This window comes from Streptomyces sp. GS7, from assembly GCF_009834125.1.
Taxonomy (GTDB): domain Bacteria; phylum Actinomycetota; class Actinomycetes; order Streptomycetales; family Streptomycetaceae; genus Streptomyces.
In genome coordinates this window covers 1,047,501-1,105,171 of sequence record NZ_CP047146.1, presented here as the reverse complement: position 1 = coordinate 1,105,171, position 57,671 = coordinate 1,047,501, and the positions used below count along the sequence as shown (strand labels likewise).

At 72.6% G+C, this 57,671-nt stretch carries 36 protein-coding genes and 2 rRNA genes (2 of these 38 cut by a window edge); 19 read left to right on the top strand and 19 right to left on the bottom strand.

Annotated elements, in window-relative coordinates; genetic code table 11:
• Positions 1-601, top strand: the 3' portion of a protein-coding gene (locus GR130_RS04615) for a class I SAM-dependent methyltransferase (protein ID WP_159503511.1). Its footprint begins 353 nt before the window's first position; only the last 601 of its 954 coding nucleotides appear in the window; its start codon lies off the left edge, out of view; the stop codon is at positions 599-601.
• A 101-nt stretch (positions 602-702) separates the two neighbouring features.
• Here GR130_RS04615 and GR130_RS04610 read toward each other — a convergent pair whose 3' ends face one another.
• Positions 703-1,395 carry a class I SAM-dependent methyltransferase gene (locus tag GR130_RS04610; protein WP_159503510.1) on the bottom strand — a complete coding sequence of 231 codons (693 nt, stop codon included), beginning with the start codon at positions 1,393-1,395 and terminating at the stop codon, positions 703-705.
• Between the two features lie 224 nt (positions 1,396-1,619).
• On the opposite strand from GR130_RS04610, the gene GR130_RS04605 reads away from it, so the two are divergent.
• From GR130_RS04605 to galE, 3 genes are all read left to right on the top strand, one after another.
• The gene (locus tag GR130_RS04605) at positions 1,620-5,168 is read left to right on the top strand and encodes a bifunctional glycosyltransferase/CDP-glycerol:glycerophosphate glycerophosphotransferase (protein WP_159503509.1); all 3,549 of its coding nucleotides are present in this window, start codon (positions 1,620-1,622) and stop codon (positions 5,166-5,168) included.
• Positions 5,169-5,438: 270 nt separating this feature from the next.
• Positions 5,439-7,127: a glycosyltransferase family 2 protein gene (locus GR130_RS04600; protein ID WP_236572796.1), complete on the top strand. Its 1,689-nt coding sequence runs from the start codon at positions 5,439-5,441 to the stop codon at positions 7,125-7,127.
• Between the two features lie 45 nt (positions 7,128-7,172).
• Entirely contained in the window at positions 7,173-8,159 is a 987-nt protein-coding gene (gene galE, locus GR130_RS04595) for a UDP-glucose 4-epimerase GalE (RefSeq protein ID WP_159503507.1), read from the top strand.
• Positions 8,160-8,259: 100 nt separating this feature from the next.
• Here galE and GR130_RS04590 read toward each other — a convergent pair whose 3' ends face one another.
• Positions 8,260-9,888 carry a CocE/NonD family hydrolase gene (locus GR130_RS04590; RefSeq protein ID WP_443043574.1) on the bottom strand — a complete coding sequence of 543 codons (1,629 nt, stop codon included), beginning with the start codon at positions 9,886-9,888 and terminating at the stop codon, positions 8,260-8,262.
• A 74-nt stretch (positions 9,889-9,962) separates the two neighbouring features.
• Between GR130_RS04590 and GR130_RS04585 the strand changes: the two genes are divergently transcribed.
• On the top strand, positions 9,963-10,766 hold the full coding sequence (locus tag GR130_RS04585; protein ID WP_443043573.1) for a TetR/AcrR family transcriptional regulator: 804 nt from the start codon (positions 9,963-9,965) through the stop codon (positions 10,764-10,766).
• On the opposite strand, the gene GR130_RS04580 is transcribed toward GR130_RS04585, so the two are convergent.
• Together GR130_RS04580 and GR130_RS04575 are read right to left on the bottom strand one after the other, a co-directional pair.
• A complete protein-coding gene (locus GR130_RS04580; RefSeq protein WP_236572794.1) occupies positions 10,753-11,850 on the bottom strand; it encodes an alpha/beta hydrolase in 1,098 nt (365 codons plus the stop codon). The genes GR130_RS04585 and GR130_RS04580 overlap by 14 nt on opposite strands.
• Positions 11,851-12,195: 345 nt before the next feature.
• A complete protein-coding gene (locus GR130_RS04575; protein ID WP_159503505.1) occupies positions 12,196-14,205 on the bottom strand; it encodes a glycosyltransferase family 2 protein in 2,010 nt (669 codons plus the stop codon).
• A 130-nt stretch (positions 14,206-14,335) separates the two neighbouring features.
• Here GR130_RS04575 and GR130_RS04570 point away from each other — a divergent pair, with 130 nt between their 5' ends.
• From GR130_RS04570 to GR130_RS04560, 3 genes are read left to right on the top strand one after another with little or no spacing between them, the layout of a single operon-like run.
• Positions 14,336-17,002 (top strand): YfhO family protein, encoded by a 2,667-nt coding sequence (locus GR130_RS04570; RefSeq protein ID WP_159503504.1) that lies wholly within the window; start codon positions 14,336-14,338, stop codon positions 17,000-17,002.
• 60 nt (positions 17,003-17,062) lie between these two features.
• Positions 17,063-18,055 carry a glycosyltransferase family 2 protein gene (locus tag GR130_RS04565; RefSeq protein WP_159503503.1) on the top strand — a complete coding sequence of 331 codons (993 nt, stop codon included), beginning with the start codon at positions 17,063-17,065 and terminating at the stop codon, positions 18,053-18,055.
• Positions 18,055-18,621, top strand: coding sequence for a GtrA family protein (locus tag GR130_RS04560; RefSeq protein WP_159503502.1), 567 nt, complete (start codon positions 18,055-18,057; stop codon positions 18,619-18,621). Before GR130_RS04565 ends, GR130_RS04560 begins: the two co-directional genes overlap by 1 nt.
• Here the strand turns inward: GR130_RS04560 and GR130_RS04555 are convergent.
• On the bottom strand, positions 18,579-20,792 hold the full coding sequence (locus tag GR130_RS04555) for a PIG-L family deacetylase (RefSeq protein ID WP_159503501.1): 2,214 nt from the start codon (positions 20,790-20,792) through the stop codon (positions 18,579-18,581). The genes GR130_RS04560 and GR130_RS04555 overlap by 43 nt on opposite strands.
• Before the next feature lie 312 nt (positions 20,793-21,104).
• Here GR130_RS04555 and GR130_RS04550 point away from each other — a divergent pair, with 312 nt between their 5' ends.
• The gene (locus tag GR130_RS04550; RefSeq protein WP_236572793.1) at positions 21,105-22,817 is read left to right on the top strand and encodes a serine/threonine-protein kinase; all 1,713 of its coding nucleotides are present in this window, start codon (positions 21,105-21,107) and stop codon (positions 22,815-22,817) included.
• A 162-nt stretch (positions 22,818-22,979) separates the two neighbouring features.
• Here GR130_RS04550 and GR130_RS04545 read toward each other — a convergent pair whose 3' ends face one another.
• Positions 22,980-23,609: a TetR/AcrR family transcriptional regulator gene (locus tag GR130_RS04545; protein ID WP_159503500.1), complete on the bottom strand. Its 630-nt coding sequence runs from the start codon at positions 23,607-23,609 to the stop codon at positions 22,980-22,982.
• 137 nt (positions 23,610-23,746) lie between these two features.
• On the opposite strand from GR130_RS04545, the gene GR130_RS04540 reads away from it, so the two are divergent.
• Together GR130_RS04540 and GR130_RS04535 are read left to right on the top strand one after the other, a co-directional pair.
• On the top strand, positions 23,747-24,682 hold the full coding sequence (locus tag GR130_RS04540; RefSeq protein WP_159503499.1) for an ABC transporter permease: 936 nt from the start codon (positions 23,747-23,749) through the stop codon (positions 24,680-24,682).
• A 4-nt stretch (positions 24,683-24,686) separates the two neighbouring features.
• The gene (locus GR130_RS04535) at positions 24,687-25,487 is read left to right on the top strand and encodes an ABC transporter ATP-binding protein (RefSeq protein ID WP_159509749.1); all 801 of its coding nucleotides are present in this window, start codon (positions 24,687-24,689) and stop codon (positions 25,485-25,487) included.
• A gap of 179 nt (positions 25,488-25,666) precedes the next feature.
• On the opposite strand, the gene GR130_RS04530 is transcribed toward GR130_RS04535, so the two are convergent.
• The 3 genes from GR130_RS04530 to GR130_RS04520 all read right to left on the bottom strand — a co-directional run bounded on the left by GR130_RS04530 (position 25,667) and on the right by GR130_RS04520 (position 32,369).
• Complete coding sequence (locus GR130_RS04530) at positions 25,667-30,628, bottom strand: NAD-glutamate dehydrogenase (protein ID WP_159503498.1); 4,962 nt, start codon at positions 30,626-30,628, stop codon at positions 25,667-25,669.
• 403 nt (positions 30,629-31,031) lie between these two features.
• Entirely contained in the window at positions 31,032-31,742 is a 711-nt protein-coding gene (locus GR130_RS04525; RefSeq protein ID WP_159509748.1) for an HAD family hydrolase, read from the bottom strand.
• Positions 31,743-31,862: 120 nt separating this feature from the next.
• Complete coding sequence (locus GR130_RS04520; protein ID WP_159503497.1) at positions 31,863-32,369, bottom strand: DUF6912 family protein; 507 nt, start codon at positions 32,367-32,369, stop codon at positions 31,863-31,865.
• Positions 32,370-32,644: 275 nt separating this feature from the next.
• Here GR130_RS04520 and GR130_RS41515 point away from each other — a divergent pair, with 275 nt between their 5' ends.
• Entirely contained in the window at positions 32,645-33,391 is a 747-nt protein-coding gene (locus tag GR130_RS41515; protein WP_328707543.1) for an Rv3235 family protein, read from the top strand.
• A 125-nt stretch (positions 33,392-33,516) separates the two neighbouring features.
• Here GR130_RS41515 and secA read toward each other — a convergent pair whose 3' ends face one another.
• Positions 33,517-36,351 carry a preprotein translocase subunit SecA gene (gene secA / locus GR130_RS04510; protein WP_159503496.1) on the bottom strand — a complete coding sequence of 945 codons (2,835 nt, stop codon included), beginning with the start codon at positions 36,349-36,351 and terminating at the stop codon, positions 33,517-33,519.
• 285 nt (positions 36,352-36,636) lie between these two features.
• Here secA and GR130_RS04505 point away from each other — a divergent pair, with 285 nt between their 5' ends.
• Positions 36,637-37,260 carry a GNAT family N-acetyltransferase gene (locus GR130_RS04505; protein WP_159503495.1) on the top strand — a complete coding sequence of 208 codons (624 nt, stop codon included), beginning with the start codon at positions 36,637-36,639 and terminating at the stop codon, positions 37,258-37,260.
• Between the two features lie 58 nt (positions 37,261-37,318).
• Positions 37,319-38,557 (top strand): winged helix-turn-helix domain-containing protein, encoded by a 1,239-nt coding sequence (locus GR130_RS04500; RefSeq protein WP_159503494.1) that lies wholly within the window; start codon positions 37,319-37,321, stop codon positions 38,555-38,557.
• A gap of 73 nt (positions 38,558-38,630) precedes the next feature.
• Here GR130_RS04500 and GR130_RS04495 read toward each other — a convergent pair whose 3' ends face one another.
• The 7 genes from GR130_RS04495 to mtnA all read right to left on the bottom strand — a co-directional run bounded on the left by GR130_RS04495 (position 38,631) and on the right by mtnA (position 48,904).
• A complete protein-coding gene (locus tag GR130_RS04495) occupies positions 38,631-39,389 on the bottom strand; it encodes a response regulator (protein ID WP_159503493.1) in 759 nt (252 codons plus the stop codon).
• A 233-nt stretch (positions 39,390-39,622) separates the two neighbouring features.
• On the bottom strand, positions 39,623-40,318 hold the full coding sequence (gene hpf / locus GR130_RS04490; protein ID WP_159503492.1) for a ribosome hibernation-promoting factor, HPF/YfiA family: 696 nt from the start codon (positions 40,316-40,318) through the stop codon (positions 39,623-39,625).
• Positions 40,319-41,816: 1,498 nt separating this feature from the next.
• A complete protein-coding gene (locus tag GR130_RS04485) occupies positions 41,817-42,518 on the bottom strand; it encodes a ComF family protein (RefSeq protein ID WP_159503491.1) in 702 nt (233 codons plus the stop codon).
• 406 nt (positions 42,519-42,924) lie between these two features.
• Positions 42,925-44,814, bottom strand: a complete 1,890-nt coding sequence (locus GR130_RS04480) for an LpqB family beta-propeller domain-containing protein (protein WP_159503490.1) — start codon at positions 44,812-44,814, stop codon at positions 42,925-42,927.
• Positions 44,804-47,005, bottom strand: a complete 2,202-nt coding sequence (gene mtrB, locus GR130_RS04475; RefSeq protein WP_236572792.1) for an MtrAB system histidine kinase MtrB — start codon at positions 47,003-47,005, stop codon at positions 44,804-44,806. Before mtrB ends, GR130_RS04480 begins: the two co-directional genes overlap by 11 nt.
• Positions 47,006-47,069: 64 nt before the next feature.
• Positions 47,070-47,747: a two-component system response regulator MtrA gene (gene mtrA / locus GR130_RS04470; RefSeq protein WP_030416996.1), complete on the bottom strand. Its 678-nt coding sequence runs from the start codon at positions 47,745-47,747 to the stop codon at positions 47,070-47,072.
• Complete coding sequence (gene mtnA / locus GR130_RS04465; protein ID WP_159503489.1) at positions 47,744-48,904, bottom strand: S-methyl-5-thioribose-1-phosphate isomerase; 1,161 nt, start codon at positions 48,902-48,904, stop codon at positions 47,744-47,746. Before mtnA ends, mtrA begins: the two co-directional genes overlap by 4 nt.
• Before the next feature lie 152 nt (positions 48,905-49,056).
• Here mtnA and GR130_RS04460 point away from each other — a divergent pair, with 152 nt between their 5' ends.
• The 5 genes from GR130_RS04460 to GR130_RS04440 are packed head-to-tail and all read left to right on the top strand — an operon-like array spanning position 49,057 to position 54,883.
• The gene (locus GR130_RS04460; RefSeq protein ID WP_159503488.1) at positions 49,057-50,697 is read left to right on the top strand and encodes a DUF7544 domain-containing protein; all 1,641 of its coding nucleotides are present in this window, start codon (positions 49,057-49,059) and stop codon (positions 50,695-50,697) included.
• 34 nt (positions 50,698-50,731) lie between these two features.
• Positions 50,732-51,391 carry a DUF4129 domain-containing protein gene (locus GR130_RS04455; protein WP_201304794.1) on the top strand — a complete coding sequence of 220 codons (660 nt, stop codon included), beginning with the start codon at positions 50,732-50,734 and terminating at the stop codon, positions 51,389-51,391.
• Positions 51,388-52,617 carry a DUF4350 domain-containing protein gene (locus tag GR130_RS04450; protein ID WP_159503486.1) on the top strand — a complete coding sequence of 410 codons (1,230 nt, stop codon included), beginning with the start codon at positions 51,388-51,390 and terminating at the stop codon, positions 52,615-52,617. Before GR130_RS04455 ends, GR130_RS04450 begins: the two co-directional genes overlap by 4 nt.
• Positions 52,598-53,563 carry an AAA family ATPase gene (locus GR130_RS04445; protein WP_159503485.1) on the top strand — a complete coding sequence of 322 codons (966 nt, stop codon included), beginning with the start codon at positions 52,598-52,600 and terminating at the stop codon, positions 53,561-53,563. The genes GR130_RS04450 and GR130_RS04445 overlap by 20 nt, the downstream gene beginning before the upstream one ends.
• A gap of 9 nt (positions 53,564-53,572) precedes the next feature.
• A complete protein-coding gene (locus GR130_RS04440; RefSeq protein WP_159503484.1) occupies positions 53,573-54,883 on the top strand; it encodes a DUF58 domain-containing protein in 1,311 nt (436 codons plus the stop codon).
• A 336-nt stretch (positions 54,884-55,219) separates the two neighbouring features.
• Here the strand turns inward: GR130_RS04440 and rrf are convergent.
• Both rrf and GR130_RS04430 read right to left on the bottom strand, forming a co-directional pair.
• Positions 55,220-55,336 (bottom strand): 5S ribosomal RNA (gene rrf / locus GR130_RS04435).
• 79 nt (positions 55,337-55,415) lie between these two features.
• Positions 55,416-57,671, bottom strand: a 23S ribosomal RNA gene (locus tag GR130_RS04430) (it continues 867 nt past the right edge of the window).

Below are 57,671 nucleotides of genomic sequence, written 5' to 3'. Positions count from 1 at the left end.
GATCGTGCAGGGGCTGAGCTCGGTGATCCGGGAGCATGTGGCGGACGGCAGTGTGCGGTTCGCGCACATCGACGCGTCGCATCTGTACGAGCATGTGGCGGGCGACATCCTGGCGGTGCGGGAGCTGCTCACCGAGGGCGGTGTGGTGGTGATGGACGACTTCCGCGCGGAGCACTGCCCGGGGGTCGCCGCCGCGACGTGGCAGGCGGTGACGGCGCACGGGCTGCGTCCGATCTGCATCACGGGGACGAAGTTCTACGGCACCTTCGGGGATCCGGGGCCGTACCAGGACGCGCTGCTGGAGTGGCTGACCGCCCGCGGCGACGTGTGGCACGAGGTCCAGCAGGTCAACGACGGACCGCTGATCCGCCTGAGCGCGAAGGGGGCGAAGGAGCCGTCGCATCCGGTGTCGCGGTATGCGGCCTCGGCCGCGGCGCGGGTACCGGAGCGGGCGGCGGCGCGGTCCCCGAAGGCGTCCGCGGCCGGGCCGGTGCGCCCGGAGCGCGGTGCGCTGCGCCGGGTGGCGCGGGATCTGCTGCCGCCGGTGGTGACCCGGGCGATCGTGCGGGCACGGAGGCGGTCGGGCGCCGCGCGGGGCTGAGCGGGGCTCGGTGGCGGCGGGTGTACGGGCCGGAGGCGGCGCTTCCGGGCCCGGCCCGTATTTCCCGGCCGAGGCCCGTACTTCCCGGGGGTGCGGCGGGTTCAGCCCCGCGGCACCTGTCCGACGAGGACGAAGACGTTGGACCGCAGGACCCGCCCGGCGGTCCGCGGCAGCGGGGAGGAGTAGGTGCGCCGGACGGCCAGTCCGGCGGATTCCGCGAAGGCCCGCAGCAGGGTGAAGTCGGTGAAGCGGACGGGCGCCGGGCCGGTGCGGTGGCCGGCCTCCTGCGCGGTGATCAGCACCACCCCGCCGCCGGGCCGTACGAAGGGCACGTAGGCCCGCAGCAGGCCCTCCACCTGCTCGTCGTCCAGGTGCTCCAGGACGTGCGCGGAGAGCAGCGCGTCGAAGGCGCCGGGGCGGGCGTGCGGGCCGGCCAGGAAGGTGTCGGCGGTGTAGGCGGTGAGGCCGCGGGCCCGGCAGCGGGCCACGGACAGCGGGTCGTGGTCGATGCCGACGCTGCCGGGTGCGCAGCCGGCCAGGGTGTCGCCGCTGCCGCAGCCGACCTCCAGTACGCGTCCGGGGCCGATCCGGCGCAGCTGCCGGCGGTAGGGGGGCCGGGCGGGCAGCAGCCGGGCCAGGCCGCCGCGTTCCCGGAGGGCGGGCAGCCGGGCGGTGGAGGCGGCCGGTGCGGTGCCCGCGGGGCGGTGGGGGCGGGGGGTGCGCGCGGTGCCGGGGTCCGGGGCCGCGGCGTCGGGGCTGTCGGTGGCGGCGGAGCTGTCGGTTCGGCCGGGCATCGGGTGCGGTCACCTTCCTGAGGGCGGCGGGCTGCTTGCCGGCGCACGGGCACCGGTCACGCTGTCCCTCGGTCTACGCCATGGCGGGGGGCCGGGCCGGGCCGCCGCACCTTCGCCTCACCCTTTCAGCGCAGACCGGGTGACTGTGCCGCCGATGGACGAGTTGAGGGACGAGTTGGCCGCACCGTCCCGTGGTTCGCCTGTCCGGAAAGGCTTGTCAGCCCATGAAGCCTCGGCTCACCGTCGTCGTCCCGGTCCCTCGCGGCGAAGGGGCCGCGCGCAATGTGGAGGAGTGTCTGGAGTCGGTGGCGGCCCAGACGCTGGACGGGCTGGACGTGGTGCTGGTGGACGACGGTCCCGCGGAGGGGCCGCCGGGGGCGCCGTGGCGGCGGTTCACCGAGCGGGACCCGCGGTTCCGGGTGGTGCACCACGAGGGCGGCGGGCGCGGCGGGGCGCGCAACGCCGGTGCCCGGCACGCCTTTCCGCACACCGGCTATCTGGCGTTCCTCGACCCGGACGACGTGCTGCTGCCGCGCGCGTACGAGGAGTTGTGCGGGCTGCTGGACACGTCGGGGGCGGATCTGGCGACCGGGAGCGTCTACCGGCTGGGGGCGGTGGGGCGCAGTCAGTCGGCGGACCATCCGGTGGGGCGCGAGACGGTGCTGCGCACCCACGTCACCAGGGACCCGTCGCTGCTGGGCGACGGGTTCGTCCGTAACAAGGTGTTCCGGCGGGCGTTCTGGGACCGGCACGAACTGGCTTTTCCGGAGGGGGAGTCGGGCGGGGACGCGGCGGTGTCGCTGCCCGCGCACTTCCTCGCGGAGGCGGTGGACGTGCTGCACGAGCACGTCTGCTACTGGCGGTTGCCGGAGGGTGCGGAGCGGCACCGGCGGCCGACGGCGCAGGGGGTGCGGGACCGGTTCGCCGCGGTGTCCCGGATCCGCGGCTTCCTGGGTGATCCGGCCTTCCCGGAGCGGGGCCGCCACCGGTTCGCTTACGACCGGGCGCAGTTGACGGGCGGGCTGCTGGATCTGGTGGAGGCGCTGCCGGGTGCGGCGCCGGACTGCCGTACCGCGTTCCTGGACTGCGCTCGCGACTTCCTGTCCCGGGTGGATCCGCAGGTGCTGCGGGCGCTGCCGGTGGAGCTGCGGATGCGCTGGTATCTGGTCCGGGCGGGGCGGCTGGCGGACCTGGTGGTGCTGCTGGCGCACGAGGCGCGCAATCCGGCCGGGTTCGCGGTGGCGGGGCCGCCGCTGCGCAAGCGGGCGGTGCTGCCGCCGGAGGTGCCGCTGGAGCTGCCGGCGGGGGTGACGCGGCTGGCCCGGGACGACTTCCCGGTGCGGGCCGAGGTCCGGGAGGCGGTGTGGCGGGAGGGGGTGCTGGTGCTGCGCGGCTGGGCGTATCTGCGCAATCTGCCCGCGGCGGCCCGGCACAGCTATCTGCGGACGGCGGTGCTGACGTGCGGGCGGCGGAGGGTGCTGCTGCCGGTGCGGCCGGTGCTGATGCCGGAGGCGACCGCGGGGTCGGGGCAGGAGCTGCACTGCTACGACTGGGCGGGTTTCGAGCTGCGGCTGGATGCGGCGCGGCTGCGGCGGGGCGGGCTGTGGGAGGAGGGCGAGTGGCGGGTGGGGGTGCTGCTGGTGTCGTCGGGGGTGGTGCGGGCGGCGGCGCTGGGTGCGGCGGACAGCGGGTCGGGGGCCGCGCCGGGTGCGTACGAGGCCGGTGACGGGGTGCGGATCACGCCGGGGTATGCGGACGGGCGGCTGCGGCTGGCGGTGGAGCGGCGGATGCGGCGGCTGGCGGGGCCGCCGGTGGCGGCGGCCGGGGCGGTGGAGGTGACGGTGGCCGCGCCCGGTCCGGCGCCGGCGGCGCTGCGGCTGACGCATCAGGGGACGGGCACGGTGGTGACGTTTCCGGTGGAGGGCGCCGAACCCGGGGCGCCGGACGCGGCGGCGGACGGTGGGGACGGCCGGGTCACCGTCCGGGTGCGGTGCGACGCGCTGGACGCGGCCCGGCCGGCGCGGGACGGCGGGCCCGGGGTGCTGCCGCCGCCGCACACCGAGACCTGGGCGGCCGAGCTGGTGCTGGCCGACGGCGCCGCGGACCCGATCGGCTGCCCGCCCGACACCGCGCCGTTCACCCAACCGCTGCCGCACGGGCGGGAGTTGGTGGTGGCGGCCACCGCGGGCGGCGACCTGGTGCTGCACGACCGGGTCCCGCAGCCGTATGTGGACCGGGTGGTGTGGCGGGCGGACGGCACGCTGCTGGTCGCCGGGGTGCTGCCGGACGCCGCGCCGCAGGCGCCCGAGCTGGTCCTCCGGCACACCGCGCACGCCGTCGAGGCGGCCCTCCCCGCGGTCCACGACGAGGGCCGGTTCCACTGCGCGCTGCCGCTGGCCGCGCTGCCCTCGCACGCCGGGGAGCTGCCGCTGCGCGAGGGCCGCTGGACGCTGCATCTGCGGGAGCGGGGCGCACCCGGCTCGTCGCCGGACGTGCCGGTGCGGTTCGCGCCGTCGGTGCTGGACGGGCTGCCGGCGTCCCGTACGGTGCGCGGCAAACCGTTCGTCCTGGACCGGGTGCGGGGCGACGAGGCGTTCGTGGCGGCCGGTCCGGCGCTGCCGGCCACCGACCGGGGCCCGTACCGGCGCCGGGTGCTGCGCGAGCAGCACTATCCGCTGCACCGCTCGCGTCCGCTGCGCGACACCGTCCTCTACAGCAGCTTCGGCGGCCGGGCGTACGGGGATTCGCCGCGGGCGGTCCATGAGGAGCTGGTGCGGCGGGGGATGGACGTGGAGCATCTGTGGGCGGTGCGGGACGCGCAGTCGGCGGTGCCGCCGACGGCGCGGGCGGTGGTGGTGGGCAGTGCGGCCTGGCACGGTGCGCTGGCGCACAGCCACTGGATCGTGACGAACACGCATCTGCCGCGCTGGTTCGTGCGCCGGGCGGGGCAGCGGGTGATCCAGACCTGGCACGGTACGCCGCTCAAGCGGATCGGGGCCGATCTGGCGGGCACCCTGTGCGCGGGACTGGCGCATCTGGCGCCGCGTCCGCGGCTCGGCCGGCAGTGGAGCGTGCTGCTGTCGCCGAACGCGGCCAGTACGCCGGTGCTGCGGTCCGCGCTGGGCTACTCCGGCAAGCTGCTGGAGACCGGTCTGCCGCGGACCGACGCGCTGCATGCCGCGGACCGCGACGAGGTGGCCGCCGCGGTGCGTGCGCGGCTGGGCGTCGAGCCGGGCCGCACGGCCGTCCTGTACGCGCCCACTCCCCGCGACCACCTGGCGTACGACGCGTCGCACCACCGGCTGCATCTGCCGCTGGACCTGGAGCTGGCCCGCGGTGCGCTGGCCGGCGACCATGTGCTGCTGGTGCGCGGCCACCCGCTGGTCGCCGACCGGCTGCCCGCGCACCATGCCCCGTTCGCGGTCGACGTCTCCGGGTACCCGGACGCGACCGAGCTGCTGCTGGCGGCGGACGTGCTGGTGACCGACTACTCGTCGCTGGCCGCGGACTTCGCCAACACGGGCCGCCCGATGCTGTTCCTGACGCCGGATCTGGCGCACTACCGGGACACGCTGCGCGGTTTCTCGCTGGACTTCGAGGCGCTGGTGCCCGGCCCGCTGCTCTCCTCCACCGGCGAGCTGATCGACGCACTGGGCGATCTGCCGGGGGTCGGCCGGGCGAGCGCGGGCGCGTACGCGGACTTCCGGGAGGCGTTCTGCCACCTGGACGACGGGGGTGCGGCGGGCCGGGTCGCGGAGCTGCTGCTGGAGTGACCGGCGCGGTGCGCCAGGTGCGCGTCCGGATCGGCATCACCCGGGGCCCGCGTCGTTACCGCTTGTGCAGGCGTCGCTGCGGATCCGTTCCCCGCGGGTCACGGCACGGCTCGTTCTCGGCGTCCGGCCGGTCACGAGACGGCAATGTGGCGAAAAACCGAGGCGTCCGGTGCAACCGCTCGGCGGGTTTCGCGCTCTGACTCTGAAGAACTCGGCCCGATCCGCTCGCGCCAAGAGCTGCTGTCGACACGAAATGTAGATTTAGTGACTGTGAATGAAGCCCGTGAGTCACAGCCTGGGCCCACCCTCACGCCCGACGCTCCGGTCAGTGTCGTCGTCATCGCGTTCAACGACGCCGTGCACGTCGCCGACGCGGTGCGCTCCGCGCTCGCGCAGGGGGAGTCCGTCGCCGAGGTGATCGCGGTGGACGACGCCTCCACCGACGGCACCGGCGCCGCACTGGACGCCCTCGCCCGCAGCGAGCCCCGGGTGCGGGTGATCCACCGCGGCCAGAACAGCGGCGGCTGCGGCTCCCCGCGCAACGACGGCGTCCGCGCCGCCACCGGCCGTTTCGTGATGTTCCTGGACAGCGACGACGTGCTGCCGCCGGGCGCGGTCGACGCGCTGCGCTCCGCGGCGCTGCGGCACGACGCCCCGGTCGCCGCCGGCGCCTGCGTGCGCCGCGAGCTGCCCGCCCGCCGCGACGTGCCCTGGCAGCCCGGCATCTACCGCGAGCCGGCCGTGTACGACACCCCCGACGCGGCACCGCAGCTGGTCCGCGACACCCTGTGCGTCAACAAGCTCTACGCGCGCGCGTTCCTCACCGAGCACGCGATCGCCTTCCCCGAGGGCCGCTTCACCTACGAGGACTTCGTGTTCACCGCGCGGGTGCTGGCCGCGGCGCCGAGGATCGCGGTGGTCCCGGACACCGTCTACATCTGGCACGTCCGCCGCGCCGCCGCCAAGCAGTCGATCTCCCTGGACCGCAAGGACGTCGCCAACTGGGAGTCCCGTATCGCGGCGCACCGCACCGTGCTGCGGATCCTCAAGGACGCCGGCCACAAGGCGCTGGCGCACGCCGCGGCCACCAAGTTCCTCGACCACGACCTGCGGATGTACGTCCGCGAGCTGCACACCCGCGGCGCCGACTACCGCGCCGAGTGGTGGCGGCTGACCCGCGACCACCTGGCCTCCTTCGACGAGCCGGAGCTGCGCGCGGCCGGCACCCCGGCCCGCTGGCTCGCCCGGGTCGTCCTGGCCTCCCCCGCGCCCCGCGACCTGGAGCGGCTGACCCAGCTCGCGGCCCGGCCCGGCCGCCTGCTGCCCCCGTACGCCCGGGACGGCGACGGCCGGCCCGTCTGGTCCGCCGACCTGCCCGAGGTCCTCCTGGACGGCCTCGGCGGGGACGAGGCGGGGGCCGGGGCAGGGACCGGGGCCGGTGACGGCGACGACGACGGGGAGTCCGCCGGGCTGCCGGTGGCCGTCGACGCCGAACCGGTCGTCGCCGCCTCCGGCAGCGTGCTCCGGCTCCGGGTCCACGACCTGTACGGCCGGCTGGCCGCCGCCGGGCCCGCGCGCATCGGCGTCGCGCTGCTGCGCCGCCGCGACGACCGCCGCGGCCCGGTGCGCACCGCCGCCCTCACGCCCGCCGCCGACGGCTCCTCCTGGACCGCCGAGGTGCCGCTGGACCTCGCCCCGCTCACCGCGCTGCCCGGCGCCCGCCCGGCCGACCCCGAGCCGTGGGACCTGATGGCCGAGCTGACCTGCGACGACGGCACCACGCTGAGCGCCTCGCTGCGGGCCGTGGGCCCGGGGCTGCGCCGCCGTGTGCTGCTCAGCCCCCGGCAGATGGTGCTGCTCGCCCAGCCCTACGCGACCACCGGCGGCGCCCTGGCGCTGCGCGTCGCCTCCGGCCCGCGCAGCGTCTGGCGGATGGCCGCCCGCCGGCTGGGCCGCTGACCCCGTTTACTTCCCCCGTAGTCTCCCCTGCCTAGGATTGGCGCTATGTCTTACTTGATCACGGGCGGTGCCGGTTACATCGGCTCGCATGTCGTAAGGGCCCTGCGGCAGGCCGGCGAGACGGTCGTCGTCCTCGACGACCTGACGACGGGCGTACGCGCCCGGGTCCCCGAGGGCGTCCCCCTGGTCGTCGGCTCGACGCTCGACCGGGCGCTGCTCGACGCCACCATCGCCGAGCACGGCGTCACCGATGTGGTCCACCTGGCCGCCAAGAAGCAGGTCGGCGAATCCGTCGAGATGCCGCTCCACTACTACCGCGAGAACGTCCACGGGCTGCAGACCCTGCTGGAGGCCATGGCCGCCGGCGGTGTGGGCCGTTTCGTGTTCTCCTCCTCGGCCGCGGTCTACGGCATGCCCGACGTGGACCTGGTGACGGAGGACACCCCCTGCGTGCCGATCAACCCGTACGGCGAGACCAAGCTCGTCGGCGAGTGGATGGCCCGCGCCGCGGGCAGGGCGCACGGCATCAGCACCGCCTGCCTGCGCTACTTCAACGTCGCCGGCACGGCCACCCCCGAGCTGGCCGACACCGGGGTCTTCAACATCGTCCCGATGGTCTTCGAGAAGCTCACCGAGGGCGCCGCCCCGCGCATCTTCGGTGACGACTACGACACCCCCGACGGCACCTGCATCCGCGACTACATCCACGTCGCGGACCTCGCCGACGCCCATGTCGCCGCGGCCCGCAAGCTCGCCGAGCCCGGCCCGGTCCGCGATCTGACCCTCAACATCGGCCGCGGCGAAGGCGTTTCGGTCCGCGAGATGGTCGCGCTGATCGCCGAGATCACCGGCCACGAGGGCGTCACCCCCGAGGTCACCCCGCGCCGCCCCGGCGACCCGGCCCGCGTGGTCGCCGCCGCCGACCGCATCGGGGACGAACTGGGCTGGAAGGCCCACCACGACGTCCGCGACATGATCACCTCGGCCTGGGCGGGCTGGCAGCACCACCACCCCGAGGCCCGGCGCGGCTGACGGCCCGACCGGCGACGGCGTTCCGGCCCCGTCCGCCGGCCGCTCCCCCAAGGGACGGCCGGTGGGCGGGGCCGTTCCGCAGGCGGCCCCACCGCACCGCTCAACCCGCCGTCAGCGCCGAGCCGTTGTGGAGGGTGACACGCACCGGACCTGCGCCGGGATCCGGGGCGTACCGCGGAAACGCGCCCCCGCTGACCTGCAGCCGCACCCGGTGCCCGGCGGCGAAGCGGTGCGCGGCCGACCCCATCGGCACCTCGACCTCCACGGGCGCCTCCGCTGCGTTCCCCGCGTCGCCCGCGTCCCGCAGCCGCACCAGCCCGTCGCACACGTTGACCGACCGGCCCTGCGCGTCCATGTCGCACAGCCGCGCGAAGACATCGGCGCGCCCGCCGCCCTCGACGGTGACCCGCAACCGAGCCAGGACGGGGCCGAGGACCTCCACCGGCCCGGCCAGCGGCTCCCCGGTGAACGTCAGCACGTCCTCGCGGGCCTCCAGCGCGCGGTTGTCCTGGGGCCCGGCGCCCCGGGAGAGCAGCGGCCCACCGACCGACGGGGGCGGCGCGGCCGGGTCGTGGCGGAAGGACGCCGCCGGCCCGGAGTCCGCCGGGGCCTGTCCCACCAGCCGCCCGCCCGGAGCCAGGAACCAGGAGTCCGCCCGGCCCGAGGGCGGCGGCCAGTCCTCAAGATCCCGCCACTCTTCCCGCTCGCCGCCGACGTGCACCCGTACGCGCGTGGGACGCAGTCCGGACGGATCCCCGCACAGGTGCGCCCGCAGCCAGCCGAGGCTCTCCGCGAACACCTCGGGCCAGCCCTGCTGGAACACCGAGTGGTGCGTCCAGGGACCGACGAACAGCGCGGTGTCGCACCCGGCCCGCCGCAGCCGCCCGAACTGCGCCAGGGCCTGTCCGGCGAACACGTCGTGCCACCCGGTGATCACGGCGGTGGGTACGGTCGGGCGGTCCGCCACCGCCGCCAGGGACGCCCCGCGCCAGTACGGGTCGTCGGCGTCCGGATGTTCCAAGACCTCGGCCAGCCACGGCACTTCGCCCACCAGGCCGCCCGTGGACCCGGCGTGCGCCCCGCGCAGCCGGCGCCGCAGCCGCAGCGCCGCCCGCAGGAAGGGCACCGTCCCCCGGTGCTGGTACGTGATGCCGACGCCGGTCACGAGGGCGTTCTCCAGGTGGAACGCCCCGCCTTGGTGGAAGTAGGCGGCGGGGTCGTGGAGCCCGACCTGGACCACCATCGCCCGCAGCTCCGGGGGCGGTTCGGCCGCCAGCGCCCATTGCGTGTACGCCAGGTAGCTCGGCCCGATCGTGCCGAGGGCGCCGGTGAACCACGGCTGCTTCCGCAGCCACGCCACCGCCGCCCGGCCGTCCGCCGCCTCGTTGCGCCACAGGTGGAAGGCGCCGCCCGATCCGCCCGTCCCCCGGCAGCTCTGCACCACCACGTGGAACCCCTGCTCGGCGAAGAGGATCCCGTAGAGCGGCGACCAGGGCAGCCCCCGCCCGTACGGGGACCGCACCAGCAGCGTCGGGAACTCGCCCTCCGCGCAGGGGAAGTAATGATCCGTCAGCAGCGGGCTGCCGTCGGCCGCGGGCGCCACCAGCCCCCGCTCGCACCCCGCCGCGTACGGCCCGGCCGGCACGTTCCGCCATGCCGCCCGCATCCACCGCGACGCCCGCGACGGCACCCCGCCCGGCACGGCGCCGCCCCTCGTCCGCCCGTCCATCGCCGTCCCCCTCCGCCCAGCTCCCTATTCTCGTACTACGTACGAGAATAGCCTACGTGCGGCCGGCTGCTTGGATGGGACAGCTCATGAGCCGCACCCACGAGAGAGGGAACACCGAGCCCGTGCCCGCACCCCGCGACGACCGGCCGCAGGCCGCGCCCGTAGACCCCGAGCAGCTCTGGCTGGCGCCCGACCGGCCCCGGCGCGGGCGGCGCCCCGCCTTCAGCCGCGAGGCGATCACCGCGGCGGCCGTCGCCCTCGCCGACACCGAAGGGCTCGACGCGGTCACCATGCGGCGCGTCGCCGCGCAGGTCGGCGCCGGCGCGATGTCGCTCTACAGCTACGCGCCGGACAAGGAGACGCTCCTGGAGCTGATGGTCGACCACGTCACCGGCGAACTCCCGTTGACCGACCCGCTCACCGGCGACTGGCGCACCGACCTCAAGCACATCGCCCGGCTCCAGCGCGCCCACATGCACCGGCACCCGTGGCTCCCGGCCGCCCTGGGCACCCGCCGGACCCTCGGCCCGCACACCCTGGCCTTCCTGGAACGCGCCCTGGCCGCCCTCGGCCCCACCGGGCTGGACGGCGCCGCCAAGCTGGAGGTCTTCAGCCTCCTCACCGGTTTCGTCGCCTCGCACGTCAGCCACGAACTCACCCGGTCCGCCGCCCACTCCCCCGACCGTGCCGCCGCCGAGGCCCGCTACCTCACCGTCGTCGCCGCCGACGGCCGGCACCCCGAACTCGCCGCCGCCCTCGCCGCCCCGGGCCGCCCGCCGACCCCGGACGCCACCTTCGCCCGCTTCCTGGACCGGCTGGTGGACGGGCTGGACACGGAACCCGGGGCGGGCGGCGGCGAGGTCCTCAGCTCGCGGTGACCTGCCGCCACGGGCGGGCGAAGTCGTGCAGGGCTCGCCGCGCGGACGCCGCGATCACCGGTTCGCTCTCCGGGGTCCCGGCGGGGTGGAGCTGATGGTCGACCCCGGGCAGGACTCGCAGTCCGGGGCCGGTGGTACGGGCCCCGGCGAGGGCCGTCAGCAGTGCCGGCGTGGTGCGGCAGGGCACCTTGGCGTCGGCCGTGCCGCAGGTGACGACCGTACGCGTGCCGGGCGCGACGCTCCGGGCGACGGCCGGCGGGTAGACGGCGTCGTCGCTGCGGACGAAGTCCGCGTTGACCGGGCCGAAGATGCCGTTGAGGAGGGCGGACACGGACGGCAGCAGCCCCGAGGTGTCCACCGGGCGCCCGGCACGGAAGTCCGCGATGGCGCGGGCCACACCCTTCTTGTTCAACTGCGCCTGCCGCGCGGTGAGTTGCCCGGCCACGACCATGCGGTCCAGCCCCGCCGCCAGCTGGTCGTCGAACATGTCCAGAATCCGCAGGTCCTGCGGGGCGATCAGCGCGAGCCCGGCGGGCTTCGCCCGCACGGCGCGGTCGACGAGCAGGGCCTGGAGGCCGCCCTCGCTGTGCCCGACCCCGAGCAGCGCGTGCGGGTCGGCTTCCGGCTGGGCACGCAGGGCGTTGTACGCGGCGACGGCCTGGCGGGTGTAGGCGGCCATGTCGGGCGCGCTGTGCCGCCCGCCCAGCCCCGTCCGCCCGGTGCCGTACTTGTCGAACCGCAGGCTCATCACGCCGTCCTCGCCGAGGACACCCGCCATCAGGGCCAGGGTGTGCGGGGTGGAGACGGGCGGCTGGTCGCCGTTGCGGTCGGTCGGGCCGCTGCCGGGGATCAGCAGCGCCGCGGCGAGTCTGCGGCCCGCGCGGTGGGCGGGTATGTGCACCGTGCCGTACGCGGTGGTGCCGTCCGCGGTGAAGCGGACCTCGCGGTCCACGGCGGGTAAGAGGGCGGCTCGGGAAGCCGCGGACGCCTCGGCCACGCCTGACACCGGCCCGGCCGTGGCGACGGCGACCGCCGCCAGGAGCACGGCGAGCATCCTGCCGCGCCTGGGGGTTCGCGAACGCATGAGATCTCCCTGCGAGTTGAAGCATTGTTATAGCTTTTATAGAACAATGCGCGTCGCGAAGTGCGGGAAACGCGTCAAGAACACGACAGGGACGCGGCCGGGCACCCGCACGGGCCGGGAAGGACCGGTGGAACCCGCGTATCCACGCCCCGGAAGAGCAACACCCGTGCCGGCCGACCGGCTTGGGCTCACGCCCGCGGTCGCCCCGGCCACATCGAGACCCTGCCCCGCACGCCCGTAAGTGCCGCGGCCGCCCGCGCCCCGGTCCGCACGGCGTCGGCGGCCCGGGACCCGAACCCGCCTGCGGACACAGGGGCCTTGGTGGTCACGTGGCCACCGAACTCGTCACCCCCGGCGCCCCGGCCTTCGCGGCACCGTGAGGGTCAACGGGGTGCGGCCGTCCGGGGCGCGGACCGGGAGTTCGCGGCGGAGGGCGCCGGCGGTGAGGCGGAGGGCGACGCGCCAGGTGCCGGGCGGGCCGCCGCGGAGGCGGGCGTGGGCGCGGTAGCGGTCGCCGGCGGCGCGTTCGACGGTGGTGCGCAGGACCACGGTGCGGGTGGCGTCGCGGAGGATCAGCCGGAGGTCGGCGTCGGCGGGGCAGCCGGGGAGGGTGAGGCCCGCGGCGAGGGTGGTGCGGCCGAGGCGGGTGCGGGTGGCGCTGCCGTGCAGGTCGGCGCCGAGCGGCCGGCGGGCGCCGTCGTGGTCCAGGTCGAGGTGGAGGTGACCGTGCGGGGTGGAGAGGAAGAGTGCGGCGACGGTGGGGCCTTCGGGGCCGTGGCTGATGATGTGCGGCGCCAGGTCGGTGCCCTCCTCCCCGGCCTCCGGGCAGAGCCACGCCTCCCGCCGTACGCCGGAGGTTTCGGGACGCGCTCCGGGTCTCTCTCCGGGAGTCTCGGGGCCCTCGCCGGACGGTGCGTGCCGCGGGCCGGCCGGCCCGGCCGCGGAGGTGGCGGCCGGGGCGTCGTGGTCCCGGGCGGTGACCGCGACCTTCAGCCCCCAGATGCCGTCGGCCAGCGGTTCGCCGCCGGCCGCGGTCGCCGGGTCGAGGGCCGCGTGCCAGCGGCCGTCGGTGTGGTCGGCGCGGACGGCGAGCTGGGCGCCGCTGCGGCGGAGGAGGATGTCGACGGTGTCGGCGCCGAGGGTGGGGAGGGTGGCGGTGCCGTGCAGGTGGAGGACGCCGCCGACCCAGGCGACGCCGGTCAGGCGCTGCTGTATGCCGATGCGGTCGGTGAGGTCGTAGAGCGCGTCCGGTATGGGGTGGTCCGGGTCGCGGAAGTAGGGGTACGCGGCGTAGGCGCGGCCGTCGGCGATGCGGGGCGGGCCGGGTTCGGTGCCGGTGTCGGCGCGGAGGATCGCGGCGAGTTCGGTGTCGAGGCCGGCGCGGAGGCAGTGGGCGCGCAGCCGGAGTCGGGGCGGGAGGGCGGCGAGGACGCCGTCGGTGAGGTAGCGCTCGACGAGGGGGCGGGCGGCGTCGGCCATGGCGCGCCGGCCGGTCTCGTCGCGGGCGAGGTAGGCGGCCGCGAACGGCATGAGTATCTCGCCGTGGAAGTGCCGGACCAGGAGCTTGTCGCGGTCCGGGCCGGGCGGGACCTCGGCGGCGAGGCCGTCGAGGACGGTGCCGATGTAGCCGAGGTATTCGGGCCAGTCGAGGTCCTGGCGGGAGGCGTTGCTGTCGTCCTCGCGGCCGTGCAGGTAGTAGCAGTCGTAGTCGGCGTGGACCGAGACGGTGCCGGCGCGGAGCAGGGCGGCGATGCCGAAGGGCAGGTCCTCGCCGAGCAGCCGGCCCTCGACGAAGCGCAGCCGGTGCTCCTCGATGAAGGAGCGGCGGAAGAGCTTGTAGGCGGCCAGGGTCCAGTAGACGGGTGAGTCGAAGACCGAGACGCGGGCGGAGGAGGTGCGCAGGTCGACGGGGGCGCCGCGGCCGCCCGCGCCGACGATGCGGCCGTAGACGATGTCGGAGCCGTGCTCCTCGGCCGTCCGGATGAGGCGGTCCAGCGCCTCGGCGCCGAGGTGGTCGTCGGAGTCGAGGAAGAAGACGTACTCGCCGGTGGCGCGGTCCAGGCCGACGTTGCGGGGCCGGCCGGCGCCGCCGGAGGCCGGCTGGCGGACGACGGTGAGGTTGGGGTGGGTGCGGGCGGCCTCTTCCAGCCAGGCGGCGCTGTCGTCGGTGGAGCCGTCGTCGACCGCGATGATCTCGATGCGGCGCTGGTCGAGCGTCTGGGTGAAGACCGAGCCGAGGCTGCGGTCCAGGTAGCGGCGGGTGTTGTGGACCGGCACGATCACGGTGACGGCCGGTGCCGCGGGGGCCGGGCCGGTACGGGCCCCGGTCGCGGGGTGGTCGGAGTTGTCGGACACGGGAACCGTGGCCTCCGTTCGTTTCCTGCGGGTCCTCGCCCTATCCCGCCCCCATCGGAGTAAAGCGAACTATTGAGACATCCGGCTATATAACGGTGGTTTGACTGTCTGCCGACTGGGAGGAGTGCCGGTGAACCCGACGCCTTCCGCACCCCAAGAGGGGGTCCGGGCCTCGAAGGTTGCCCTGGGGGCACGCATCGGGGCGAGCGCCACACCGGCCGGCGGGGTGCTGCGGCGGGCCGCGGCGCCGGGGCTCGCGGCGCTGCTGTCCATGGGGGCGTACTGCCTGGCGCTGGCGGTCTACGGCAGCTATCCGTTCGGCGCGCGCTCCCGTGCGGTCAACGATCTGGGCAATCAGTTCGTGCCCTTCCACGCCCGGCTGTGGGACCTGATGCACGGGACCGGGCACGGCGACCTGTTCTTCAATTGGGGCAGTGGGTACGGCGTCCCGTTCCTGGCGGACTTCTTCACGTATCTCATGAATCCGTTCTCCTGGCTCGTGGGGCTGTTCCCGCGGGCTCTGGTGGACCTGCCGGTGTTCCTGGTGACGCTGCTGAGCATCGGGCTGGGCGCCGCGCTGATGACCGTCCTGCTGGGGCGGCTGCATCCGGGGGCCGGCGTGCCGCGGGCGCTGCTGGCGGTCGGGTACGGGCTGTGCGCCTGGGTGCTGAACGACGGGTACGCCGATCCGATGTGGATGTGGGGGCTGGTCTCGCTGCCGCTGACCGGCATCGCGGCGGACTGGTGCCTGCGGCGGGTGCGGTGGGTGGCGGGCACGCTGCTGGTCGCCGCCGCCTGGGCGGGGAACTTCTACACGGCGGCGATGGCCACCCTGGCGACCGGGCTCGTCCTGGCGCTCCGGCTGGCGACGGCCCGCGATCTGCCGCCGGGCGGGCGGCTGCGGGTGGTGGGGCGGGCCGCCTCCATGGCGGCGGTCGGTGTGCTGCTCGCGGCGCCGGTGCTGACCGTCACCCTCAAGGCGAGCCGGGCCGCCCAGCCGCCGCCCGAGGCGGTCTACCGGGGCCGGCCGCCGCTGGCGACCCTGCTGGCGCAGCTGCTGCCGGGCGGGCACGGCGGGGTGCCGGCGCCCAACGTCTTCATCGGGGTGCTGGGGCTGCTGCTGGTGGCGGCCTTCCCGTTCGTGCGGGCGGTGCCGGTGCGGACGCGGATCGGGTGGACGGCACTGGCCGCGGCGATCGGCGCCTCGTTCGTCTGGAGGCCGACGATCCTGTTGTGGCACGGCTTCGCCCTGCCCAACGGGAGCGCGTTCCGCGCCGCCTTCGTACTCAGCGGGGTGCTGGTGATGATCGCCTGGCTGGCGCTGGCGCACCGGCCGCGGGCCGCGGAGCTGGCGGCGGGGGCGGCGGCGGTGGCGGTGCTGGCGTGGTGGTGCCGCGGGCAGGGGGCGGTGGGCCCCTCGACGTGGATCGTGGTGGCGGGCGGCGGCACGGTGACGCTGGGGGTGCTGACGGGGCTGGCACGGTGCGCCGGGCCCCCGCCCCCCGGCGCGCGGGGCCGGACCCGGACCGCGCTGACCGCCGTGCTGGCCGGCACCGTCGTGCTCGGCTCGGCGTACACCGCGTTCTCCGTGACGGCCGTCCGGGACAAGATCCCGTTCTTCCAGCCGAAGCTGACGCTGACCGCGGGGGCGCTGGCCACCCGGCGGGGGCTGGCCGCCCGGGACGACTGGCCGCGCTCCCGTACGGATCCGGGGCCGCACGAGTTCGCCAACAACGATCCGCTGCTGATCGGCGGCGAGGGCGGCGCGTACTACAGCAGCTACGTGCCCGCGGCCACCGCCCGCGCGCTGCACGGCCTGGGCGCCGGCTGGTACATCCGCGGCCGGCACGCGCTGAGCTTCGAGGACCCGGTGGGGCAGGCGCTGATGGGGGTCAGCAGCCACCTCGCGGAGCCGCCGGGGGGCGGTCCGCGCGGCCGGTACACGGTGCGGCACGGGCGGCCGGCGCCGCTGCTGACCGTCCGGCGGGGCCCGCTGCCGGGGCCGGGCGGCGGCCCGGACACCGTCTTCGCCCGCCAGGAGCGGGCGCTGGGCGCCGCCGTCTACGAGGTGCCGCGGCTGACGCCCGCCGGGGGCCCGGCGCCGGAGCGGGCCCCGGGCGGCTGGACGCTGCCGCCCGCACCGCGGCCCGCGGGGACCGGCCGGGCGGCGGGCGGGGGGACCGTCTTCGCCGCGCGGTGCGCCCCCGGCAGCACCGCCGTCTGGTACGCGCCCTGGTTCACCGGGGAGGTCAGCGGGCTGGGCGTGACCACCCGAGGCGACGGGCGGTGGGACGTGACGGCGAACCCGGTGCGGCAGCTGGGCACGGTGCCGGCCGGCGGCGCGGTGTCCGTACGGTTCACCGGGCTCGGCGGGCAGTACGTCCCCGAGCACGCGCTCGGCTGCGTCGCGCCGGACCGGCTGGCCGCGGCGGTGCGGGCCGCGCGGGGCCCCGTCACGCTCACCGCGGGCGGGCACACGCTGACCGCCGTGCTGCCCCGCGGCAGCGGCGGCACCGCCGTTCTCGCGCTGCCCGCCGTTGCCGGATGGGGCTGTTCGGTGGACGGCGGGCCGCTCCGCGCGCCGCGGTCCTTCGGCGGGCTGCTGGCCGTCCCGCTGGGCCGGGCGGCGTCCCGGCTGTCGTGCACGTACGTCCCGCAGGGCCTGAAACCGGGGCTGGCGGCGAGCGGAGCGGGGGTGCTGGCGCTGGCCGCGGTGGCCGCCGGGGCCGCCCGCCGGGCCCGCCGGCGCCCTATACCACTAATTCACCCGAATCATGAGTTTTCGCCCGATTCGTAGAATGAACTTCCAGGGGACGGCCCTCGACCGTCCCCTGGTCCCCGGCGAAAAGGCCCGCCCATGAAGCTCTCCATCGTCGTCCCCTGCTACAACGAAGAGGCCGTCATAGGCCGTTTCGACGAACAGGTCCGCGCGGTCCTCGGCGACCTCGCGGTGGACTACGAGCTGTGCTATGTGGACGACGGCAGCGCCGACGGGACCCTCCCCCGGCTGCGGGCCCTGGCCCACCAGCACCGCGCCACCACCCGCTACCTCTCCTTCAGCCGCAACTTCGGCAAGGAGCCGGCGATGCTGGCCGGCCTCAAGGCGGCCACCGGCGACGCGGTGATCATCATGGACGCCGACCTCCAGCACCCGCCCGAGTTCATCGAGAAGATGCTCGACCTCTACCAGCTCGGCCACGACCAGGTCATCGCCAAGCGCAGCCGGGACGGCGACCGCCGGCTGCGCACCGCCCTGAGCCGCCTGTACTACCGCGCCGTCAACACCTGGGTGGACGTCGAACTCGTCGACGGCGCCGGCGACTTCCGGCTGCTGTCGCGCAAGGCGGTGGACGCGCTGATCTCGCTGCCCGAGTACAACCGCTTCTCCAAGGGGCTGTTCTCGTGGATCGGCTTCGAGACCGTCACCTTCGACTACCGCAACGCCGCCCGGAAGGCCGGTGAGACGAAGTGGCGGGTCGGCTCGCTGATCAACTACGGCATCGACGGGATGATCTCGTTCAACTGCCGCCCGCTGCGCGCCGCCATCTACACCGGGCTCAGCCTGGCGTCGCTGGCCACCCTCTACACCTTCTGGATCATCGGCGCGGCCGTCGTCGGCGGGGTCACCGCGCCCGGCTACGTCACCCTGGTGGCCATCATCGTGGGCCTGGGCGGACTCCAGATGGTGATGCTCGGGCTGATCGGCGAGTACATCGGGCGGATCTACTACGAGACCAAGCGGCGCCCGCACTTCCTGGTCAAGGAGAGCGACGGCGCGCTGCCCAGCGCCGCCCCGGCCAGGGCGCCCACGCCGTCCGGCACCGCCGCCGCCGGCTCGCGGACCGGCTGATGCGCGGTCTGCCCGCGACGGTCCCGTGGGGCCAGGTGGTGCGGTTCACGGTGGTCGGCGGCATCAACACCGTGACGTTCTACGCCTGTTACCTGCCGCTGCACCGGCTGCTGCCGTACTTCGCGGCGTACACGGCGGCCTTCGTCCTCAGCCTGGTCGGCTCGTTCCTGCTCAACACCTACTTCACCTACCGCACCCGCCCCACCTGGAAGAAGTTCCTGCTCTTCCCGCTGACCCAGGTCACCAACTACGCGGTGCAGAGCGCGGGCCTGGTGGCGCTGGTGGGCTGGCTGGGGATGAGCAGCACGGTGGCGCCGCTGGTGGCGGCGCTGCTGGCCATCCCCGCCACCTTCGTGGTCTCCCGGCGGATCCTGCGGCCCCCGACCCGCAGGACCGCGGCAGGCGGTTCGACGGTTCCCGCGGACCCGGCGGAGGGGACCGACCCGGCAGACGAGGAAGACCCGGCGGACCCGGCGGACCGGTCGAACCCGGCAGGCCCGTCGGGCCGGGCGGACCGGGCGGATCAGTCCGGGGCGTCGCCGGTCCGCTCCAGCGAGCCGGCCTGAGCCCGCCAGCCCTGGAACGGCGCGGTCTGCCCCATCTTCTGCTGCCGGGACGCGTACAGCCGGCCGTCGTTGCCCAGCGCGACCAGGACGGCCCGCCCGCCCGCGGCCGGGGCGACACCGGCCGCCGCCGAGTGCGCCAGCCTGCGGCGCTGCCAGGGCTTGGGGGCGGCCTGCGCCATCGCCACCCGTACGTCGCCGGCGTCGTCCCGGGCCGCCAGCACCATCCGGTCGCCGGGCCCGACCGGTGCCAGCGCCACCCGCCCGAAGCCGCCGACCCGCTCGCACTGCCCGGACACCCGCCAGCCGCCGAGCGCCCCCTGCCGCTCGGCGAGCAGCACCTGCGCGGTCTCCGACTGCCGGTAGGCGATCCGGACCACGCCGTCGTCCAGGGGGGCGATGCTGACCGGACCGCCGGCCTCCGGCAGCCCGGTGGCCGCGCCCGGCCGCGGCATCCGCCCGGCCTCCTTGGACACCCAGTGCTGCACGGTCCGGGCGCTGGGCGCGACCAGGTGCACCAGCCCGTCGGAGTCCACGCACACATCGATCCCGTCGACGATCTGCGGCGACCCGTTGAGGGTGCCGACCGGCCCCTCCAGCCGGTCCCAGGGCGACCACCGCCCGCCGTACGGCCCGCTGCGGTAGCCGATGCCGCCGTCCCAGGTCCGCACGAACAGGTGCACCGTGCCGTCCGGGGTGGCCACCGCCGCCGGGAAGCCGATCTCCAGCGAGCGGACCGGGTCGCGGTCCGGCGAGCCCAGCGACGCCCAGCGCCCGAACGCCGGCCCGCCGTCCCGCCCGGTGCCGCTCTGCACCGCGGTGACCACCTCGCGCCGGTGGTCGGTGCCGGGACCCGGCAGGACCGTGCGGGAGGCGAACAGCTGGAGGGTGCCGTCCGGGTGGCGCGCGACATGGAGCTGCCCCTCCAGCATGTCCCCGCCGACCCGCACCGGGCCGCCGAACCGCCCGCTGCCCCGCCGGCTCTCCGTCCAGCAGTACGCCGCCCCGCCCAGCACCGCGAACGCCGCGAGCCGGCCGTCGTGGGTGGGCCGCACCCAGGCGTTGGAGCCGGGCGCGCGCAGCCGGGTGCCGCGGGTCCAGCTGCGCGGGCTGCCGTGGAGGGCCGTGCCGCCCACCTTGCGGTCGCCGCAGCCGGCCGGGTCGGCGCACGGCCGGTGGTCGGCCCAGCCGTAGATGTCCAGCAGCGCGGCCTTGCGGCGGACGGTGGCCTGGTCGAGATCGCGCGGCAGCGCGCCCAGCTCGTAGCCGAGGTAGCTCTCCACGATGGCCGCGCCGGGGTGGCGGCGCCCCCAGTGGCGGGCCAGCGCGGCCTGGGTGAAGTGGGCGGAGGCGGTGTGGTCCTGGTGGTCGTAGTAGCGCAGCCCGGCCAGCCGCGGGTCGCGGGTGGGCGGCGGGTCCTTGGGGGAGTGCACCGCGTCGGGGTCCAGGGTGCGTACGACGGTGGGCCGGTACCGGTCGAGCACCGCCGCCAGGGTGTCGATGACCTGGTCGCGGGTGTAGCGGAACTGGCGCAGCACGGGGCTGCCCTCCGGGCGCAGCGTGGGCAGCGCGTCGACCACCCCGAGCCAGAGGCCGCGCAGGCTGGTGGCGCGCGGCAGGTACACCGCCCGGGCCTCGACCAGCTCCAGGAAGATCAACTGGTGCTGTGGGGCGGCGCGCAGCGTCTGCAGCTCGACCTGGAAGCCGGGCAGCAGGGGCTGCGCCTCCGCGTCCCACAGGCCCTCCCGGTCGCCGATGGCCATCTGGGCGTGCGCGGCCAGCAGCCCGTTGACCCGGGCGCGGGCGAAGGCGGCCCGGTCGGCGGGCACCCGGTCGTGCAGGCTGCTGCTGCGGGCGGCGTTGCGGCCGTCGGACTCGCCGCCGGTCAGGCACACCGTGACGGTGCGCGCCCCGCTGCGGATGGCCTGCTCCAGGTTGGGGTTCATGAAGAACAGCCCGTCGTCGGGGTGCGCGATGACGTGCACGAACACCTGGTCGTCCGGCTCCTCGGTGGAGTCCTGCTCACCGGCGGACTCGGCCGGGCCGGACGGCCCGTCGGGCGCGAGCCGGGCCCAGAGGCCGGCGCCCGCGGTGGCCGCGAGAACGGCGCCGCCGGTGGCCTGGAGGATCCGGCGGCGGGAAACCAGTGGTCCTGACGGTTCTGACGGTGGCACACGCTCAGTATTTGCGGGTCCCGGCGATCGCGCTCGTCCGACGGGTCATCAGTTGCGCGTCGCCGTGCGGAACACCGCGCGACGCGCCCGTACGGCGCAACGCCGCGTCACCCCGCCGGGCGCCCCGGGTCCCGGACGGCCGCCGGTCGCCGCGGCCCACGGCCCGGCCCGCCGCCCCGGACCGGATTCCCGCCGCCCGGAACCGAGTTGACGGGCCGCCGGCTCCGCCGGACGACCGGGGCGGTTACGATCCCCCGGTCAGTTCTCGACCGGGGGTGGGTCCGCATCAGCACGTACGACAGCGCTTTCGGGGTGTTCAGGCCGCTGCGCGCCGAGGATCCGCGGGAGGTGGCCGGCTACCGGCTGCTGGCGCGGCTGGGCGAGGGCGGCATGGGGTCGGTCTACCTGACCCGGACCCGCGGGAACCAGCCGGCCGCGCTGAAGGTCATCCGCCGGGAGTTCGGCCAGGACGCGGACTTCCGCAGCCGGTTCGAGCAGGAGGTGCGGGCCGCCCGGCGGGTGCAGGGCTACCACATCGTGCCGGTGCTCGACCACGACACCGGCGGCGAACTCCCCTGGCTGGCCACCGCGTTCATCCCCGGCCTGCCGCTCGACGAGGCGCTGGGCGGCTTCGGCACCCTGCCGCTGCCGGCCGTCTTCCAGCTCGTCGGCGCGGCGGCCGGCGCACTGGCCGCGGTGCACGCCGCGGGGGTCGTCCACCGCGACCTCAAGCCCGGCAACATCCTGCTCGGCCCGCAGGGCCCGTACGTCATCGACTTCGGGATCGCCCGCGCCGCCGACGCCACCCAGCTCACCCGCAGCGGCGGCTTCATCGGCACCCCGCAGTACATGTCCCCCGAGCACGCCGCCGGCGAGCAGGTCACACCGGCCGCCGACCTCTTCTCACTGGGCCTGATCGCGGCGGTCGCGGCGAGTGGCCGGCACCCGTACGGGGACGGCGCGGCCATCACCGTGGCGGCCCGGATCGCCAACACCGCGCAGATGCCGCCGGACCTCGGCGGCTACCCGGACGTGCTGCGCCCGCTGCTCACCCGCTGCCTGGCCGCCGACCCCGCGGAGCGGCCCGCGCCGGCCGAGCTGGCGGAGCTGTGCGAGCGGGCGTCGGGGCGCGGCCCGCGCGACTTCGACGGCTGGCTGCCGGACGCCCTGGCCGCCGAGATCGCGCGGCGGGAGCGCGCCGCCCAGGAGATACCGGAGCCGGCGGCGGGCCCCGTACCGCCGCCGCCCGACCACGCCCCGACGCAGGGCCCGCTCGGCTACACCCCCACCCAGGGCCCGGGCCCCCACGCCGCCCCGACCCAGGCCGCCACCGGGCCCGTGCCCCCGCCCCACAGCGGCCCGCACGCGATGCCCACCGTCGGCCCCGTTGCGCCCGTGCCCGGTCCGGGCCGGCGGCGCAGCCCCGCGCTGGGGGCGGCCGTCGCGGTGGTGGCGCTGATCGCCGTGGTCGCGGTCACCTGGTCGGTGGCGCGCAGCGGCGGCGGCTCCGGAAGCCAGGACGGGAACCGGCACGCCCCCGGCGCGCCCCCGCACCGGCAGGGCGGCAGGTCCGGCGCGCCGAGCGCCGCCCCGGACCAGAACGCCGGCTACCAGGTCGTCTTCAAGGACCGCCCGTTCGCGCTGCGTGCCCCCTCCACGGCGGGCGAGAACAACATCGACCTGGACGTACCGAAGGCGGTCCCCACCGCCCAGCTCGACATGTCGCCGTACGAGATCACCTACAACGGCGTGTCCGGCATCGGCCTGGAGTTCCACACCCCCATGGGCCGCGCCACCGGCCGTACGGCGCAGGCGTGCCTGGACGGCTCGCGCTCGGACGTGCTGCCGGACAAGGTGCGCCGCGAGGAGCTGGACAAGGGGCGGACGATCCACGTCGGCACGCTGCTGTGCACGCAGACCACGGACGGGAACCTGGCCATGCTGGAGATCACCGGGATGAGCCCCAACCACGAGAGCGAGATGCCGGACTACGCGACCCGGCTGACGCTCTGGAAGAAGAGCTAGCGACCGTCCGCCGGGAGACGTCGGCGGCGGGGGCGGCCCGGAATCCTCCGGGCCGCCCCCGCCGTATCACTGCGTCTCAGCGTCCGCTGCGTCCGCTGCGTCTCCACATCGCCGCGCATCTGTGTCTCTGCGTCTGCGCGTATCCGCGTCTCCGCCCGCGGGCTACTCCGCGCCGAGCGCCACCGCCACCGAATGGGACAGCGCGTCGAGGTACCCCTGGGGGACCTCGTCGCGGACCACCAGCAGCCGCCAGTACAGCGGCCCGGTCATCAGGTCGAGCGCCAGCCGGGAGTCCACGTCGTCGGGCAGCTCACCGCGCTCCACCGCCCGTGCCACCACGGCCGCGGCGACGCCCTCCTGACTGTCGTGCAGCGCCGTCTTCAGGGCGGTGGCCATCTCCGGGCTGCGCGCCGCCTCGGCCAGCAGATCGGGGATGATCTGCGAGGCCATCGGGTGCCGCAGCGCACGGGCCGCGACCTCCAGCAGCATCCGCACATCGCCGCGCAGCGACCCGGTGTCGGGGGCCGGCAGCCCGGCCGCGGCGACCGCCGAGACCACGTCCAGGACCAGGTGCAGCTTGGACCGCCAGCGCCGGTAGACGGCGGTCTTGCCGACACCGGCCCGCCGGGCGATGCCCTCGATGGACATCCGGGCGAAGCCGACCGCGGCCAGTTCCTCGAAGACCGCGGCGCGGATCGCGGCGGTCTTGTCCTCCCGCAGCACGGCGGCGCCGGCCGGGGCACGGCGCTGCGCCGCGGTCTCTCTCTCGCTGTCGGTGCCGTCTTTTGCCATGGCTTGATCCTAGCGGTACGACGCTACGGTTGCGTTTCGACGTGGGATCCCTTTAGTCTCGGCGTCGCGACGATACGGACCCGTTCCGTCGTCGTACGGACCCTGACGCCCCCGTACGAAAGCGAAAGCGGCCCCTCATGCCCCAGACCCTCGCTCCCCCGGCCCCGGCGCCCGCCCAGCCGTCCGGCTCCGGCACCGCACCCGATCCGGAGCTGCGCGCGCTGGCCGAACGCCACGGCCTCACGGTGAGCGGCGCCCGCCCCTCGCTGCCCGAGTACACCCGCCAGCTGTGGCAGCGGCGGCACTTCATCACCTCGTTCGCCACCGCCAAGCTCACCGCGATGTACACCACCGCCAAGCTCGGCCAGCTGTGGCAGGTGATCACCCCGCTGCTCAACGCCGGCGTCTACTACTTGATCTTCGGTGTGCTGATCGGCACCCGGAAGGGCGTCCCGGACTACATCCCGTACCTGGTCACCGGCGTCTTCGTCTTCACCTTCCTGCAGAACTCGGTGATGACCGGCACCCGGGCGATCTCCGGCAACCTCGGCCTGGTGCGCGCACTGCACTTCCCGCGCGCCTGCCTGCCGATCTCGTCCTGCTTGGCACAGCTCCAGCAGCTGCTGTACTCCATGGCCGTACTGATGGCCATCCTGCTGTGCTTCGGGCAGGTGCCGACCTGGTCGTGGCTCCTGGTCATCCCGGCACTGACGCTGCAGTTCGTCTTCAACACCGGCCTCGCGATGATCATGGCGCGGCTCGGCTCGCGGACCCCGGACCTGGCGCAGCTGATGCCCTTCATCCTGCGGACCTGGATGTACGCGTCCGGCGTGATGTTCAGCATCAGCCTCATCGTCAAGGGCAAGCACCTCCCGCACATCGTGGTGCTGCTGCTGAACGGCAACCCCGCCGCCGTCTACATCGCCCTGATGCGGTTCGCGCTGATCGACAGCTTCACCCACAAGCAACTGCCGCCGCACGTCTGGGCGTTCGCGGCCGGCTGGGCGCTGCTGGCCGGGGTCGCCGGCTATGTGTACTTCTGGAAGGCCGAGGAGCGGTACGGACGTGGCTGAGTTCATGACGGAAGACCGGAGCGGAATCCGCCCGGCGGCGGACGAGGCCCGCGTCCCGACCGTGATCGCGGACGACCTGCACATCGTCTACCGCGTCTACGGCACCGGCGCCGGCAAGGGCGGTGCCACCGCGGCGCTCGGCCGCATCATCCGCCGCAAGCCCTCCACCGGCGTACGCGAGGTGCACGCCGTCAAGGGCGTCTCCTTCACCGCCCACCGCGGCGAGTCGATCGGCCTGATCGGCTCCAACGGCTCCGGCAAGTCGACCCTGCTCCAGGCCGTCGCCGGACTGCTGCCCGCGGAGCGCGGCAAGGTCTACACCCACGGCCAGCCCTCGCTGCTCGGCGTCAACGCGGCCCTGATGAACGACCTCACCGGCGAGAAGAACGTCATCCTCGGCGGTCTGGCGATGGGCATGAGCCGCGAGGAGGTCCGCGAGCGCTACGACGGCATCGTCGACTTCTCCGGCATCAACGAGAAGGGCGACTTCATCTCGCTGCCGATGCGCACCTATTCGTCCGGTATGGCGGCCCGGCTGCGGTTCTCCATCGCGGCGGCCAAGGACCACGACGTGCTGCTGATCGACGAGGCGCTGGCCACCGGCGACCGCAGCTTCCAGAAGCGCTCCGAGGCCCGCATCCGGGAGCTGCGCGAGGAGGCCGGCACGGTCTTCTTGGTCAGCCACAACAACAACTCCATCCGGGACACCTGCGACCGGGTCCTGTGGCTGGAGAAGGGCGTCCTGCGGATGGACGGCCCCACCGAGGAAGTCCTGGCGGCGTACGAGGAGTTCACGGGGGCGTAGGGAGCCGGATTCCCGGCCCGTCCGCACGCATCCAGCCCGTCCGGCGTTTGAGGACGAGCGAAGCGATACGCCGGCCCGCACGGGCCCACTCCCCAACACGCAAGCGCCGGACGGGCATTTCCAGCCCGTCCGGCGCTTGAGGGCAGGGGGCGCCGCAGGGCGCCGCCCCCGCCGGGGCCTCAGCTATGCGTCCGCAGCAGCGTGCGCATCGTCCGCATCGCCACGGACAGGTTCGCCAGGTCGAACCCCTCCGACCCGTGGATCTCCTCCAGCGTGGCGCGCGCACGGGTCAGGATCGCCGCGTTCGCCTCCTCCCACGCCTTGAACCGCTCTTCCGGCGTCGCCGAGCCGTCGCCCGCCGACAGCACGTCCGCGGTGAGCGCCGCGTGCGCCGCGAAGAGGTCCTCGCGGATCGAGGCGCGGGCCATCGACTGCCAGCGGTCGTTGCGCGGCAACTCCAGGATGCGGTCGAGGAGTTGGTTGATCCGCAGCCGGTCGCCCAGGTCGTAGTAGACCTCGGCGACGGCCAGCGGCTCCTGGCCCATGCGGTCCGCGATGGCGACGAGGTCCAGCGCCGGGAAGACCGAGGAGAAGCCGGACACCTGGACGGCCAGCTGCTCGGGCACGCCCGCGTCGGTCAGCTCCTCCAGGATCGTGCGGTACCACTCCAGGTCGCCGCCCTGCATCAGCTTCGGCAGCTCCGCCCAGACCTGGGCCACCCGCTCCGCGAAGAAGTCGATGGTCCCGGACAGCTCCAGCGGCTGCGGGCGGTTGTTGAGCAGCCAGCGGGTGCCGCGCTCGACCAGCCGGCGCGAGTGCAGCCGGATCCGGGTCTGCACATCGGCGGCGACGACGTTGTCGAGGGCCTCGACGTCGTCCCAGACCTGGTTGAGCCGGAAGATCGCACGGGCCGCGGTGTGCGCCCGGACGACCTCTTCCAGGGACGCGCCGGTCTCCTCCCGCATCCGGTGCAGGAAGCTCGTACCGCCGGTGTTGACGGTGTCGTTGACCAGCACCGTCGTCACGATCTCGCGGCGCAGCGCGTGCCCGTCGACCTGCTCGGTGAAGTCCTCCCGCAGCGCCGTCGGGAAGTACGCGTGCAGCAGCCGCCGGAGGTAGGCGTCGTCCGGCAGTGGCGTCTGGATCAGCGCGTCGGCAACCGTGATCTTGGTGTACGCGAGCAGGACCGCGGTCTCCGGCTGGGTCAGGCCACGCCCGGCGCTCAGCCGCTCGCGGATCTGCCGGTCGGTGGGCAGGAACTCCAGCGCCCGGTCCAGGTGGCCGTCGCGCACCAGGCGGCGCAGGAAGCGCTGCTGGGCGTGGAGCATGCTGGAGGACTGGGCGATGGCCAGCGCCAGCGCGGTGTTCTGCGCGTAGTTGTTGCGCAGCACCAGCGCGCCGACCTCGTCGGTCATCTGCGCCAGCAGCTTGTTGCGCTGCTTGACCGTCATGTCGCCGTCGGCGACGACGGAGTTGAGCAGGATCTTGATGTTGACTTCGTGGTCGCTGGTGTCCACACCGGCGCTGTTGTCGATCGCGTCGGTGTTGATCTTCCCGCCGGCCGCGGCGAACTCGATCCGGCCCAGCTGGGTCAGCCCGAGGTTGCCGCCCTCGCCGACGACCTTGACCCGCAGGTCCTCGCCGTTGACCCGGATCGCGTCGTTGGACTTGTCGCCGACGTCGGCGTGCGTCTCGGCGGAGGACTTCACGTACGTGCCGATGCCGCCGTTCCACAGCAGGTCGACCGGCGCCTTGAGGATGGCCTGCATCAGGTCGGCCGGCGTCATCTTCTTCACGCCGGAGTCGATGCCGAGCGCGGCCCGCACCTGGGCGTTGATCGGGATGGACTTCGCCGAGCGCGGGTGGATGCCGCCGCCCTGGGAGAGCAGCTCGGTGTCGTAGTCCGCCCACGAGGAGCGCGGCAGCTCGAACAGCCGGCGGCGCTCGGCGTACGAGGTCGCCGCGTCCGGCTTCGGGTCGAGGAAGATGTGCCGGTGGTCGAAGGCGGCGACCAGCCGGATGTGCTCGCTGAGCAGCATGCCGTTGCCGAAGACGTCACCGGACATGTCGCCGACGCCGACGACGGTGAAGTCCTGGGTCTGGGTGTCGTGGCCCAGCTCGCGGAAGTGCCGCTCGACCGACTCCCAGGCGCCGCGGGCGGTGATGCCCATGCCCTTGTGGTCGTAGCCGGCGCTGCCGCCGGAGGCGAACGCGTCGCCCAGCCAGAAGCCGTAGGACTCGGCGACCTCGTTGGCGATGTCGGAGAAGGTCGCGGTGCCCTTGTCGGCGGCGACGACCAGGTAGGTGTCGTCCTCGTCGTGCCGGACCACGTGCTTCGGCGGGACGACCTCGCCGCCGACCAGGTTGTCGGTGATGTCCAGCAGGCCCGAGATGAAGGTCTTGTAGCAGGCGATGCCCTCGGCCAGCCACGCGTCGCGGTCCTGCGCCGGGTCCGGCAGCTGCTTGCCGACGAAGCCGCCCTTCGCGCCGACCGGCACGATGACGGTGTTCTTGACCATCTGCGCCTTGACCAGGCCGAGGATCTCCGTACGGAAGTCCTCCCGGCGGTCCGACCAGCGCAGACCGCCGCGCGCGACCTTGCCGAACCGCAGGTGGACGCCCTCGACCCGGGGGGAGTACACCCAGATCTCGTACGCCGGGCGCGGCGCCGGCAGGTCCGGCATGGCCTGCGGGTCCAGCTTCATGGACAGGTACGGGTGCGGGCTGCCCGCCCCGTCCTTCTGGTAGTGGTTGGTGCGCAGCGTCGCCTTGATGACGGTCAGGAAGGAGCGCAGGATGCGGTCCTCGTCCAGGGACGCGACCTGGTCGAGCGCGCCCTCCAGCTCCTCCAGCAGCCCGTCGATCAGCTCGGTGCCGGCGCGCTGCCGCTCCGGCGACATCCGCGCCTCGAAGAGCGAGACCAGGAGCCGGGTGGTGTGGACGTTGTTGGAGAGGGTGTCCTCCATGTACGTCTGGCTGAAGGTCGAGCCGGCCTGCCGCAGGTACTTGGCGTACGCCCGCAGCACCATCGCCTGGCGCCAGTTGAGGCCGGCGCGCAGCACCAGCTTGTTGAAGTTGTCGCTCTCGGCCGCGCCGGTCCACACCGCCGTGAACGCCTCCTGGAAGCGCTCGCGGGCGTCGTCACCGGAGACGTGCTCGGGCATCCGCAGCCCGAAGTCGTAGATCCAGGCGAGGGTCGAGTCGGCGCAGCGCAGCTCGTGCGGGCGCTCGTCGACGACCTCGACGCCCAGGCGGTTGAGACCGGGCAGCACCTTCGACAGCGAGACCGGCTCGCCCCGGCGGTAGATCTTGAAGCGGCGCTCACCGGGGCCGGCGTTGACCGGCTCGTAGAGGCTGACCGCGAAGTCGCGGCCGGGCTCCTCGGTGAGCTTCTCCAGGTGCTGGAGGTCGACGACCGCGCTGCGCGGGTTGTTGTCGGCCTTGTAGCCCTCGGGGAAGGCGTGGCCGTAGCGGCGCAGCAGCTCGGCGGCGCGCTCCTCGCCGACCTCCGCGGTCAGCGCCTCGGCGAAGCCGTCGGCCCAGGAGCGGGCGGCTTCCACCAGCCGCGCCTCGATGCGGTCGACGTCGGCGTCGGTGAGGTCGGGCAGCGCGGCGCCGGGCTTGACCCGGATCAGGAAGTGCAGCCGGGAGAGGACCGACTCGGTGTTCCAGGCGGTGAAGTCGACGCTGGTGCCGCCCAGTTCCTCCTTGAGGATGTCGATCAGCCGCAGCCGGACGGCGGTGGTGTACCGGTCCCGGGGGAGGTAGACCAGCGCGGAGTAGTAGCGGCCGTACTCGTCCTGGCGGAGGTAGAGCCGCAGCCGGCGGCGCTCTTGGAGGTAGAGCACGCTGGTGGCGATGGTGCGCAGCTGGTCGACCGGGGTCTGGAACAGCTCGTCGCGCGGGTAGGTCTCCAGGATCTGGAGCAGGTCGCGGCCGTCGTGGCTGTTCGGGCTGAAGCCGGCCTCTTCGAGGACCTCGGCGACCTTGCGGCGGATGACCGGCACCCGGCGCACGGACTCGGTGTACGCGGCCGAGGAGAACAGGCCCAGGAAGCGCCGCTCCCCGATGACGTTGCCCTCCTGGTCGAACTTCTTCACGCCGACGTAGTCGAGGTAGGAGGGGCGGTGGACGGTGGCGCGGCTGTTGGCCTTGGTCAGGATCAGCAGCTTGTGCTCACGGGCCTTGGCGCGGGCGTCCGCGGGCAGCCGGTTGAAGGACGGCGAGACGGGGTGGCCGGCGTCGCTCTCGCGGTGCGGCGGGTCGGAGCGCAGGATGCCCAGGCCGGTGCCCGGCACGGCGGTGAGGACGTCCTCCTCGACGCCGCCCTCGCCGGGCGCGGAGGCCAGCTCGTACTCGCGGTACCCCAGGAACGTGAAGTGCTCGTCGGCCAGCCACCGCAGCAGCTCCCGGGCCTCCTCGATCTCGTCGTCCCGGAGGTCGTCGGCGACCGGCTCGCCGGGCAGCTGCTCGGCGAGGCGCAGCGAGGTGCCGCGCATCTTGTCCCAGTCCTCGACGGCCTCCCGGACGTCGGACAGCACCCGCAGCAGATCGGCGGTGATCTGCTGGAGGTCCTCCCGGTCGGTCTCGCGGTCGATCTCGACATGGATCCAGGACTCGGTCACCGCGTCGTGCGGCAGCTCGGCGGCCTTGCCGGTGCCGTTCGCGCCGTAGGTGTCGCCGTTGGCGTCCAGGATCTCGATCAGCTTGCCGATGACGTCGCGGCGGACGACCACCTGCGGGTGGATCACGACATGGATGCCGCGCCCCTGCCGCGAGAGCTCGTTGGTGACCGAGTCGACCAGGAAGGGCATGTCGTCGGTGACCACCTCGACGACGGAGTGGCTGCACGTCCAGCCGTTCTCCTCGACGGTCGGGGTGTGCACCCGCACATTCGCCGTTCCCTGCGGGCGGGTTTCGGCCAGACGGTAGTGGGAGAGCGCGGCGCCGAAGACGTCTACCGGGTCGCGGTAGGCGAGGTCCTCGGGGGCGGTGTGCAGGTAGTAGCGCTGGAGGTATCCCGTGAGGGTCTCCGGGTCGAGCCCGCGTACCGGGGACGCTCCCCCGGCCGGGGTGCTCTCACTGACCCGGGCGGCCCTCGCGAGCAGCTCGTTCTTGGCTTCGTCCAGCTTGGTCTGCATGTCCTCTGGCTCCTGTCGCGCGCCGTTGCGTGACGTTGTGGAAAAACGTGGGAAGTGCTGTGGAAGCTGCACAACGCCGGCGCGACGCGGGGTGTCCTGTCGCTGTCGACGCTATGCCGCGGGGTGAGAAGGCCGTGCCGCAATCGACGATTTTTGTCCATGTCGACAGGGATTGACGGCCGCAACGACCAGCGACCGCCCGGTCACGATGGTGCCCCGGGCGCACGGCGGGGGCCTTGACGCCCCCGCGGGTTATCGCGCTGATCACGGTGCAAGGCTATCGCTCCCGGCACGGGTCCCGTCATGGGCCGCCCCCGTACAAAACATCAGCCCTAACTTAGACCTTCTGGACAATGGCTGGCCGGGGTGGAGTATGCGTGCGGAACGGCCGCCGAGCCGGTCCCTAAGAGGCGGTGTCTCCCGCGGCATCCCCTGCCGTATCCCCTGCGGCCTCTCCCGCGAGATCTCCCGCGACCTGCACCGCCTCGGCGAGGCTGTCCACCACGGGCACCCCCGCAGCCGCCAGACTGCTCCGGCTGTGCGACCCGCCCGTGTACAGCACCGCGTGCGCGCCCGCGTCGCGCGCCGCCACGGCATCGTCCACAGCGTCCCCGATCACGACCGTACGCCCCGGATCCACCCCGTCCATCGCCGCAAGATGCCGCACCATGTGCGCGCTCTTCGAGCCGCCGGACGGCCCCGTCCGGCCCTCGACCCGAACGAACCACGAGGCGATCCCCATCCCGCGGACCAGGGGTATCAGCTCGTCGTGCCCGAACATGCTGAGGATCGACTGGCTCCGCCCGGCCGCCTGCCACCCCTCCAGCAGCAGCTCCGCGCCGTCGGCGAGCCCGCACCCCAGCCGGTGCTCGGCGTAGTGGCGGTGGAAGGTCTCGTCCATCACCAGCCACTCGGCCTCGGTCGGCAGCCGCCCCATGAGCCGCTCGTAGAACCGCGGCACCGGTACGCAGTACAGCTCCCGATACCGCTCCAGCGTGATCGGCTCCAGACCGATCTCCGCGAAGGCGGAGTTGGTCGCCGCGATCACCGCGTCGATGTCGTGGAACAGCGTGCCGTTCCAGTCCCACACGATGTGTGCCGCCGGCTTCCTCATGCCGCTCTCCTGGTCGTTCCCCTGGTCCTGCCCCCGTGCTGCCGCCATGCGAAAAACCGTACCCGCCGCCACTGACAACGCGGCGGGACCGGCCACAATCCACCGGACAGGCCCTGGCACTCAGCCGATCAGCTGCGGGATCTCCTGCACCCCGAACCACATCAGGTCGTGGTCCTCCGCGCCGTCCACGGTGAACTGCGCGTCGTCGTCGCCGAGGTCCGCCGCGCCCAGCGCCGCCGCGGCCGCCGCCACATCAGCCTCCGCGTCCGCCGCGTCGACATGCACCGCCGCCGCCTTCGACAGCCGCACCGGCCCGGCGACCCGCACCTCGCCCAGCGACGACTGGTCCAGCCCCCGGTCCGGATCCGCGACCGCCGCGCCCTCGGCGACGTCCACCGCCACCACCACGCGCCGCCGCGCGGCCTCCGGATGGCCGGCCAGCAGCCGCAGCGACGCCTGCGCCGCGCGGTTCAGCGCCGCGTACTCCAGCTCCTCGATGTCGTCCGAGACGTACCACTCCCGCAGGGCGGGCGTGACGGCGTACGCACACAGCGGGCCGGACCCCAGCTCACCGCTCTCGTGCGCCGCAGCGAGCCCGGAAAGTGTCAGGGGGACGTAGACACGCATAACAGCCGCTCTCGCTAGATCCAGAACAATGCCCCGTCAGCATACGGCGGCGAGTCCCCCATCGTGCCGCCCCCGCACCCCCTGCGCCGGCCGCCCCGCACGCCCCCGCCACCCCCGTCCCGCCCCGTGATACCGGGCCCCTGACACGGACAGGTGAAATCCCCGCGCCGTCTCCCCGCCCGCGGACGGCCTTGCCGCCGCCGCACCCCGCCGAGAAGATCCTGCACCGAAGCTACCGCTCGGTAATCCACCGATCCCGGCACGAGGGGGCACCCATGAGCACCACGAACAGGACTATCGGCACGACGGACGCGACGGACACGACAGGTGTGACGGACGTGGCGGACACGACGGACACCGCGAGCACGACGGGAAGGACGGGAACGACGGCAGCGGGGGGAACGCACGGCGCGGCGGGCGCGGCCCCCGGCCCGCGCACCGCTCCCGCGCACCGCCGCGGCACCCGCCGTCCCTCCGGCCCCGCGGGCCGCGGCCCCGGGCCGGCCGGGAACCGCGGCCCCACCCGCGCCCCGTACCTGTCCCGCACCGGCGCCGCGCAGCACCGCCCGGCCACCCCGGCCACCCCGGCCGGCGCAGCCCGCACCCCCCTCCCCGCCCCGGACACCCCGCTCCCCACCCCCGGTGCCCGGCGCCGCGCCCACGAGGGCCGCCCGCACCGGTGGTTCGCCCACCAGCTGCTGCTGACCCTCAGCGGCCAGCGCCCCGTCCACGTCCTCCTCGGGCACGCGCTGCCCGCCGCCTACGACCGGCTGGCGGAGCTGGCCCCGCTGACGCCGCTGCGCCCGTACGTCGCTCCGGGCCGCCGCGCCCCCGTCCCGACGCTGCACGAATGCGGCCTGTGCCGGCCCTGCGACGGCGTCATCGAGGCGTTCGCCCGGATCGCCACCGGCGCGCGCCTGAGGGCCCTCGCCTTCCGCCTGGAGCTCGGCGCCGACACCCGCTGGCGCTGTGCCGCCCTCGACATCGGCCCGGCCCAGGCCACCGGCGCCCTGGTCACCTAGAGCCCGGTGCCACGCGCGGGCGGCGCGCAACGCGAAGGGCGCCCCGGGCCGGTTTCCCGGCCGGAGCGCCCTCCGAATCGGCTGGCACCTGTCCCGATGGGTCAGGCCCTAACGCGGTGCGCAGCTCACTTCTTGCGGCGCCGTCCGGCGCTCTTCTGGGCCTTGCGCCGCTCCGCGCGGGTCAGACCGTCCGCCTCGGAACGGGCCGGGCCGTCGGCCTCGTCGTCGCTGACGAAGTCGCCCTCGATGACGCTGCCGTCGCCGTCGACCTTCGGTGCGGTGAAGTGCAGCCGGTCGGGACGCTGCGGCGCCTCCAGGCCCTTGGCGTGGATCTCCGGGCGGCCCGCGCCCGCGGGGACGGCCTCGGCCACGTCCTTCTCCAGGGACGCCGGCTCCGCCGTGTCCGCCACCGGGACCTCCTCGACCTGCTGCTCCACCTGGACCTCCAGGTTGAACAGGTAGCCGACGGACTCCTCCTTGATGCCCTCCATCATGGCGGTGAACATGTCGAAGCCCTCGCGCTGGTACTCGACCAGCGGGTCCTTCTGGGCCATCGCCCGCAGGCCGATGCCCTCCTGGAGGTAGTCCATCTCGTAGAGGTGCTCACGCCACTTGCGGTCCAGGACGGACAGCACGACCCGGCGCTCCAGCTCCCGCATGATCTCCGAGCCGAGCTGCTCCTCGCGGGCCGCGTACTGCTCGTGGACGTCGTCCTTGGCGGCGTCGGCGATGAACTCGGCGGTGATGCCCGCGCGGTCGCCGGCCTCCTCCTCCAGCTCCTCGATCGTCACCTTGACCGGGTAGAGCTGCTTGAACGCGCCCCACAGGCGGTCCAGGTCCCACTCCTCCGCGAAGCCCTCGACGGTCTCCGCCTGGATGTAGGCGTCGATCGTGTCGTCCATGAAGTGCTTGACCTGCTCCTGGAGGTCCTCGCCCTCCAGGACGCGGCGCCGCTCGCCGTAGATGACCTCGCGCTGGCGGTTGAGGACCTCGTCGTACTTGAGGACGTTCTTCCGCGTCTCGAAGTTCTGCTGCTCGACCTGCGACTGGGCGGAGGCGATCGCCCGGGTCACCATCTTGTTCTCGATCGGGACGTCGTCGGGAACGTTGGCCATCGCCATGACCCGCTCGACCATCTGCGCCTTGAACAGCCGCATCAGGTCATCGCCCAGGGAGAGGTAGAACCGCGACTCGCCGGGGTCGCCCTGACGGCCGGAACGACCGCGGAGCTGGTTGTCGATACGCCGCGACTCGTGCCGCTCGGTGCCGAGGACGTAGAGCCCGCCGAGCTCCTTGACCTCCTCGAACTCCGCCTTCACGGCCGCCTCGGCGCGCTCCAGCGCGGCCGGCAGCGCCGCCGCCCACTCCTCCACGTGCTCGACGGGGTCGAGCCCCATCTGCCGGAGCTCCGCCTCGGCGAGGGTGTCGGGGTTGCCGCCGAGCTTGATGTCCGTACCGCGGCCGGCCATGTTCGTGGCGACCGTCACCGCGCCCTTGCGGCCCGCCTGGGCGACGATCGTCGCCTCCCGGTCGTGCTGCTTGGCGTTGAGCACCTCATGGGCGATACCGCGCTTGTTGAGCTGCTGCGAGAGGTACTCGGACTTCTCGACGGAGGTCGTGCCGACCAGGATCGGCTGGCCCTTCTCGTGCTTGTCCGCGATGTCCTCGACGACCGCGTCGAACTTCGCCGGCTCGGTGCGGTAGATCAGGTCGGCCTGGTCCTTGCGGACCATGGGCCGGTTCGTCGGGATCGGGACGACGCCGAGCTTGTAGATCTGGTGGAACTCGGCGGCCTCGGTCATGGCCGTACCGGTCATGCCGGAGAGCTTGTCGTAGAGGCGGAAGAAGTTCTGCAGGGTGATCGTGGCGAGCGTCTGGTTCTCGTCCTTGATCTCCACCCCCTCCTTCGCCTCGATGGCCTGGTGCATGCCCTCGTTGTAGCGGCGGCCGGCGAGGATACGGCCGGTGTGCTCGTCGACGATCATGACGTCGCCGTCGATGACGACGTAGTCCTTGTCGACCTTGAACAGTTCCTTGGCCTTGATCGCGTTGTTGAGATACCCGACGAGGGGGGTGTTGACCGACTCGTACAGGTTGTCGATGCCCAGCCAGTCCTCGACCTTGCTGACACCGGACTCGTGAATGCCGACGGTGCGCTTCTTCTCGTCGACGTCGTAGTCGCCGGTCTCCTCGACACCGCGCTGCGGATTGGCCGCCTCACCGCGCTTCAGGCGCTGCACCAACTTGGCGAAGTCCCCGTACCACTTGGTGGCCGAGTCCGCCGGGCCGGAGATGATCAGCGGCGTACGGGCCTCGTCGACGAGGATCGAGTCGACCTCGTCGACGACCGCGAAGTTGTGGCCGCGCTGGACCAGTTCGTCCTGCGACCACGCCATGTTGTCGCGCAGGTAGTCGAAGCCGAACTCGTTGTTCGTGCCGTACGTGATGTCGCAGTTGTACTGCTCGCGGCGCTGGGCCGGCGTCATGTCGGCGAGAATGCAACCGACGGTCAGGCCCAGGAATTTGTGGACCCGGCCCATCATCTCGGAGTCGCGCTCCGCCAGATAGTCATTGACCGTGATCAGGTGGACACCCTTGCCGGACAGGGCGTTCAGATACGTCGGGAGGGTACCCACCAGGGTCTTGCCCTCACCGGTCTTCATCTCCGCGACATAGCCGAGGTGAAGGGCCGCGCCACCCATCAACTGGACATCGTAGTGCCGCTGGCCCAGCACCCGCTTGGCGGCCTCGCGGACCGTGGCGAACGCCTCGGGCAGCAGGTCGTCCAGGCTCTCGCCGTCCGCGTAGCGCTCCTTGTACTCATCGGTGAGCGCCCGCAGCTCGGCGTCGGAGAGGGCCGCGAAGTCCTCCTCGATGGAGTTGACCTGGCCCGCGATGCGGTGCAGCTTGCGCAGGATCTTTCCTTCGCCTGCACGCATGATCTTCGTCAAGACGGACACTTGGGCTGGTCTCCTTGCCGGTCGGGCCTGCACGGTCGAGTGCGCGGGCGCGGCATATTTCCAAGGGGGCAGGCCCCGCCGCAACGGCCATCGTAAAGGAGGACGCCGTCCGGCCGGGAGGTCCGCCGCAGCCAAGGCCACCGACCCCTTGCCACGTCAACGCACGAGCCCGCGAGAAGGTGCCGGGAAAGTACCCGGAATGCCACCGGGAAGGTACCGCGAAGGTGCCGGGAATCACGGCGAAAACGGTTCGCCGCACCCCCCGCGGCCCCGCAGACTCGCTCCATGAAGCCCGTCACCCTCAGCACCGAGCGCCTCCTGCTGCGCCCGTTCGAGCCTTCCGACGCAGCCGCCGTCCACACCGCCTGCCAGGATCCCGAGATCCCCCGCTGGACGAGCGTCTCCTCCCCGTACAGCCGTGCGGACGCGGAGCGGTTCGTCGGCACGGTCGCCCCCGAGGGCTGGCGCGACGACACCACCTACACCTTCGCGGTCGTCACCCGGGCCGACGGATCCCTGGTCGGCTCCATGGGCCTGGTCCGGCTCGCCCAGCTGCGCACCCCCGAGCGGCAGGCCGAGCTCGGCTACTGGACGGCGAAGGAGCACCGCGGCAAGGGCTACACCGCCGAGGCGGCCCGCGCGGTACTGCGCTGGGCGTTCCGCGACCTCGGGGTGGAGCGGATGGAATGGCTCGCCGAAGCCGGCAACGAAGGCTCCTGGGCGGTCGCCCGCAAGGTCGGCTTCCAGAGGGAGGGCACCCTGCGCGCCAAGCTGGTGGCCGGAGGCACCCGCCGGGACGTGTGGATCGGCTCCCTGCTCCCGTCCGACCTGCCCCCGGAGCCCGCGCCGCCCACTGCGGCCCCCACCACGGTCGCCGACCGCACGCCCTACCTCCCCCACCGCGGCTGACCAGCGGAAAGACGCACACCGGGCGGCATTGTCAGTGCCCGCCCCTACCCTTTCCGGCATGACCGCAGTGACACAGCGGCAGCCGCCGCCACCCCCTGTGACCACCCTGTCCGCCGACGACGCCCGGCGGGCGGCGCTGCTGGCGCAGGGCCTGCTGGGCGCCCCGGACCGCCGGGCCGGCGTGCGGGGGGTGCTGCGGCATCTGGGCGCGGTGCAGCTCGACACGATCTCGGTGCTGGCCCGCTCCCACGAGCTGGTGCCCTACGCCCGCCTCGGCCCGGTCGGCCGCCCCGCCGTCGACGCCGCCTACTGGTCCGCCTCCGGCGGCGGCTCCCCGGCCGGGCCGCACAGCTTCGAGTACTGGTCGCACGCCGCCTGCATCCTGCCCATCGAGGAGTGGCCGCACTTCGCCTTCCGCCGCCGGGCCTTCCGCGCCCGGGGCCACCGCTGGCACGTCATGAAGGACTCCGCGCGCTCCTGCGCCGCCGTCCTGGACCGCCTCAAGGCCGAGGGCCCGCTGACCACCTCCGAGCTGGGCGGCGGCCGGAAGGGCGGCCCGTGGTGGGACTGGTCCGAGACCAAGATCGCCGTCGAATGGCTGCTGGACACCGGCGAGGTGGTCTGCACCGAGCGCCGCGGCTGGAAGCGGGTCTACGACCTCGCCGAGCGCGCCGTCCCCGACGCACTGCTCCACGACGACCTGGACGACGCCGCGTGCATACGGCGCCTGGTCGCCCAGGCGGGCGCCGCGATGGGCGTGGCCACCCGCGCCGACCTCGCCGACTACCACCGCCTCAAGGGCGGGCAGGTGGACGCCGTCATCGAGGATTCGGGGCTGGTGCCGGTGGCGGTCGAGGGCTGGGCGCAGCCCGCCTGGGCGGATCTGGCCGCGCTCGCCGGCCCGCCCCGGGGCCGGCACCGCACCACCCTGCTCTCCCCCTTCGACTCCCTCATCTGGGACCGCCGGCGGACGGAACGGATCTTCGGGTTCACCCACCGCCTGGAGGCATACGTCCCCAAGCCCCGGCGGATGCACGGCTACTTCGCGATGCCCCTGCTGGCCGGCGGCAAGCTGGTGGGCCGCGTCGACCCGGCCCGCGAGGGCACCACCCTGGTCGCCCGGCAGCTGTCGATGCAGAACGCCAAGGCCGTACGGCCCATGGCCCAGGCCCTCCAGGAGGCCGCACGCTGGGTGGGCTGCGACACCGTACGCGTCGACCGCTGCGACGACCCCCGCCTGGCCGCCGCGCTGCGCACCGAACTCACCCGCACCGCCGGGGAGGCGCCCACGGCCTGACGCAATCCCCGTAATTGGCGGCCCTCGGGGGCGCACATAGCCCCCCGGACAACCCCCTCACCGGCTCACCGACTCACCGGATTTCGAGGATCTTCTCCCGCATCGCATAGACCACGGCTTCCATCCGGGAATGCAGCTGCAACTTCTCCAGGATGTTGCGGACATGGTTCTTCACGGTGTTCTCGGAGATGAACAACTCCTTGGCGATATCGCGGTTGTTCATGCCCGTGGCGACGAGTTTGAGGACCTCCAGCTCGCGGTCGGTGAGCCGGGGCGCGGGCACCAGCCTGCGCTCGTCGGTGCGCTGGATCATCGACTTGAACTCCGTCAGGAGCTTGGACGCCATCGACGGGCTGATCTGCGACTGCCCGTCCGCGACGGCCCGGATCGCGGTCGCCACCTCGTCGGTGGAGATCTCCTTGAGGAGGTAGCCGGTGGCGCCGGCCTTGATCGCGTCGTAGAGATCGGCCTCTTCGTCGCTGATCGTCAGCATGATGATCTTCGCGCTGGGGGCCACCTCCTTGATGGAGGTACACGCCTCGATCCCGCCGCGCTTGGGCATCCGCACGTCCATCAGCACGATGTCGGGCAGCAGATCGGCGGCCTTGTCGACCGCCTCCGCGCCGTCCCCGGCCTCGCCGACGACCTGGATGTCCTCCTCCTGCGCCAGAACGATCTCCAGCCCCCGGCGGAAGAGTGCATGATCGTCCACAACCAGGACCCGGATCGGCTCCTTGCGCGGCACCCGGGCGGCGCCGCCCCCGTCAGGGCCCCCCGCGCCGCTGACGTCATCGTCCGCGTCACCACGCACGGGCCCGAAACCTTCCCCCACTGTTCCTCCCCGTCAACTACTCGGCCGAAGGGCCAGAGCTTGGATATAAGGCTGGTTGACAACAGCCCTTTGCGGCCGGCCCGATCAATGCCATACGACCGTCTCCCCGGCATGTCGCCGTTTCGTGCCCACATACTCCCCGGCTGGCACAAACACTATACGGCTTCAACTCCTGCCCTCCGCAGGCACGATGGTGCCCCCGGCGTGCGCCGGGGGCACCGAACGGGTGGGGGTCAGCCGCCCAGCGCGCCGCCTGCGCCGCCGGGCGATTCCTCTCCGAACGCATCGGAATTCAGGTGGATGACGCCGTAGTCGTAGGCGTGCCTCCGATAGACGACACTCGGCTGCTTGGTCTCGGCGTCGATGAAGAGATAGAAGTCGTGTCCGACCAACTCCATCTCGTAGAGCGCCTGGTCAAGCGCCATCGGCGCGGCCGAGTGGGTCTTCTCCCGGACGACCACCGGCCCTTCGCCCTGGATCTCCAGCGTTCCCATCCGGGTGGTCGGCACCTTTTCGCGTTCCGCGGCTTCCTCCGCGGCGGTCAGGCCATGGCCGTTCAGCCGTGCCGCGTCGGGGACGGCGAACGGGACCGCGCTCGCCGGGATACGGCCGTTGCCACGGCGCGAGTGACGCTTGTCGTGCTGCTTCCGCAGGCGCGCCTCCAGCTTGGCGGTTGCCAGGTCAAGGGCGGCGTACGGATCGGCTGCGGCAGCCTCGGCCCGGACCACCGGGCCACGGGAGCGGAGCGTGATCTCCACTCGGTCGGAACGGTCGGCCTGCCGCGGGTTGGTCTCCTTGGACACCTCGACGTCCAGGCTGATCACCTTGCCGTCGAGCTTCTGGACTTTGTCCAGCTTCAGCTTCTCGGCCACGTGCTTGCGGAACCGCTCGGGCACCTCGGTCTTGCGGCCCTTGACGACGATGTCCACGCAGAACTCCGTTCCCGGATCGCCCCGCTCAACAGGCGGAGCAGCTCCTTCTTGCACCAGGCCCCGGTGGGTGCCGGAGCCTCGGACTGGCGACTTTCACCTCCTCCTCCCCCAGGGACAAGCTCTCCACTCCCCTGTCTTCAGGATTGCTGTAAAAACCCCGAAACGCACGCATCACGACATCCGAGGCAAAGCGTCCGCCAAGTCCTCACAACCGAACATAGCTCTACTGGACGGATGTCGGCACCCCCTCGCGGCGACCAGCTCCGTTTGGGTGCGAATCGGCGCTCGTTACCAGCAACGTTCCTACCCACCGGCCGGTTCCAGATAATCCGCCGGGTGAACGGCCACCGGAGGCCACCGGGCCGGGTGGCCCGTGGCCTCCGGTGGCGGTGCCCCGATCACCCCGGTGAGAGCGACCACCGGGGTGATCCGGGCGCTGGTGGGGGGCCTGGTGTGGCGGGTGGACCGGGCGCTGGTGAAGCGGCCAGGGCACCGGCTCGGCCGGTGGGGCGGCCAGTCCACCGGAGGGAGCCACTCGGCAGGGGCGGCGGGGCAGGGCGCGGCAGGGCAGGGGGCAGCTCGGCCGCCGAACGGTGGTCCGGGCTCTGCGGGACGCGCTCCGACTACCTGGGGCCACCATGTCGGGCGCGCTCGGAGCGCCGGCGGGGGCGGAGGCCGGCGGGGATGGACAGTGGCAGGGGGCGGAGGGTGGCCGGGGGGACAGTGGGGCGACGGCGGCGGGCGGGCAGCGGTGGGGCCGAACAGTGGACTGGGGGCGGCGGCTGTGGGCGTGACGGCGGTGGTGGGCACGACGGCGGCTGTGGGCACGACGGCGGTGGGTGGCCACTTGCGGCGGGCGGTCGTCGTCGCGCCCGCCACGGCCGGTACCGGCCTCCCAGCCCCTCCTGATCGACCCGCGAAGTACCCGGCCGACCACACCCCGCCACCCTGGCCGCCGGCGCGGGTGAACCGGCCGACGCCAAACGACGCACCGAGCAGTAGCGGTCGTTGCCATGCCTGTGCGGTACCGGTCGTTGCCATGCCGATCCTCGCCAGGCTGGTCTTTGGCAGGCTGGTCTTTGCCTTGCTGGTCGTGTGCCATCCCGGTCGTTCTCACTCACGGAACGGTTGGCCGACAGTCCGCCTCGCCTCAAGAGCGGTCGGCCTCATCACCGAACCGAGCACCGCCGACCGGGCCCGCTCCTGCGTCGTTCCTCCTCGCCCCGACCGTTGCACCGCCCCGTCGGCACCGCACTGTCGCCCCACTACCGCACGTCCCACTACCGCACGTCGCCATGACGATCGCGCCGCCATGACGATTTCGGTGTCATGACGATCGTGGCGCCACGATCGATCGCGCCGCCCCAGCACGGCCGACCGACGGAGACCGCTCCACTACCGGTTGCACCCGCTTGCACGGCCAGTGCCCGGTGCACGCCCGCCCACCGGCGATCCGGTCTCCGGCCAGTGATCCGATCCCAGAGCGGTGATCTGATCACGCCCCGTCGGCAGGGAACGCGCCGCGAGGCGCCGCCACCACCGCCGCGCCGACCGGCCGGCCACCGGCAGCCGCGACCGCCCGCGCCGCTTCCGCGAGCGTGGCTCCCGTCGTCATCAGGTCATCCACCAACACCACTGGCGCCCCTGCCAGCAGCCTCCCGGCCATGCCCGGCACCGCCAGTGCGCCCGCGACGTTCACCAGCCGCTGCCGGGCGTTCAGGCCCGCCTGGTCCGCCACCACACGACACTGCCGCAGCAGAGCCAGCACCCGCACCCCGGCACTCTCCCGCCGCAGCTCACCAGCCGCAGCCAGCGCAATCCTGCGCACCGGATCGTGCCCCCGCCCGGCCACCGCACTCCGCGCCGACGGCACCGGCACCAGCAGGAGGGGGCCGCCCCCTCCCCCCACCCCCCGCACCGCCCCCGCCAAAACCGTTCCCAGCGGCCTGGCCAGCCGCAGAGCGCCGCGCTCCTTGTGCGCCAGCAGCACGGCCCGCACTTCATCGGCGTACGGCGCACCGGCCCACACCCGCGGCAGTCCCGCGGGCACCGGGCATGGCCGCACCCGCCGCGCGCCGCGCCCGTCCCGCGACAGCGCCCGCAGACACTTCACGCACAGTTCCGTACGCGGCCGGCCACACCCCGCGCAGTCGACCGGGAGTACCAGGCCGGCCAGCTCTCGCCACACCCCCTTCATGAGTCCACTGTCGCGGCGACGCACGGTCGGCCACCACCCCTGTGGACAACTCCCGGAATGCGGAGATCCTCATCACCCGATCGGGCTAACGGCCGCCAGCCGCCGCACCACCACACCCGCCGCACGGCCCCCGCGGCGGCGCCCCCGCCCGGCACCCGACCGTCGCGACCACATCCCACCGCCCCCTGTAAGCCGGACCGAGCCGGGAGACGAGGCAGGGAAACCGAGTAAGGGAACGAGTTAGGGAAACCGAGCGGGGGAACCGGGCAGGCAGACCAAGCCCGGAGACGGAACAGGAAGCCAGAGCGGAAAGAACCCCCACGGAACCGGACAGGGCGCCAGCAACACCGACCACCCGCGCCAGCCGGCCCCGGAACCCCGGGGCCTCAACCGGGACAGACCGGCCTCAGCCCGGATAGACCGGCGCGGTCCCGTCCTTGGCCACGGTCTTCCAGTTGGCGTCCGGAGGCAGGCGCACGATGCCCTCCGTGGCGTCCGCTATCAGCGGCCGGGTTTCGTCCTCCGAGGCCGCCACCGCCTTGACCCCGTTGACACCCGGCAGGGTCTGCGCATCGGACGCCGAGCCGTCGGTCTCCATGAACTGCATCTGCTGCACCCCGCCGGCCTCCCGGCCGACGACCACCAGCCGGCTGCCACCCGCCCAGGACGCCGCCACCACATCCTCCAACTGGGGTGCGATCGGCCGCAGTTCCTGCACCGACAGCACGGGGTGCGCGGAGGTGCCGCCCCGTTCGACGCGGCCGAGCTGAAGCGTCGTACGCCCCTTGTCCTCCACCAGGATCGCGATCCGGATACCGTCCGCGGCCACCTTGATCGCCTTGATCCGCCGCTGGCCGAGGCCGGGCACCGCGACCTCCTCGGCGTCGCCCTTGCCCTCGCGCATCCGCAGCAGCCTCGAGCCGTGCGCATCGCGGTCGGCGATCCACAGGTCGTCCAGACCGTCCCAACTCGGCGCGGTCAGGCCCTCATCCGCGTTCTTGTCGGTACTGGCGCTGGTAAGCAGAGGCCCGCCGCGATCGATGCCGTCCTGCATGCCGACCACGTACAGGGACCGGCCGTCACTCGACACCCCGGCCGCGGCGTTCTCGCCGCGCGAGATCGCGACCGAACGCAGCGGGGTCTTGCCGGTGCCGAACGGCCCGCGTATCGGTGTCGGTTCGGTGGCCGAGTCCGACATGGCGACGACTCGGTGCTGGGCGTCGATGAAGTACTCCTTGGCGGAGCGCCCGGAGCGCGCCGGGGCGGCGAAGTCCCGGTCGGCCTGATCCTGCGTCAGCGTGCACAGGGAGTTGCCGCTCTCGTCCTGGAGCTCGACCTGGCTGATCTTCGAGGCCCGCGTCATGTCCTGGACGGTGAAGAAGAGCTGAGCGGCCATCCGCTTGCACTGGGCGCTGTCGGTGCCGACCGCCTGTTTGCTGAGCTTGACCTGCAACGCGTTGGAGTCGTCCAGCGACAGGTCGCGGGCGGCGAGCCGGGTTCCGGGCGGGAACGCCGAAGACGTCACCTGGTTCAGCCAGTTGGTGGGCCCGGCGAGCAGTGCGTCCACGCTGGCGGTGATCGGTTTGATCCGCTGGCGCAGGTAGACGGGGTCCGCGACGAGTACGTTCTTGTGCGCCTTGGGGTCCTGCGACTCGGAGTTGTAGGCCGCGAAGTAGTACTTGTTGACGGAGCGGTAGATGCGCTGGAAGTCGGACTGGCCCAGCACCAGTCCGTTGGGCAGCCGGTCGATGCGCCACTGGTCCCCCTCCTTGATGAGGTGGATCGTCTCGCGGTACGGCTTCTCCTCGGGGGTGTAGGCGTGGTTGTCGTCGACCGTCGCCACCTGGCTGCCGGAGAGCGCGACCGTGTAGCCGTCGGCGTCGTCGCGGTTGGGGCCTGCCTGCGGTTCGGACTTGGGCCGTTCCTGGAGCACGTTGGTGACCAGGAACGGCCGCCAGGTGCGCTTCGCCGACTTCGCCAGGTACATCCTGGCCGTACGGAAATCCGCCTCGTCGCTGGTCGTCGCGTCGAGGAAGCTGCGCACGATGTTGGTGGGCTGTGCGCCGTCCTGCGGGGGTACGCCGTAGACCCGCACCTGCGAGTCCCCGTCGGAGCGCGGTGACTGGTCGACCGGTGTCACGTCCCCGCTGTCCGGCATGGACGCGCAGCCGGCCAGCAGTGCCGCCGCGCAGCCGAACAGAACGGCCTTCCGTACCGTGCGGGCGCCGGCTCCCCTCCGGGCGCGCCGGCGGAACGGTATGTTCACGCCGCGCTCGCCTCCGCGCTCAGTGCCCACTCGGTCCGCCTTCCCGATCCATGCCGCGTCCGGCCTCCCGCTCCGCCCCGCCGACGGCCGCGCCCTCGACGGCCGCTTCGTCGTGAGTCCGCTCCCCGGGAACCCCGTCGCCCTGGCCCGGTGCTGCAGGGCCCGACGTCCCAGGACTCGACATCCCAGGGTCCGACGCCTCGGCGCCTGATCTCTCGGGGCCCGACGTCTCCGGCTTCTCGGGGTCGTGCGCGCCGCGGACCGCCGTACCGTCGTACGCGCTCCCGCTGCCGCCGCGCGCCGTCCCGTCGCTCCGCGCGCCCCCGCTCTGGGGCACCACACGGGCGCCACTGCCGGGCAGCGCCGCCGGGTCCGCCGCCGGCCGGGCGGTGGTGCGCTGCTGCCCGGGGCGCGGCTGCGCCGGGATGGTGGACGCCTTGTCGTCCGCGCCGGTACGCGGCTGCCCCGTCGCGTCGAGGCCGCGGTTGCGCCGCGAGTCCTCGGGCTCCAGGGGGATCGGGGAGCCACGTAGCGTCTCGCCCGCCGTACGGGGCAGGGTCAGCCGGAACTGAGAGCCGCCGCCGGGCTCGCCCCACGCCTGGAGCCAGCCGCCGTGCAGCCGGGCGTCCTCGACCGCGATGGACAGGCCGAGCCCCGTACCGCCGGTCGTGCGGGCCCGCGCCGGGTCCGCGCGCCAGAAGCGGTTGAAGACGCGGGTCGCCTCGCCCGGCTTGAGGCCGACGCCGTAGTCCCGGACGGCGACAGCCACCGCGCCACCGCTGGGGCTGCCGGCGGACGCCAGCCGCACCACGACATCGCGGCCCTCGCCGTGCTCGACGGCGTTGACGACGAGGTTGCGCAGCACCCGCTCCACCCGCCGGGGGTCGGCCTCGGCCATGACGGGCTGCTCGGCGCCGCGCACCACGATGCGGGTGCCCTTGCGCTCGGCGAGCGGCTCGGCGCCTTCGATGACGCGGTGCACCACGTCGCGCAGGTCGACCGGCTCGGCCTCCAGCGCCGCCGCGCCCGCGTCGAACCTGCTGATCTCCAGCAGTTCCGCGAGCAGCGACTCGAAGCGGTCGAGCTGGCCGCGCAGCAGTTCGGCGGAGCGCGCGGTGGCCGGGTCGAACTCGTCGCGTACCTCGTGGATGACGTCGGCGGCCATCCGGACGGTCGTCAGCGGCGTCCGCAGCTCGTGCGAGACGTCGGAGACGAAGCGGCGCTGCATCCGGGAGAGCTCCTCCAGCTGCTGGATCTTGAGCTGGAGGTTCTGCGCCATCTTGTTGAAGGACTCGCCGAGGCGGGCGATGTCGTCCTCGCCGGTGACCTTCATCCGCTCCTGGAGGAGGCCCGCGGCCAGCCGCTCGGAGATCCCGGCGGCCATCCGTACGGGGGTGACGACCTGCCGCACCACGAGCCAGGCGATGGCGCCGAGCAGGATCACGACGAACACCCCGGCCGTCGCCAGCGTGCCGGTCACGAGCTTGAGCGAATCCTCTTCCTGGTTGAACGGGAAGAGGTAGTAGAGCTGGTACTGGTTGCCGTTGATGTCGTTGAGGCGCTTGCCGATGATCAGCGCCGACATCCCGTCGTTGGACCCGATGCGCTTGATCTGGGTGTACTCGCGGAACGTCCCGGGTTTGGTGTCCAGCTTGCGCCGCAGCTCGGCGGGCACGCTGCGCTCGGGGTCGACGTCCCCGGAGGCGCGCGGCCCGCGGGTGCCCGGGGTGGCGTCGCCGAAGGGCTCGTCGGAGTCGGAGCTGAGCGCCACGACCGAGAAGACGCCCTGCCCGCCGCTGGCGAGCTGCTCGACCAGGCTGGTCAGCCAGGTCGCGGAGTCCTGGCTGCCGCGGCTGGCGGCGCGGTTGCTGTCGTCGGGCCGGTTGTCGTCACCGCCGTCGGCCAGTTTCTGGGCGACCTCGAAGCCTCCCACGGCCTGGCTCTGGGCGGCCTGCGCCTTGGCCGTGAGCAGGCCGTTGCGGACCTGTCCGACGACCACGACGCCGAGCAGCAGCACCACGGCCAGCGACATCAGCAGGGTCGTCGCGACCACCCGGAGCTGGATGTTGCGGCGCCACAGCCGTAGCGCGGGCAGCAGGGGCCGCCGCACCCACCGGCTGAAGAGCCGCAGCAGGGGATGGACGGGCCCGCTCACCGCGCCGTCGGGCAGCAGCTGCCCGCCTCGCAGCAGCCACGCCGCCATCCGATCCGAAAAGGACATATCACCCGTCGAGCCGACGGTGCGCCCCCGCTTTCCCTCCGGGGTCGAACCGTCCCGGCTCATCTCAGCTGGGCCCGGCCTTGTAGCCGACCCCGCGCACGGTCACGACGATCTCGGGCCGCTCCGGGTCCCGCTCGACCTTGGAGCGGAGCCGCTGCACATGGACGTTGACCAGCCGGGTGTCCGCGGCGTGGCGATAACCCCAGACCTGCTCCAGCAGCACCTCGCGGGTGAACACCTGCCACGGCTTGCGCGCCAGCGCCACCAGCAGATCGAACTCCAGCGGAGTCAGCGCGATCGACTGCCCGTCCCGCTTCACCGAGTGCCCCGCGACGTCGATGACCAGGTCACCGATCGCCAGCTGCTCGGGCGCCGGCTCCTCCGACCGCCGCAGCCGCGCCCGGATCCGGGCCACCAGCTCCTTGGGCTTGAACGGCTTGACGATGTAGTCGTCCGCGCCCGATTCGAGGCCGACCACCACATCCACCGTGTCGCTCTTGGCGGTCAGCATGACGATCGGCACGCCGGACTCGGCCCGGATCAAGCGGCACACCTCGATGCCGTCCCGGCCGGGCAGCATCAGGTCGAGCAGCACAAGATCGGGCTTTGTCTCGCGGAACGCCGCAAGAGCCTTGTCGCCGTCCGACACGAACGACGGTTCAAAGCCCTCGCCGCGCAGCACAATGCCGAGCATCTCTGCCAGTGCGGTGTCGTCGTCGACGACCAGGACGCGTCCCTTCATTCGGCCATCATCCCATTACCTGATCGTGACTTACTCCATCGTGACGTGGAACACACCTCCGACAGCCCGTCCCGGGTCACCGGAGACACCACTCCCGCCTCCGTGACGATCGCCGTCACCAGCTCTGCCGGCGTGACGTCGAAGGCCGGGTTGTAGGCATGCGCGCCCAGCGGCGCCACCGGAATCCCGGTGCCCGCCTCGGCTCCCGCCCCCCACATGTGCGGCAACGAGAACTCCGTCACTTCATGGCCCGGCCGCTGCTCCACCTCGATAGCGGCTCCCTCCTCGGTCTGCAGATCCACCGTGCTGGTCGGTGCCACCACGATGAACGGAACGTGGTGGTACCGCGCCAGCACCGCCAGCGGATAGCTGCCGATCTTGTTGGCCACCGCACCGTCCGCCGCGATCCGGTCCGCTCCGATCAGCACGGCGTCCACCTCGCCCGCGGAGAACAGCGATCCCGCGGCACCGTCCGCCAGCACCGTGTACGCCATACCCGCACGCGCCGCCTCGTAGGCGGTCAGCCGCGCCCCCTGCAGCAGCGGACGCGTCTCGTCCACCCACAGCCGCCGCAGCTCCCCGGCGCGGTGGGCCGCCAGCGCCACCGCCAGGGCGGTCCCCTGTCCCCCGGAGACCAGGGCACCCGTATTGCAGTGCGTGAGAATCCGGTGCGCGCCGCCCGGCAGCAACCGACCCAGCAGCGCCCGGCCGTGCTCCGCCATCCGCGTACTGGCCTCGATGTCCTCAGCGTGCACGGCACGCGCCTCGGCCAGCGCGGCTGCCGCGGCAGCCTCCGCATCGGCGCCGTCCGCCACCGCCCCGCGATACGCCGCAGCCGCGCGCTGTACGCCGTACGCCAGATTGGCCGCGGTCGGCCGGGCATGCGCCAGCGCCTCCGCCGCGTCATCGACGTCGAATCCCCGCGCCGCGGCCAGCGCGACGCCGTACGCGCCCGCGATGCCCAGCAGCGGCGCCCCACGCACGGCCAGTGTGCGGATCGCCTGAACCAGCGCCGGCACGTCCGTGCAGGCCAGCTCGGCCTCCTCCACCGGCAGCCGCGTCTGATCAAGAAGGACCAATACCGGTCCCTCGGGTGGTTCCGCCCAGCGCAACGACGGAATCGTGAGCGTCCCGGATACCTCGTGCTGATCAGCCATCCACTCAGTCTGCCGCCGACCACCCGTCGAACAGAAGGTCCCCTTCCTCCAAGGGCGCGGGTACAAAGCGCCACCCTCCATGACACGATGACTGACACCGCGGACCCCGGACCCCCGCCGCCGCAGCGGACGGGCAGCAAGAAGGAGCGACGATGGACAACTCTCCGGGCTGGGCCTCGCCCGGATCCGCCCCCTCCGGCGAGCCGGACCGCGGCACCCAGGAGCAGCCCCCTCAGCCGTCCGGCCCGGAAGACCACCCCGGCGGCGCGTCCGAGCAGCCGGCCCACCCGAATTGGGCGAGCAAGCAGCCGCCCGCCGGGCAGTGGACGGCCCCGGCCGGCATCCCCGGCCAGAGCGGCCCCGGCGGCCGGGGCGCCAAGGGCACCACCGGCGACCGCACCCGCGCCTCGTCCGGCGGCTCCGCCGCGCCCGGCTGGGGCACCCCGCCGGGCCCCGGAAAACAGGCCACTTGGGGCGCCGGACCCGGATGGGGCGGCGGCTGGGCCGCGATGCCGCCCGCCGCCAAGCCCGGCGTCATCCCGCTGCGTCCGCTCGGCGTCGGCGAGATCCTCGACGGCGCGGTCGCCACCATGCGCGCCCACTGGCGCACCGTGCTCAGCATCTCGCTGATCGTCGCGATCGTCTCGCAGACCGCCAACACGATCGTCACCGGAGTGTGGCTGCAGGGCACCGGCCACAACCCCGCCCTCGACGCCGGCGGCAACCCGCCGCTGCGCCAGGCCCTCAGCGACATGAGCGACTCGCTTGCCGGCTCCGCCATCTCCTCGCTGATCCGGCTGCTCGCCACCATCATCGCCACCGGATTGCTGACCATGGTCGTCAGCCGCGCCGTGCTGGGCCGCCCGGCGACCGCCGGGGAAGCCTGGCGCGAGGCCCGCGGCCAACTCCCGCGTCTGCTCGGCCTGCTCGTCCTGCTGCCGTTGCTCATCACGGCCGTATTCGCGGTCGGTATGGTGCCCGGACTCGTCGTCATGGCCGGCGGCTCGTTCGCCACGGGCCTGACCCTCACCCTGCTCGGCGGGCTCGCCGCCACCGTCGTGAGCATCTGGCTGGGGGTCCGCTACAGCCTCGCCTCCCCCGCCCTCATGCTGGAGAAGCAGGGCGTCATCGCGGCCATGCGCCGCTCCGCCAAGCTCGTACGCGGCGCCTGGTGGCGGGTGCTGGGCGTCCAGCTCCTCGCCTACCTGCTGGTCGCCATCGTCCAGTTCATCATCCAGATTCCGGCCACCCTCATCGCCTTCATCATCGGCGGCGAGAACCTCATGGACTGGGCGAACGGCACCAGCAACGGCACCGGCTGGCCGTTCCTGATCGTGCTGGGCATCGGCGCGATCATCAGCTCCACCATCACCTTCCCGATCAGCGCCGGTGTCACCGTGCTCGTCTACGTCGACCAGCGCATCCGCCGCGAGGCACTCGACCTCGAACTCGCCCGCGCCGCCGGCCTCCCCGGCTACGACACCGAACCCGCCACCCCGGCCCCGGCCACCACCGGTCCTACCACCACCCCGGCACCCAGGCCCCCCGCCGACGCCCCACCGGCCGACGGCCCCACGGCTGACTCCCCGTCGGACAGCACGGAGGAACAGCCGACAGCGGATCAGCAGACGGAGCATCACCTGACAAAGACTCAACCGGCGGCGGCGCGCAAGGAAGCGCCGGACAGCGCCACGGCAACCGGCACCGATACCTCCGCCGCCGCCAACGCGCCCAAGGACGCCTCCGCCGACATCCCCGGCCCGCGCCCGAGCGACGCCACGCCGGGAGGCTGATGCGGTGACCACCGGGGGGAACACAGCCGCGCTCATGCGCCTCATCGCGCGCGACGACGACATACCGGTACGGATCCCACGCGACCCCGCCCGGGAAGCGGCCCAGCGCGAGCTGTCCGATCCCCGGTACCACCAGCACGACCCCAACCCGGTCCAGCGGGCCCTGAATTGGCTGTGGGACCGCATCGGGGACCTCTTCCACACCGCCGCCGGGGCCACCCCCGGCGGCTGGACCGGACTCCTCGCCATCGTGGCGTTCGTCCTCCTGCTGGCCATCGCGCTCCGCCTACGGCTCGGGGCACTGCGCCGTACTCCGACCACCGGCGGCACGCTCTTCACCGACGCCCCCCGCACCGCCGCCGAACACCGCGCAGCCGCCGACCGGCACGCCGCCGAAGGCCGCTGGAACGCGGCGATCCAGGACCGGATGCGGGCCATCGTCCTCGCCCTCGAAGAGCGGACCCTGATCACTCCCGGCCCCGGCCGCACCGCCGGCGAGGCCGCCGCCGAAGCCGGCCGGGCGCTCCCCCCGCACGCCGGCCAACTGCGCACCGCGGCCCGCACCTTCGACGACGTCACATACGGCGGCCGCCCCGGTACGGAACAGGCATACGCCCTTCTGACCGACCTCGACACCGAGCTGCGACACGCCAAGCCCCACCTGGCCGCCACCCCGACCAGGAGCCGCGAATGACCACGGCCACCACCGTCACCGCCGCTCCCGGCGCCACCGCGCGACGCCTGTGGGCCCGCTCCCGCGGTCTGCTGCTGGCGCTGCTCCTGCTCGTCGTCAGCGGACTGGTCCTGGCGGCCCTGCAGTCCGGTGAACAGTACGGCCGGCTCGACCCCCGCTCTGCGGACCGGACCGGAAGCCGCGCGCTCGCCCAACTCCTGTCCGCCCATGGCATCACCACCGGCGTCGTGACCACCGCCGAGGAGGCCGCCGCCGCGGCCGGCCCGCACACCACTCTTCTCGTCGCCGATCCCGACGTCCTGACCGCAGACCAGCTGGCCACCCTCTCCACGGCGACCGCCCACACCCCCGGCCGCACCGTCCTGCTCGCCCCGGGCCCCGGGTCCCTCCAGCTCCTCGCCCCCGGAGTCCAGGCCAGTCCCGCGCTCACCAACGCCCCTCGCCGTCCCGCCTGTTCGCTGCCCGCCGCCCGCAGCGCGGGCGATGCCCTCCTCGGCGGCGTCCGCTACGAGACCACCGCCCCCGCGGCCGACCGCTGCTACCCCGGCGGCGGTCTGCCCACCCTGCTGCGCCTCCCGGCCCCCGGCACGGACCGCGACACCGTACTCCTCGGCTCCCCCGACTTCCTGTACAACGTCCACCTCGCCGAGCGCGGCAACGCCTCGCTGGCCCTCCAACTCCTCGGTGCGCACAAGCATCTGGTCTGGTACCTCCCCTCCGTCAGCGACCCGTCATCTGCACAGGACAACCAGCCCGGCCTCCTCGATCTCATCCCCTCCGGCTGGAACTGGGCACTGCTCCAACTCGCCATCGCCGCCGTATGCGCAGCCCTCTGGCGCGCCCGCCGACTCGGCCCCCTCGTGCCGGAACGACTCCCCGTCACGGTCCCGGCCGCCGAAACGACCGAAGGCCACGCCCGCCTCTACGAACAGGCCCACGCCCACGACCGGGCCTCCGCCGTCCTGCGCTCAGCGGCCCGCACCCGGCTCGCCCCCCTCATCGGCGTGCCCCCCGGGCACGCCCACACCCCGGACGTCCTTCTCCCGGCCATCCAGGCCCACTTGACCACCGCAACGATCCCGGCAACCGACCTCCACGCACTGCTCTTCGGCCCCGCTCCCGCGGACGACAAGGCCTTGGTGCGCCTGGCCGACCAACTCGACGCACTCGAAAACTCGATCGTTTCCCAAGAGAGGCACGCCCCCCGTGAGCACCCCGACCGCTGACAGCGCCCGAGCCTCCCTTGAGGAACTGCGCACCGAGATAGCCAAGGCCGTCGTAGGCCAGGACCCCGCCGTCACCGGCCTGGTCGTCGCGCTGCTGTGCCGCGGTCACGTACTCCTCGAAGGCGTCCCCGGCGTCGCCAAGACACTGCTCGTCCGCGCTTTGTCGGCGACCCTCGAACTCGACACCAAACGCGTCCAGTTCACTCCCGACCTCATGCCCAGCGACGTCACCGGCTCGCTGGTCTACGACGCCCGCAACGCCGAGTTCTCCTTCCAGCCCGGCCCCGTCTTCACCAACCTCCTTCTCGCCGACGAGATCAACCGCACCCCGCCCAAGACCCAGGCATCCCTGCTCGAAGCCATGGAAGAGCGTCAGGTAACCGTCGACGGCACGCCCCGCCCGCTCCCCGAACCGTTCCTCGTGGCCGCCACGCAGAACCCCATGGAATACGAGGGCACATACCCGCTCCCCGAAGCCCAGCTCGACCGCTTCCTGCTGAAGCTGACGATGCCGCTCCCCGCCCGCCAGGACGAGATCGACATCCTCACCCGCCATGCGACCGGCTTCAGCCCGCGCGACCTGAACGCCGCCGGTCTTCGCCCCGTCGCCTCCGCCACCGACCTCGAAGCAGCCCGAGCCGCGGTCGCCAAGACCACGGTCTCCCCCGAAGTCACCGGCTATATCGTCGATATCTGCCGTGCCACTCGCGAATCCCCCTCGCTGTCTCTCGGCGTCTCCCCCCGAGGAGCCACCGCCCTGCTGTCCACCTCACGCGCCTGGGCCTGGCTCACCGGTCGCGACTACGTCACCCCCGACGACGTCAAAGCCCTGGCTCTCCCCACACTCCGACACCGCGTCCAGCTCCGCCCCGAAGCGGAGATGGAAGGAGTCACCTCAGACTCCGTGATCAACGCCGTGCTCGCTCATCTCCCCGTCCCCCGCTGAGGCAAGACCGTGGCCCTCACCGGACGCACCGCCCTCATCGCCGCACTCGGAGCCCTCTTCGTCGGCTTCGTACTGCCCAGCTGGCTCGGGATCCTGATCGTCCAACTCACCCTGCTGATAGCAATCTTGTGCGATCTGACACTCGCCGCGCCAGTGCGAAGGCTCCATTTCACCCGAACCGGTGACACAACAGTTCGACTAACGGGCGAAGCCCACATCCACCTCACCATCACCAACTCCGACCGTCGCACCCTGCGCGCCCAGATCCGCGACGCCTGGCCCCCGAGCTCCTTCCATCCCGGCTCCGACATCCCCGCGTCCCGCCACACCGCCCGCATCCCCGGCGGCGAACGCCGTCGCCTGACCACCACGCTCCACCCCACCCGCCGGGGAGACCACCACGCCGTCCGCGTCACGGTCCGCTCCTACGGCCCACTCGGTTTGGCAGCCCGCCAGGGCAGCCACCACGTCCCGTGGACCCTGCGCGTCCTGCCCCCCTTCACCAGCCGCAAGCACCTCCCCGCCAAACTCGCCCGGCTCCGCGAACTCGACGGCCGCACCAGCATCCTGACCCGCGGAGAAGGCACCGAATTCGACAGCCTCCGCGACTACACCCACGGCGACGACACCCGCTCCATCGACTGGCGCGCCACCGCCCGCCGGCAGACCCTCGCCGTCCGCACCTGGCGCCCCGAACGCGACCGCCGCATCCTCCTCGTCCTGGACACCGGCCGCACCTCAGCCGGCCGCGTCGGCGACACGCCTCGCCTCGACGCCTCCATGGACGCCGCTCTGCTCCTCGCAGCCCTCGCCGCCCGCGCCGGCGACCGCGTCGACCTGCTCGCCTACGACCGCCGCGTACGCGCTTCCGTACAAGGCCGCACCGCCCGCGACCTCCTGCCGGCCCTCACCGACGCCCTCGCCCCCCTCGAATCCGAACTGGTCGAGGCGGACGCCCGCGGCCTGGCCGCCACGATCCACCGCCGCACCCCACGTCGTTCCTTGATCGTCCTCTTCACCGGCCTCGACACGGCCCCCGTGGAGGAGGCCCTGCTGCCCGTCCTCCCCGGCCTCACCCAGCGCAACGAACTCATCGTCGCCGCCGTCGCCGACCCCCGCATCGAAGAAATGGCCGCCGGCCGCCACACCCCTCAGGCCGTCTACGCAGCGGCAGCCGCGGAGCAGACCCGCGCCGCCCGCCGCCGCACCGCGGACCGCCTCCGCCGCCAGGGCATCACGGTCATCGACTCGACCCCGGCTCACCTGGCCCCCGACCTGGCCGACGCCTATCTCACCCTCAAGGCCGCCGGCCGCCTCTGACCACTCCCGCCGCCCACCCAAGACGGCCCCAACTTCCAGCCCTGCACAGCGACGACCAATGACTGCGACGCGGCGCTGAAGACACACAAGACACAGTTGAAGAGCGCCTCGGCCGTACCCACACGCACACCTACGGCTGCCCCTCGCCCCTTCTCAGCCCTCCGCCCCCTCCTCCTGCAGCATGGCCTCGGCGGGACAGCACCCGTGCCGAGGGAGCAATCCACTCACTCCACTCGCCCCGGCACCAACTACCTCCCGGTGGTCCCCTGTCCAAAAGTTTCCTACAAACGCAGAAAGGCCCCGCACCATACGGTGCGGGGCCTCCCCACAAAGATTGTTCGGCGGCGTCCTACTCTCCCACAGGGTCCCCCCTGCAGTACCATCGGCGCTGAAAGGCTTAGCTTCCGGGTTCGAAATGTAACCGGGCGTTTCCCTAACGCAATAACCACCGAAACACTATGAAGAAAACAAACTCCAGCCGGAACTAGGCGAGTTCGTTACTTCAGAACCTACACAGTGGACGCGAGCAACTGAGGACAAGCCCTCGGCCTATTAGTACCAGTCAACTCCACACCTTACGATGCTTCCATATCTGGCCTATCAACCCAGTCGTCTACTGGGAGCCTTACCCCATCAAGTGGGAGGGAGCCCTCATCTCGAAGCAGGCTTCCCGCTTAGATGCTTTCAGCGGTTATCCTTTCCGAACGTAGCCAACCAGCCATGCCCTTGGCAGGACAACTGGCACACCAGAGGTTCGTCCGTCCCGGTCCTCTCGTACTAGGGACAGCCCTTCTCAAGACTCCTACGCGCACAGCGGATAGGGACCGAACTGTCTCACGACGTTCTAAACCCAGCTCGCGTACCGCTTTAATGGGCGAACAGCCCAACCCTTGGGACCGACTCCAGCCCCAGGATGCGACGAGCCGACATCGAGGTGCCAAACCATCCCGTCGATATGGACTCTTGGGGAAGATCAGCCTGTTATCCCCGGGGTACCTTTTATCCGTTGAGCGACGGCGCTTCCACAAGCCACCGCCGGATCACTAGTCCCTACTTTCGTACCTGCTCGACCCGTCAGTCTCACAGTCAAGCTCCCTTGTGCACTTACACTCAACACCTGATTGCCAACCAGGCTGAGGGAACCTTTGGGCGCCTCCGTTACCCTTTAGGAGGCAACCGCCCCAGTTAAACTACCCACCAGACACTGTCCCTGATCCGGATCACGGACCCAGGTTAGACATCCAGCACGACCAGAGTGGTATTTCAACAACGACTCCACACCAACTGGCGTTGGCGCTTCAAAGTCTCCCACCTATCCTACACAAGCCGAACCGAACACCAATATCAAGCTATAGTAAAGGTCCCGGGGTCTTTCCGTCCTGCTGCGCGAAACGAGCATCTTTACTCGTAATGCAATTTCACCGGGCCTATGGTTGAGACAGTCGAGAAGTCGTTACGCCATTCGTGCAGGTCGGAACTTACCCGACAAGGAATTTCGCTACCTTAGGATGGTTATAGTTACCACCGCCGTTTACTGGCGCTTAAGTTCTCAGCTTCGCCAACCCGAAGATTGACTAACCGGTCCCCTTAACGTTCCAGCACCGGGCAGGCGTCAGTCCGTATACATCGCCTTACGGCTTCGCACGGACCTGTGTTTTTAGTAAACAGTCGCTTCTCGCTGGTCTCTGCGGCCACCCCCAGCTCAGACAGTAAATGTCATCACCAGAAATGGCCCCCCTTCTCCCGAAGTTACGGGGGCATTTTGCCGAGTTCCTTAACCATAGTTCACCCGAACGCCTCGGTATTCTCTACCTGACCACCTGAGTCGGTTTAGGGTACGGGCCGCCATGAAGCTCGCTAGAGGCTTTTCTCGACAGCATAGGATCATCCACTTCACCACAATCGGCTCGGCATCAGGTCTCACCCTTATATGAGAGACGGATTTGCCTATCTCTCGGGCTACACCCTTACCCCGGGACAACCACCGCCCGGGCTGGACTACCTTCCTGCGTCACCCCATCGCTTACCTACTACAAGTCTGGTCCGTCGGCTCCACCACTCCCCTTCACCCGAAGGATCCAGGGCGGCTTCACGGACTTAGCATCGCCTGATTCAGTATTGGGCGCTCCAAAGCGGGTACCGGAATATCAACCGGTTGTCCATCGACTACGCCTGTCGGCCTCGCCTTAGGTCCCGACTTACCCTGGGCAGATCAGCTTGACCCAGGAACCCTTAGTCAATCGGCGCAAGAGTTTCCCACTCTTGTATCGCTACTCATGCCTGCATTCTCACTCGTGAACCGTCCACAACTCGCTTCCGCGGCTGCTTCACCCGGCACACGACGCTCCCCTACCCATCACAGCAGGCGTTAGCCCTCATGCTGCAATGACATGACTTCGGCGGTGTGCTTGAGCCCCGCTACATTGTCGGCGCGGAATCACTTGACCAGTGAGCTATTACGCACTCTTTCAAGGATGGCTGCTTCTAAGCCAACCTCCTGGTTGTCTCTGCGACTCCACATCCTTTCCCACTTAGCACACGCTTAGGGGCCTTAGTCGATGCTCTGGGCTGTTTCCCTCTCGACCATGGAGCTTATCCCCCACAGTCTCACTGCCGCGCTCTCACTTACCGGCATTCGGAGTTTGGCTAAGGTCAGTAACCCGGTAGGGCCCATCGCCTATCCAGTGCTCTACCTCCGGCAAGAAACACACGACGCTGCACCTAAATGCATTTCGGGGAGAACCAGCTATCACGGAGTTTGATTGGCCTTTCACCCCTAACCACAGGT

Excerpts from the sequence above, each read along its gene's own strand:
- GR130_RS04610 (WP_159503510.1), bottom strand. The coding sequence starts at position 1,395 with ATGCCCGGCCGAACCGACAGCTCCGCCGCCACCGACAGCCCCGACGCC.
- GR130_RS04605 (WP_159503509.1), top strand. The coding sequence starts at position 1,620 with ATGAAGCCTCGGCTCACCGTCGTCGTCCCGGTCCCTCGCGGCGAAGGG.
- galE (WP_159503507.1), top strand. The coding sequence starts at position 7,173 with ATGTCTTACTTGATCACGGGCGGTGCCGGTTACATCGGCTCGCATGTC.
- GR130_RS04590 (WP_443043574.1), bottom strand. The coding sequence starts at position 9,888 with ATGGACGGGCGGACGAGGGGCGGCGCCGTGCCGGGCGGGGTGCCGTCG.
- GR130_RS04585 (WP_443043573.1), top strand. The coding sequence starts at position 9,963 with ATGGGACAGCTCATGAGCCGCACCCACGAGAGAGGGAACACCGAGCCC.
- GR130_RS04580 (WP_236572794.1), bottom strand. The coding sequence starts at position 11,850 with ATGCGTTCGCGAACCCCCAGGCGCGGCAGGATGCTCGCCGTGCTCCTG.
- GR130_RS04565 (WP_159503503.1), top strand. The coding sequence starts at position 17,063 with ATGAAGCTCTCCATCGTCGTCCCCTGCTACAACGAAGAGGCCGTCATA.
- GR130_RS04560 (WP_159503502.1), top strand. The coding sequence starts at position 18,055 with ATGCGCGGTCTGCCCGCGACGGTCCCGTGGGGCCAGGTGGTGCGGTTC.
- GR130_RS04545 (WP_159503500.1), bottom strand. The coding sequence starts at position 23,609 with ATGGCAAAAGACGGCACCGACAGCGAGAGAGAGACCGCGGCGCAGCGC.
- GR130_RS04540 (WP_159503499.1), top strand. The coding sequence starts at position 23,747 with ATGCCCCAGACCCTCGCTCCCCCGGCCCCGGCGCCCGCCCAGCCGTCC.
- GR130_RS04535 (WP_159509749.1), top strand. The coding sequence starts at position 24,687 with ATGACGGAAGACCGGAGCGGAATCCGCCCGGCGGCGGACGAGGCCCGC.
- GR130_RS04530 (WP_159503498.1), bottom strand. The coding sequence starts at position 30,628 with ATGCAGACCAAGCTGGACGAAGCCAAGAACGAGCTGCTCGCGAGGGCC.
- GR130_RS04525 (WP_159509748.1), bottom strand. The coding sequence starts at position 31,742 with ATGAGGAAGCCGGCGGCACACATCGTGTGGGACTGGAACGGCACGCTG.
- GR130_RS04520 (WP_159503497.1), bottom strand. The coding sequence starts at position 32,369 with ATGCGTGTCTACGTCCCCCTGACACTTTCCGGGCTCGCTGCGGCGCAC.
- GR130_RS41515 (WP_328707543.1), top strand. The coding sequence starts at position 32,645 with ATGAGCACCACGAACAGGACTATCGGCACGACGGACGCGACGGACACG.
- GR130_RS04505 (WP_159503495.1), top strand. The coding sequence starts at position 36,637 with ATGAAGCCCGTCACCCTCAGCACCGAGCGCCTCCTGCTGCGCCCGTTC.
- GR130_RS04500 (WP_159503494.1), top strand. The coding sequence starts at position 37,319 with ATGACCGCAGTGACACAGCGGCAGCCGCCGCCACCCCCTGTGACCACC.
- GR130_RS04485 (WP_159503491.1), bottom strand. The coding sequence starts at position 42,518 with ATGAAGGGGGTGTGGCGAGAGCTGGCCGGCCTGGTACTCCCGGTCGAC.
- mtrB (WP_236572792.1), bottom strand. The coding sequence starts at position 47,005 with ATGTCCTTTTCGGATCGGATGGCGGCGTGGCTGCTGCGAGGCGGGCAG.
- mtrA (WP_030416996.1), bottom strand. The coding sequence starts at position 47,747 with ATGAAGGGACGCGTCCTGGTCGTCGACGACGACACCGCACTGGCAGAG.
- mtnA (WP_159503489.1), bottom strand. The coding sequence starts at position 48,904 with ATGGCTGATCAGCACGAGGTATCCGGGACGCTCACGATTCCGTCGTTG.
- GR130_RS04460 (WP_159503488.1), top strand. The coding sequence starts at position 49,057 with ATGGACAACTCTCCGGGCTGGGCCTCGCCCGGATCCGCCCCCTCCGGC.
- GR130_RS04455 (WP_201304794.1), top strand. The coding sequence starts at position 50,732 with ATGCGCCTCATCGCGCGCGACGACGACATACCGGTACGGATCCCACGC.
- GR130_RS04450 (WP_159503486.1), top strand. The coding sequence starts at position 51,388 with ATGACCACGGCCACCACCGTCACCGCCGCTCCCGGCGCCACCGCGCGA.